Origin of the sequence: Streptomyces sp. NBC_01445, from assembly GCF_035918235.1 — a bacterium.
Classification (GTDB): Bacteria; Actinomycetota; Actinomycetes; order Streptomycetales; family Streptomycetaceae; genus Streptomyces.
The window spans coordinates 230,687-288,357 of sequence record NZ_CP109486.1; the positions used below are offsets into that span (position 1 = coordinate 230,687).

At 67.1% G+C, this 57,671-nt stretch carries 50 protein-coding genes and 4 pseudogenes (2 of these 54 running past the window's edge); 37 read left to right on the forward strand and 17 right to left on the reverse strand.

Annotated elements, in window-relative coordinates; translation table 11 throughout:
• Nucleotides 1–800: the 5' portion of a trans-sulfuration enzyme family protein gene (locus OG574_RS49135; RefSeq protein ID WP_326778901.1), read on the reverse strand. 436 nt of this gene lie to the left of the window's left edge; 800 of the gene's 1,236 nt are visible here — the first part of the coding sequence; it begins with the start codon at nt 798–800; the stop codon falls past the left edge of the window.
• A 110-nt stretch (nt 801–910) separates the two neighbouring features.
• Between OG574_RS49135 and OG574_RS49140 the strand changes: the two genes are divergently transcribed.
• The 8 genes and pseudogenes from OG574_RS49140 to OG574_RS49175 all read left to right on the forward strand — a co-directional run.
• Nucleotides 911–1,573, forward strand: a complete 663-nt coding sequence (locus OG574_RS49140) for an IS3 family transposase (RefSeq protein ID WP_326779447.1) — start codon at nt 911–913, stop codon at nt 1,571–1,573.
• A gap of 171 nt (nt 1,574–1,744) precedes the next feature.
• Entirely contained in the window at nt 1,745–3,454 is a 1,710-nt protein-coding gene (locus tag OG574_RS49145) for an IS1182 family transposase (RefSeq protein WP_326778902.1), read from the forward strand.
• Nucleotides 3,455–3,601: 147 nt separating this feature from the next.
• Nucleotides 3,602–6,457 (forward strand): SpoIIE family protein phosphatase, encoded by a 2,856-nt coding sequence (locus OG574_RS49150; RefSeq protein ID WP_442816962.1) that lies wholly within the window; start codon nt 3,602–3,604, stop codon nt 6,455–6,457.
• 33 nt (nt 6,458–6,490) lie between these two features.
• The gene (locus tag OG574_RS49155) at nt 6,491–6,715 is read left to right on the forward strand and encodes a DMT family transporter (RefSeq protein WP_326779448.1); all 225 of its coding nucleotides are present in this window, start codon (nt 6,491–6,493) and stop codon (nt 6,713–6,715) included.
• A 54-nt stretch (nt 6,716–6,769) separates the two neighbouring features.
• Nucleotides 6,770–7,042 (forward strand): hypothetical protein, encoded by a 273-nt coding sequence (locus OG574_RS49160; protein WP_442816963.1) that lies wholly within the window; start codon nt 6,770–6,772, stop codon nt 7,040–7,042.
• 133 nt (nt 7,043–7,175) lie between these two features.
• A pseudogene (locus OG574_RS49165) lies at nt 7,176–7,628 on the forward strand (class II aldolase/adducin family protein); the annotation flags it as partial.
• A 66-nt stretch (nt 7,629–7,694) separates the two neighbouring features.
• Nucleotides 7,695–8,932, forward strand: a protein-coding gene (locus OG574_RS49170; protein ID WP_326771418.1) for an IS3 family transposase whose coding sequence is annotated in 2 segments (ribosomal slippage) — nt 7,695–8,018 and nt 8,021–8,932 — 1,236 coding nt in all. Because the reading frame shifts where the segments join, the coding sequence is not laid out codon by codon here.
• 37 nt (nt 8,933–8,969) lie between these two features.
• Nucleotides 8,970–9,323 (forward strand): annotated as a pseudogene (locus tag OG574_RS49175) (class II aldolase/adducin family protein); the annotation flags it as partial.
• Nucleotides 9,324–9,386: 63 nt separating this feature from the next.
• On the opposite strand, the gene OG574_RS49180 reads toward OG574_RS49175, so the two are convergent.
• The 4 genes from OG574_RS49180 to OG574_RS49195 form a co-directional block, all read right to left on the reverse strand.
• Nucleotides 9,387–9,845: an Lrp/AsnC family transcriptional regulator gene (locus OG574_RS49180; RefSeq protein ID WP_326778904.1), complete on the reverse strand. Its 459-nt coding sequence runs from the start codon at nt 9,843–9,845 to the stop codon at nt 9,387–9,389.
• A gap of 117 nt (nt 9,846–9,962) precedes the next feature.
• The gene (locus OG574_RS49185; RefSeq protein WP_326778905.1) at nt 9,963–10,619 is read right to left on the reverse strand and encodes an HAD hydrolase-like protein; all 657 of its coding nucleotides are present in this window, start codon (nt 10,617–10,619) and stop codon (nt 9,963–9,965) included.
• A gap of 66 nt (nt 10,620–10,685) precedes the next feature.
• Complete coding sequence (locus tag OG574_RS49190; protein ID WP_326778906.1) at nt 10,686–11,918, reverse strand: trans-sulfuration enzyme family protein; 1,233 nt, start codon at nt 11,916–11,918, stop codon at nt 10,686–10,688.
• An 898-nt stretch (nt 11,919–12,816) separates the two neighbouring features.
• Nucleotides 12,817–13,758 (reverse strand): LysR family transcriptional regulator, encoded by a 942-nt coding sequence (locus tag OG574_RS49195; RefSeq protein WP_326778907.1) that lies wholly within the window; start codon nt 13,756–13,758, stop codon nt 12,817–12,819.
• A gap of 597 nt (nt 13,759–14,355) precedes the next feature.
• On the opposite strand from OG574_RS49195, the gene OG574_RS49200 reads away from it, so the two are divergent.
• From OG574_RS49200 to OG574_RS49215, 4 genes are all read left to right on the forward strand, one after another.
• Complete coding sequence (locus tag OG574_RS49200; RefSeq protein ID WP_442816964.1) at nt 14,356–15,834, forward strand: APC family permease; 1,479 nt, start codon at nt 14,356–14,358, stop codon at nt 15,832–15,834.
• Nucleotides 15,835–15,985: 151 nt separating this feature from the next.
• On the forward strand, nt 15,986–16,633 hold the full coding sequence (locus tag OG574_RS49205; protein ID WP_326778908.1) for an HD domain-containing protein: 648 nt from the start codon (nt 15,986–15,988) through the stop codon (nt 16,631–16,633).
• Nucleotides 16,621–17,655 carry a GlxA family transcriptional regulator gene (locus tag OG574_RS49210; protein ID WP_326778909.1) on the forward strand — a complete coding sequence of 345 codons (1,035 nt, stop codon included), beginning with the start codon at nt 16,621–16,623 and terminating at the stop codon, nt 17,653–17,655. Before OG574_RS49205 ends, OG574_RS49210 begins: the two co-directional genes overlap by 13 nt.
• A complete protein-coding gene (locus OG574_RS49215) occupies nt 17,649–18,068 on the forward strand; it encodes a M67 family metallopeptidase (protein WP_326778910.1) in 420 nt (139 codons plus the stop codon). The genes OG574_RS49210 and OG574_RS49215 overlap by 7 nt, the downstream gene beginning before the upstream one ends.
• A gap of 221 nt (nt 18,069–18,289) precedes the next feature.
• Here the strand turns inward: OG574_RS49215 and OG574_RS49220 are convergent, their stop codons facing one another.
• Nucleotides 18,290–18,874, reverse strand: a complete 585-nt coding sequence (locus tag OG574_RS49220) for a helix-turn-helix domain-containing protein (RefSeq protein WP_326778911.1) — start codon at nt 18,872–18,874, stop codon at nt 18,290–18,292.
• 123 nt (nt 18,875–18,997) lie between these two features.
• On the opposite strand from OG574_RS49220, the gene OG574_RS49225 reads away from it, so the two are divergent.
• From OG574_RS49225 to OG574_RS49260, 8 genes are all read left to right on the forward strand, one after another.
• Entirely contained in the window at nt 18,998–19,834 is an 837-nt protein-coding gene (locus OG574_RS49225) for an EamA family transporter (protein WP_326778912.1), read from the forward strand.
• A 51-nt stretch (nt 19,835–19,885) separates the two neighbouring features.
• Nucleotides 19,886–20,533, forward strand: coding sequence for an FMN-binding negative transcriptional regulator (locus OG574_RS49230; RefSeq protein ID WP_326778913.1), 648 nt, complete (start codon nt 19,886–19,888; stop codon nt 20,531–20,533).
• 38 nt (nt 20,534–20,571) lie between these two features.
• On the forward strand, nt 20,572–21,279 hold the full coding sequence (locus OG574_RS49235; RefSeq protein WP_326778914.1) for a B3/B4 domain-containing protein: 708 nt from the start codon (nt 20,572–20,574) through the stop codon (nt 21,277–21,279).
• A 166-nt stretch (nt 21,280–21,445) separates the two neighbouring features.
• Nucleotides 21,446–22,009, forward strand: coding sequence for a helix-turn-helix domain-containing protein (locus OG574_RS49240; RefSeq protein WP_326779450.1), 564 nt, complete (start codon nt 21,446–21,448; stop codon nt 22,007–22,009).
• A gap of 164 nt (nt 22,010–22,173) precedes the next feature.
• Nucleotides 22,174–22,881 carry a B3/B4 domain-containing protein gene (locus OG574_RS49245; RefSeq protein WP_326779451.1) on the forward strand — a complete coding sequence of 236 codons (708 nt, stop codon included), beginning with the start codon at nt 22,174–22,176 and terminating at the stop codon, nt 22,879–22,881.
• Between the two features lie 35 nt (nt 22,882–22,916).
• A complete protein-coding gene (locus OG574_RS49250) occupies nt 22,917–23,777 on the forward strand; it encodes an EamA family transporter (protein WP_326779452.1) in 861 nt (286 codons plus the stop codon).
• Nucleotides 23,774–24,124 (forward strand): hypothetical protein, encoded by a 351-nt coding sequence (locus OG574_RS49255; protein WP_326778915.1) that lies wholly within the window; start codon nt 23,774–23,776, stop codon nt 24,122–24,124. Before OG574_RS49250 ends, OG574_RS49255 begins: the two co-directional genes overlap by 4 nt.
• Before the next feature lie 134 nt (nt 24,125–24,258).
• On the forward strand, nt 24,259–24,777 hold the full coding sequence (locus OG574_RS49260) for a hypothetical protein (RefSeq protein WP_326778916.1): 519 nt from the start codon (nt 24,259–24,261) through the stop codon (nt 24,775–24,777).
• Here OG574_RS49260 and OG574_RS49265 read toward each other — a convergent pair.
• The 3 genes from OG574_RS49265 to OG574_RS49275 form a co-directional block, all read right to left on the reverse strand.
• Nucleotides 24,734–25,654, reverse strand: coding sequence for an IS5 family transposase (locus OG574_RS49265; RefSeq protein ID WP_326779453.1), 921 nt, complete (start codon nt 25,652–25,654; stop codon nt 24,734–24,736). The genes OG574_RS49260 and OG574_RS49265 overlap by 44 nt on opposite strands.
• Before the next feature lie 261 nt (nt 25,655–25,915).
• Complete coding sequence (locus OG574_RS49270; protein ID WP_326778917.1) at nt 25,916–27,295, reverse strand: S10 family serine carboxypeptidase-like protein; 1,380 nt, start codon at nt 27,293–27,295, stop codon at nt 25,916–25,918.
• Nucleotides 27,296–27,711: 416 nt separating this feature from the next.
• Nucleotides 27,712–28,476 (reverse strand): helix-turn-helix transcriptional regulator, encoded by a 765-nt coding sequence (locus OG574_RS49275; protein WP_326778918.1) that lies wholly within the window; start codon nt 28,474–28,476, stop codon nt 27,712–27,714.
• A 222-nt stretch (nt 28,477–28,698) separates the two neighbouring features.
• Between OG574_RS49275 and OG574_RS49280 the strand changes: the two genes are divergently transcribed.
• The 11 genes from OG574_RS49280 to OG574_RS49330 all read left to right on the forward strand — a co-directional run bounded on the left by OG574_RS49280 (nt 28,699) and on the right by OG574_RS49330 (nt 43,481).
• Nucleotides 28,699–29,661, forward strand: coding sequence for an ABC transporter permease (locus OG574_RS49280; protein ID WP_326778919.1), 963 nt, complete (start codon nt 28,699–28,701; stop codon nt 29,659–29,661).
• On the forward strand, nt 29,661–30,545 hold the full coding sequence (locus tag OG574_RS49285; RefSeq protein WP_326778920.1) for an ABC transporter permease: 885 nt from the start codon (nt 29,661–29,663) through the stop codon (nt 30,543–30,545). Before OG574_RS49280 ends, OG574_RS49285 begins: the two co-directional genes overlap by 1 nt.
• Nucleotides 30,542–32,422 (forward strand): ABC transporter ATP-binding protein, encoded by a 1,881-nt coding sequence (locus OG574_RS49290; protein ID WP_326778921.1) that lies wholly within the window; start codon nt 30,542–30,544, stop codon nt 32,420–32,422. Before OG574_RS49285 ends, OG574_RS49290 begins: the two co-directional genes overlap by 4 nt.
• Nucleotides 32,423–32,510: 88 nt before the next feature.
• A complete protein-coding gene (locus OG574_RS49295; RefSeq protein ID WP_326778922.1) occupies nt 32,511–34,157 on the forward strand; it encodes an ABC transporter substrate-binding protein in 1,647 nt (548 codons plus the stop codon).
• Between the two features lie 80 nt (nt 34,158–34,237).
• Nucleotides 34,238–35,608, forward strand: a complete 1,371-nt coding sequence (locus OG574_RS49300) for an APC family permease (protein WP_326778923.1) — start codon at nt 34,238–34,240, stop codon at nt 35,606–35,608.
• Nucleotides 35,609–35,678: 70 nt separating this feature from the next.
• The gene (locus tag OG574_RS49305) at nt 35,679–36,773 is read left to right on the forward strand and encodes an aminotransferase class V-fold PLP-dependent enzyme (RefSeq protein WP_326778924.1); all 1,095 of its coding nucleotides are present in this window, start codon (nt 35,679–35,681) and stop codon (nt 36,771–36,773) included.
• 10 nt (nt 36,774–36,783) lie between these two features.
• Nucleotides 36,784–37,170 (forward strand): RidA family protein, encoded by a 387-nt coding sequence (locus OG574_RS49310; protein WP_326778925.1) that lies wholly within the window; start codon nt 36,784–36,786, stop codon nt 37,168–37,170.
• A complete protein-coding gene (locus tag OG574_RS49315; RefSeq protein WP_326778926.1) occupies nt 37,167–39,155 on the forward strand; it encodes an amidohydrolase family protein in 1,989 nt (662 codons plus the stop codon). The genes OG574_RS49310 and OG574_RS49315 overlap by 4 nt, the downstream gene beginning before the upstream one ends.
• Nucleotides 39,152–40,606, forward strand: a complete 1,455-nt coding sequence (locus OG574_RS49320; protein ID WP_326778927.1) for a S10 family peptidase — start codon at nt 39,152–39,154, stop codon at nt 40,604–40,606. The genes OG574_RS49315 and OG574_RS49320 overlap by 4 nt, the downstream gene beginning before the upstream one ends.
• Entirely contained in the window at nt 40,603–41,859 is a 1,257-nt protein-coding gene (locus OG574_RS49325) for an amidohydrolase (protein WP_326778928.1), read from the forward strand. The genes OG574_RS49320 and OG574_RS49325 overlap by 4 nt, the downstream gene beginning before the upstream one ends.
• Entirely contained in the window at nt 41,856–43,481 is a 1,626-nt protein-coding gene (locus tag OG574_RS49330) for a M61 family metallopeptidase (RefSeq protein ID WP_326778929.1), read from the forward strand. The genes OG574_RS49325 and OG574_RS49330 overlap by 4 nt, the downstream gene beginning before the upstream one ends.
• A gap of 322 nt (nt 43,482–43,803) precedes the next feature.
• Here the strand turns inward: OG574_RS49330 and OG574_RS49335 are convergent, their stop codons facing one another.
• Both OG574_RS49335 and OG574_RS49340 read right to left on the reverse strand, forming a co-directional pair.
• Nucleotides 43,804–44,628, reverse strand: a complete 825-nt coding sequence (locus tag OG574_RS49335) for an enoyl-CoA hydratase/isomerase family protein (RefSeq protein ID WP_326778930.1) — start codon at nt 44,626–44,628, stop codon at nt 43,804–43,806.
• A 456-nt stretch (nt 44,629–45,084) separates the two neighbouring features.
• Nucleotides 45,085–45,552 (reverse strand): winged helix-turn-helix transcriptional regulator, encoded by a 468-nt coding sequence (locus OG574_RS49340; RefSeq protein WP_442816971.1) that lies wholly within the window; start codon nt 45,550–45,552, stop codon nt 45,085–45,087.
• Nucleotides 45,553–45,996: 444 nt separating this feature from the next.
• On the opposite strand from OG574_RS49340, the gene OG574_RS49345 reads away from it, so the two are divergent.
• A complete protein-coding gene (locus OG574_RS49345; protein ID WP_326778932.1) occupies nt 45,997–46,998 on the forward strand; it encodes a LacI family DNA-binding transcriptional regulator in 1,002 nt (333 codons plus the stop codon).
• A 12-nt stretch (nt 46,999–47,010) separates the two neighbouring features.
• Here the strand turns inward: OG574_RS49345 and OG574_RS49350 are convergent, their stop codons facing one another.
• Nucleotides 47,011–47,778, reverse strand: a complete 768-nt coding sequence (locus tag OG574_RS49350; protein ID WP_326778933.1) for an SDR family NAD(P)-dependent oxidoreductase — start codon at nt 47,776–47,778, stop codon at nt 47,011–47,013.
• Nucleotides 47,778–48,632: a sugar phosphate isomerase/epimerase family protein gene (locus OG574_RS49355; protein ID WP_326778934.1), complete on the reverse strand. Its 855-nt coding sequence runs from the start codon at nt 48,630–48,632 to the stop codon at nt 47,778–47,780. Before OG574_RS49355 ends, OG574_RS49350 begins: the two co-directional genes overlap by 1 nt.
• A 202-nt stretch (nt 48,633–48,834) precedes the next feature.
• On the opposite strand from OG574_RS49355, the gene OG574_RS49360 reads away from it, so the two are divergent.
• Nucleotides 48,835–50,166: an MFS transporter gene (locus OG574_RS49360; RefSeq protein ID WP_326778935.1), complete on the forward strand. Its 1,332-nt coding sequence runs from the start codon at nt 48,835–48,837 to the stop codon at nt 50,164–50,166.
• 95 nt (nt 50,167–50,261) lie between these two features.
• Nucleotides 50,262–52,025, forward strand: a complete 1,764-nt coding sequence (locus OG574_RS49365) for an FAD-dependent oxidoreductase (RefSeq protein ID WP_326778936.1) — start codon at nt 50,262–50,264, stop codon at nt 52,023–52,025.
• 68 nt (nt 52,026–52,093) lie between these two features.
• On the opposite strand, the pseudogene OG574_RS49370 reads toward OG574_RS49365, so the two are convergent.
• Nucleotides 52,094–52,243: pseudogene (locus OG574_RS49370) on the reverse strand (transposase); the annotation flags it as partial.
• Nucleotides 52,244–52,469: 226 nt separating this feature from the next.
• Between OG574_RS49370 and OG574_RS49375 the strand changes: the two are divergent.
• Both OG574_RS49375 and OG574_RS49380 read left to right on the forward strand, forming a co-directional pair.
• Nucleotides 52,470–52,835 (forward strand): annotated as a pseudogene (locus OG574_RS49375) (hypothetical protein); the annotation flags it as partial.
• A gap of 237 nt (nt 52,836–53,072) precedes the next feature.
• Entirely contained in the window at nt 53,073–53,477 is a 405-nt protein-coding gene (locus tag OG574_RS49380) for a hypothetical protein (protein ID WP_326778937.1), read from the forward strand.
• Nucleotides 53,478–53,963: 486 nt separating this feature from the next.
• Here the strand turns inward: OG574_RS49380 and OG574_RS49385 are convergent, their stop codons facing one another.
• From OG574_RS49385 to OG574_RS49395, 3 genes are read right to left on the reverse strand one after another with little or no spacing between them, the layout of a single operon-like run.
• Nucleotides 53,964–54,398 (reverse strand): ATP-binding protein, encoded by a 435-nt coding sequence (locus tag OG574_RS49385; RefSeq protein ID WP_326778938.1) that lies wholly within the window; start codon nt 54,396–54,398, stop codon nt 53,964–53,966.
• A gap of 50 nt (nt 54,399–54,448) precedes the next feature.
• Nucleotides 54,449–55,819: an APC family permease gene (locus OG574_RS49390; RefSeq protein ID WP_326778939.1), complete on the reverse strand. Its 1,371-nt coding sequence runs from the start codon at nt 55,817–55,819 to the stop codon at nt 54,449–54,451.
• Entirely contained in the window at nt 55,816–56,694 is an 879-nt protein-coding gene (locus OG574_RS49395) for a carbon-nitrogen hydrolase family protein (protein ID WP_326778940.1), read from the reverse strand. Before OG574_RS49395 ends, OG574_RS49390 begins: the two co-directional genes overlap by 4 nt.
• A gap of 194 nt (nt 56,695–56,888) precedes the next feature.
• Between OG574_RS49395 and OG574_RS49400 the strand changes: the two genes are divergently transcribed.
• Nucleotides 56,889–57,671, forward strand: partial view of a LysR family transcriptional regulator gene (locus OG574_RS49400; protein ID WP_326778941.1) — the 5' portion only. It continues 114 nt past the right edge of the window; 783 of the gene's 897 nt are visible here — the first part of the coding sequence; its start codon is at nt 56,889–56,891; its stop codon lies beyond the right edge, outside the window.

A 57,671-nucleotide genomic window follows, 5' to 3' on the forward strand; every position in this document is an offset into this window, starting at 1 on the left:
CGCAACGGCAGCGTGATCGAGCCCCGACTGATCAGCCACGCGTTGAACGGTGAGATCACTCCGCCCACGTCGACGAGCGCATCCGACCTGACGGGACGAAGCAGATCGGACGAGCCGATCACGACTCCCCCCATCGCATCCCCATGCCCGTTGATGTACTTCGTCAGTGAGTGGATGACAATATCGGCGCCGTTCTGCAGGGGCCGGTAGAACGGCGGCGGGGTGAACGTCGAGTCGACGGTCAGCGGGATGCCCGCTTGTCGGGCGATGTCCGAAAGCGCCGCGATATCGGCGACCTTGGTGGTCGGGTTCGCGATGGTTTCGGTGTGCAGCAGGCGAGTTCGCGGCGTGATCGCCGAGCGCACTGCTTGAAGATCGCTCGTATCGACGAACGTCGCTGTAATGCCGTACCGGTCCACAAGCAGCTCGCTGAACAGGCGCCAGACGGCCTCATATGTGACGTCCGAGACCACGACATGGTCGCCGCTTCTCAAGTGCGCGAAAAAGATGGCGTGCAGCGCGGCGACTCCCGTCGCGAACACAACTGCTTCCTCGCCCTGCTCCAACGCAGCGAGCTTGTACTCGAGGTCGCGCTGATTCGTACCGCCGTTCCGCGTATAGATGGGATGTTCGGTGTTCGACCAACCCATGCTCGACGGGTCCTCCGGCAGGGCGTAGGAGTTCGCCATAACCAGGGGCGAGCGCACAGCCCCTGAGCCCGCATCGACAGCGTTGCCGAGATGCACCGCTTGGGTGGCGAAACCGATGGTCGCCGGCTCGTGCTTGTGAGGACGGGGCATTACGGCTGTTCCTCTCCAGTTATCACACATGCTTGTTCCGACGCAGCAGCCTGCAGCAAGTGAGCGTCGAGTTCGGCCTCCACATTCGGTGCTGAGCCCTTGAGTGGCTTATCACCGTGCTTCACATCGCCTCGAAGCACACCTACGGAGTGCCGCGCATCCACGCCGAGTTGTGCCGGCTCGAGCGCCGCGTGAACCGCAAGCGGGTGGAGCGGATCATGCGCGAACGGAACATCGCCGACATCACCCGCCGCAAGCGCCGGTCGCCGACCCGTCCAGCAAAGAAAACAGTGCCCGCCACGGATCTGCTCGGGCGCGACTTCACCCCGAGCGCGCCAGGCCAAAGACTGGTCGGCGACATCACATACATCGCCACCGACGAGGGCAGGCTGTATCTGGCGACCTGGCTCGATCTGGCGACCCGCGAGATCGTCGGGTACTCAATGGCTGACCACCATCGCGCCTCCCTGGTCGTCGACGCGCTGAACATGGCCGTCGGCCGCAGCCACCTGCAGCCCGGCTGCATCGTGCACTCGGACGGAGGATCGGAGTACACCTCCGACGAACTGCGGCGTGAGATAGGCCAGTTGGGGCTGCATCAGAGCATGGGCCGCACCGGCTCGTACTACGACAATGCCGCTGCGGAGAGCTTCTTCGCGTTCCTCAAAGAGGAGATCGGCACCCGCCACTGGCCCGACCGCGCCACCGCCCGATCCGAAATCTTCGCCTTCATCGAGAGACCCTGTTGCCCAATTCGGGTGGTGTCGCCTTGATTGCTCAGTAAGGGGTTGGCGACGTAGACAATCCTGTTGGTCAGGGGCGCGCGAGGGGAGTCGTCCCGGGGTGGGGTGACGGCTATGTCCATGGGGTCGGCTTCTGGTGGCGTTGTTCCGGTTGGGACGAGTGAGGTCGCACGTGCTGCATTCCCGAAGGGGTGCCTTGCGATGCGGATCCGCGACCAGCTCGGGTCGGTGTTCTCGGACGAGGAGTTCCGTGAAGCGTTCGGGGAGCGTGGTCGTCCGGGCATCTCGCCCGGTCAGCTCGCTTTGCTGAGCGTTCTGCAGTATGCCGAGAACCTGACGGACCGGCAGACCGCGCACACGGTGCGGGCCCGGATCGATGTGAAGTATCTGCTGGGGATGGAGCTCACCGATCCCGGCTTCGACTTCACTGTGCTGACCGGCTTCCGACAACGACTGCTGGATCACGGCCTGGAGGAACGGGTGCTGGACCTGCTCCTGGAACGCCTCGCCGGTCAGGGGCTGGTCAGTGCCGGAGGACACCAGCGCACCGACTCCACTCACGTCCTGGCGGCCGTCCGACGCCTGAACCGGTTGGACTTCATCGGCGAGACACTTCGAGCGTGCTTGGAAGCACTGGCCGCGGCCAGTCCGCAGTGGCTGGCGAGCTGGATCGATCCGGCGTGGCAGGAGCGGTACGGTGCCCGGACCGACGCCTACCGGCTCCCCTCCGACCGGTCCGAACGCTACCGGCTGGCCCAGCAGATCGCGGCTGACGGCTACCGTCTTCTCGAGGCCGTGCACGCTCTCGCCGCACCAGTGTGGCTACCTGAAATCCCGGCGGTGAGCGTGCTGCGGACGGTCTGGATCCAGCAGTTCACCCGCACAGTCACCGACAGAGTCCAGACGGTGTGCTGGCGCGGCAACGAGGATCTGCCCGCGGGGAGGGCGCTGATCGCCTCACCGTACGACGCTGAGGCTCGGTATTCACAAAAGCGCGGCTCGCCGTGGACCGGCTACAAGGTCCACCTGAGCGAGGATTGCAGCGGCGCCGGGCAGCCGCACCTCATCACCCACGTGGTGACAACTGATGCCACCTCGAACGACGCTACCGTCGTCGATGCGGTGCACGACGCGCTCACCGCCAAAGGGCTCAAGCCCGCTGAACATCTTCTGGACTCGGGGTACTCCTCCGCCGAACTCCTGCTGACCGCTCCTGCCGATCGCGACATCTCCGTGATCGCGCCGGTCCGGCCGAACAGCACCACGCAGCAGGTCCGGGCCGCCGGGTTCGGCAGGTCTGCCTTCACCATCGACTGGCAGGACAAGAAGGCCATCTGCCCGTCCGGCCAGGACGGTCGCTACTGGACTGCCGGCCTCGACAACAACGGCTGCGATGCGATCAGGATCCGCTTCGCGACCACGACCTGCGCTCCCTGTCCTGTTCGCGACCAGTGCACCCGCTCTACCCAGTACGGCCGACAGCTCACCGTCCGGCCCCAGGAACAGGACGCGCTACTTGAACGCGTCCGCATCGAGCAGACCACCGAAGCATGGAAGGAACGCTACGCGGCCAGGGCCGGGATCGAGGGAACCATCCACCAGGTCGTCGCCGTCAGCGGCATGCGCCCGCACCCGCTACCGCGGCCTGGCCAAGACACACCTGGGCCACGTCCTGGCGGCCACCGCCGTCAACCTGATCCGGCTCGACGCCTGGTGGAACGACACACCCCTCGCTCGCGCCAGAACATCCCGACTCGCAGCCCTCGATCTCGCGGCATGAACGAATTGGGCAACAGGGTCATCGAGACCTTCTACAACCGCAAACGGCTGCGCAAGCACCCGCTCTGGGGCTACCTCACCCCGCTGGAGATCCGGCAACGACACGAACAAGGACACGCCCTCGCGGCGTAAGTATCGAGTGGCCGACATCACGGGGGAACACCGATCCAACGGGGCCTCCCGGTGGAAGCGCCCCACGCCTTGGACTCCCCAAGGGAGGCTACCGCTGCTAGACGCCGCGACGTATCAAGCAGGCTCCCGCCACGGCAAACTGGAAGCATGGACAAAGTCGGATGTTTCGGCCGATTCTCGGCCCGCCTTTCCCGCCCGTTCCGCACGCGGAACAGGCCGGAGGACGCGCAGCCGGAATCCGCGCCTGGGACTCGCCCCGAGGGCGGGCGGAACGTCCCGCACCGCTCACGGGGGCAACGCCTGCGGTCACTGCTGACCCCGCGGAGCGTGGCCGGGCAGGTGTTCCTCCTGCAGGTGACGCTGGTCGCGCTACTCGTCGCCGCGACAGCGGTGGCGCTGGTGCTGCAGGCCCGGAGCCAGAGCGCAGAAGCGGCCCGCGACCGGGTGATGGCCGTCGGCGAGGCGTTCGCGAACGCCCCGGGTGTGGCGCAGGCCCTCGATGGCCCCGACCCGACCGCGGCGCTGCAGCCGCGCACCGACGCGGCCCGGAAGCGGTCCGGCGTCGACAACATCGTGGTGTCGACAACGGCCGGAATCCGTATCACCCACCGTGACCCGGACCTCATCGGGAAGCATGTCGTAGGCCCCTACAAAGCGGCGGCGCACGGCAAGGCCTTCACCGTAAGCACCATCGTGGGGCCCCTGGGGCTGTCGGTGTACGCGGCGGTGCCGGTCTTCCGGCCCGACGGCTCGGTTGCCGGCATTGTGTATCCCGAGATCAAGATCAAGAACGTGAACGAAGCGGCGCAGCGGCGCGTGCCGGTGCTCTTCGGCGCCGCGGGCGCCGCGCTCGTTCTGGCCGCAGGCGGGTCGGCACTGGTGAGCGGGCGGCTGCGGCGCCAGACCCGAGGTCTCGCCCCGGCCGAGATGACCCGGATGTATGAGCACCACGATGCGGTGCTGCACGCCGTCCGGGAGGGGGTACTCATCGTCGGGAGCGAGGGGCAGCTGCTGTTGGCCAACGACGAGGCGCGGCGGCTGCTGGACCTGCCCGAGGACGCGGAGCAGCATGAGGTCACCGACCTAGGCCTGGCTCCGGGCCTTGGCGAGCTGCTGGCCAGCGGGCGGACGGCCAGCGACGAGGTGTACCTGGCCGGGGACCGGCTGCTGGCCGTCAACGTGCGGTCCGTCGACCGCCACGATGGCCCGGCGGGCAGTGTGGCCACCGTGCGTGACACTACCGAGCTGCGGGCGCTGACGGGACGGGCCGAGTTGGCTCGCGAGCGGCTGCAGCTCCTCTACGACGCCGGGATGCGGATCGGCACCACCTTGGATGTCGCGCGCACCGCCGAGGAACTGGCACAGGTTGCCGTTCCCCGATTCGCCGACGTTGTCACCGTGGAGCTGCTCGACCCGGTCCTGCGTGGAGACGAACCGGAGAGCGTTAGCACCGAGATGCGCCGCGCGGCCATCACAGGCCTTGAGGAGACGCATCTCTTCTACCCCGTAGGCAAGCTGATTCGATATGTCCCCACCACCCCCGCGGCCGTCGGCATCACGAACGGACATGGCGTACTCGAGCCGGATCTGGCCGCCTCCGACGGCTGGCGCGCGCAGGCCCCTGAGCGCGCCCAGCGAATCCTGGACCACGGTTTCCACTCATGGGTCGCAGTGCCGTTGTGGGCCCGCGGGGTGGTGCTGGGGGTGGCCAACTTCTGGCGAGCAGGTGCTTTTTCGCCGTTCGATGAGGACGACCTGTCCTTCGCCGAAGAGCTGGCAGCCCGAGCGGCGGTGTGCATCGACAATGCCCGCCGCTACACCCGCGAGCACACCATGGCCGTCACCCTGCAGCGCAGCCTGCTGCCCCACGGCAAGCCCGAGCAGTCCGCCCTTGAAGTGGCCCACCGCTACCTGCCTGCACAGGCCGGCGTGGGCGGCGACTGGTTCGACGTCATCCCCCTGCCCGGTGCGCGCGTCGCGCTGGTGGTGGGCGATGTGGTGGGGCACGGCCTGCATGCTGCAGCCACCATGGGACGGCTGCGTACCGCGGTGCACAACTTCTCTGCTCTGGACCTGCCTCCCGACGAACTCCTGGCGCACCTCGATGAGTTGGTCTCCAGCATCGACGCGGAGGAGGCCACGGACATCGAGGGGGCGGGCATCACTGGCGCCACCTGTCTCTACGCGATCTACGACCCGGCAGGCGGGGTTTCCACCGTCGCCCGGTCCGGGCACCTCGGCCCCGCCCTCATCAACCCCGATGGCACCGTCACCTTCCCCGACATCCCCGTCTCGCCGCCGCTGGGCCTGGGCGCCGGCCTGCCGATCGAGACAGCCACTTTGCACCTGCCGGCCGACTCCCGGTTGGTCTTGTTCACCGACGGACTCATCGAAAGCCGTGACCGCGACATCGACACCGGCCTCGCACTCCTGGGCAGCGTCCTGGCCGCCCAGCCCGGCACAGCTCCCGAGGAGACCTGCAACGTCGTCCTGGAGGCGCTGCTGCCCGAGCACCCCGTCGACGACATCGCGCTGCTGGTGGCCCGCACTCGCCTGCTCGGCCCGGACCAAGTCGCCGAATGGGACATCCCGAGCGACCCCGCCGCCGTTTCCCGAATTCGCGCCGAAGCCAGCCGGCAGCTGGGAACTTGGGGCCTCGAGGAAAACGCGTTCACCACGGAGCTGATCGTCAGCGAACTGGTCACCAACGCCATCCGCTACGGCACCCCGCCAGTCCGGCTGCGGATGCTGCGTGACACAACCAAGCTAATCTGCGAAGTCTCGGACGCCAGCAGCACCTCTCCCCATCTGCGTCGTGCTGCCATCACGGATGAAGGGGGACGCGGGCTGTTCCTCGTGGCGCAGTGCTCCCAGCGCTGGGGCACCCGGTACACCCCCCGCGGCAAAATCATCTGGACCGAACAGTTCCTGCACGACAACGCGGCCGAACCCGATGTATCCATGGATATCCTGCTGGATCAATGGACTGACACGGAGTTGTGACCGTGGCGTGCGCACTGATCACAGTCCTCACGCCTGTGGCCCTCAGTGCTGGCCGCCGCTGGAGGCATCTACACCCTGTCCCTGGCCCTGCTCGAGCTCGACGTCTCGGTCGGCTACACCATCTGGACCGGCGTGGGCGGCGTCGGCACCGTCATCATGGGCGCCAACCTCTTCAAGGAGAAGATCACCCTCACCCGTCTACTGTCCTTCGCCGCGATCATCAGCGGCGCCGTCATCCTGCGCCAGACCTCCATCTGATCCGCAAGGACACGAAGACAGTCGGCCCTCAGTCCCGTAGTCGTCGGAGACCCGGTGGCGCCCGCATATGCCGTCACCGGCACCCGCCTAGCCATGGACGTTCGCTGCGCGCATCGCTGCTGCAACGGGCACCGGGCCACGCCCCTGGTCACCGTTCTCGATGGCCATCCCCACGCCCTGGCCTTCTTGAGCGCGATCCAGAACACTCCCGTCACCACGCTCGGTGTGACCCGCTTCGGCCAGTGCGGCACGATTGACGACGTCTACCGCCACCACGGCATCGACGTGGACAGCATCGTCGCTGCAGGCCTTGACCTCATCGACTGAAACCGAGCCGTGCGCCGTCCTGGCCGCGGAGCCCGAACCTTCTTCGCGGCCGGGATGCCTCGACGGCCTTCGCTATCGGCGTGCCACACGTCCGGCTGCGCCGACACCACCAGCCCCGGAACTGGAGCAGACCATGGCAAGCACCCTGCGGGACTCGAAAGACGTACTCGTCGACCGTGCCAAGCGGCAGATGAGCAGCCTCTTCGACGACGTGCAGCTGACCACGCGACAGAAGCTGGCTTTGACATGCCGTATCGCCTTCGACGGCGGGCACGACTCCGGACTCGCTGGCCAGATCAGCGCCCGCAGTCAACAGCCCGGCGCGTACTACACCCAGCGCCTCGGCCTCGGCTTCGACGAGATCACTGAGGACAACCTGCTCCTCGTGGACGAGGACCTGCAGGTCCTGGAAGGGGAGGGGATGCCCAACCCAGCGAACCGGTTCCACTCCTGGATCTACCGCGCTCGTGAGGACGTCAACTGCATCATCCACACACACTCGCTGCACACCGCCGCACTCGCCATGCTGGAAGTCCCCCTGATGGTCTCGCAGATGGATACCACCCCGCTGTACGAAGACGGGGCCTCCCCCTGAGTGGTGGACACGCTGATACTGGATCTGCTTGATCCGGAGGAAGCGAGAAGACCGCCGATGGCGATGAAGGACTACTCGGACGAGTTCAAGGCCGATGCCGTGGCCCTGTACGAGTCCACACCCGGGGCGACCTACAAGAGCATCGCCGCTGACCTGGGCGTCAACCGGGCGACCCTGCGTGAGTGGGTGCTGCGGGACCGCGAACGCCGTGGCGCCGGCGCCGCGGCTGCGAAGCCGGGCACCCGGCCTCGGGAGGCGGTGCCGTCCGCTGATCCGGACGAGCGGGTCCGGCAGCTGGAGGCCCGGGTGGCCGAACTCGAGGCGAGTGAGCGCAAGCTGGCCACCGAGCGGGACATCCTCCGCAAGGCGGCCAAGTATTTCGCCGGAGAGACGAACTGGTGAGGAGCCGCTTCCAGTTCGTTGACGACCACCGGGACACCTACGAGGTGAAGCGGCTCTGCCAGGTCCTGGACGTGAACCGGTCCAGCTACTACAAGTGGCTCGCCGGCGCCGAGGCCCGGGCCACCCGGCAGCACCAGGACCGGCTCCTGGCCGAGGAGATCCGCGAGGTCCACGGCGAGTCCGGCGGCGCCTACGGCTCCCCGCGAGTGACCGCCGAGCTCCGCGAGAAAGGACGGCGGGTCAACGAGAAGCGCATCGCCCGGATCATGCGGACGTTCTCCATCACCGGTATCCGCCTGCGCAGACACGTGCGCACCACCGTCCCGGACCCGGCAGCCTCACCGGTCCCGGACCTGTTCCAGCGGGACTTCACCGCCACCGGACCCGGACTGAAATACATGGGCGACATCACGTATCTCCCCCTGGAAAACGGGCAGTTCCTCTATCTGGCGACCGTGCTGGACTGCTTCAGCCGCAAGGTCGTCGGCTGGTCCATCGCCGACCACATGCGCACCAGCCTGGTCGCCGACGCACTGCGGATGGCAGCGGCGACCCGCGGCAGCCTGGAGGGCGCCGTGTTCCACTCCGACCACGGGGCCCAATACGGCTCCCGGGCCTTCGCCGGCCTCTGCGACCAGCTCGGGGTCACCCGGTCGATGGGCGCGGTCGGCACCAGTGCCGACAATGCGGCCTGCGAAAGCTTCCACGCCTCCCTGAAACGCGAGACCCTCCAGGGCGCCCACGACTACGGCGACTCCGGCACCTGCCGCAGGACCGTCTTCGCCTGGCTGACCCGCTACAACACCCGCCGCCGGCACTCCGCCAACGGCCACCTCAGCCCCAACGAATACGAACACCGACACCACACCGCTAAACTCACGCTCGCCGCGTGATCAATAACCGCGTGCCCACCTTCACGGGGGAAGGCCCGACTGCGCCTTCCTCAAGGACTGGCCGGGCATCCCCGTGGGCAACGAGGAGGGCGAGATCATCTCCGCGGCCCTCGGCGACAAGCGCGCCATCATCCTGGCCCACCACGGACAGATCGTGACCGGCGCCACCGTCGAAGAAGCCTGCAACCTGGCAGTGCTCATCGAACGCGCCGCGCGCCTCCAACTCCTCGCCATGTCCGCGGGCACCATCCAGCCGCTCGACCCCGCGCTCGCCCGCGAAGCCCACGACTGGACCTCAACCGAACAGCGCAGCAAGGCGAACTTCGGGTACTACGCCCGCCGGGCGCTGCGCAACCATCCTGACTGCATCTCGGCTCAGGCAGAGCTCTGATGACACACCGGACGCCGCCGCAGCACCCACTTCCGCACAGCCTTCGACAGTCGGGCGTCCCAACTAGGCCGCAGTGCCCTTTCCCTGTCGCAGACGGCTGACGACCCTGGACAGGGTGAGTGCTGTGACCGTGTCCCGTACGCCGGGCATCTGGGCGATCTCCTCCCAAATGTCCCGCACGCGCTCCAGCGAGGCCGCCTCAAGGCGCACCATGATGTCGAAGTCGCCGCTGAGAATCTCGCAGATCACGACTTCGGGGATGAGTTTGAGCGCAGCCAGGACGTCACCGCCGCGCATCCGGTCCTGCCGGTAGACCAGCACGAGAGCGGAGACGACGTCCTCACCTGCATTGTCGCCCGACCGGACGATGGTGTAACCGGCGATGTGACCCTGACGTTCCAGACGCTCGATGCGCTGACGCACCGCGTTGCGGGACAGCGCCACCCGGCTGGCCAGCTCCGCATGAGAGATGCGGGCATTGCGCGTCAGCTCGGCAATGATCTTCTCGTCGATGGCGTCCACGGCGGACGTTCTCCTTCACCGATGAAGGCCCCTGGCAGCCAGTGCGCTGCCAGGGGCCGGTGCAACATGGGCGAGACCTCGTCCGGCTGGGGTTTGCGGCACGAGGTTCCTCTTCAACTACCGGTCGGAGAGCAGCAGTTGTGCAAGTACCTGCGGGGACTCGGCGGTCGCCTGGGCGCCCTCCGACTCGCCAGCTGTCCCGTATCCCCACAGTACGCGGATCGCCGGGATGCCTTCGGCGGCTGCGCTCAGCACGTCGTAGCCTCGATCGCCCACCATCAGCGGCCGCGAGATATCGACCCCATGCAGCCGCAGACGCTGCAGGCACTCCCGGATCACGTCCCGCTTGCTGCTGCGGCCTGCCACATCGGATGTGCCGCACACGGTCACCATGTGCGCGGCCAGGCCGTAGTGCTCGGTGATCCTCACAGCCTGGTCTTCGACCTTCGAGGTCGCCACCGCCATGGGGAAACCGGCCCGCGCCAGGGCCTCCAGCAAGTCGGGCACACCTTCGTACACGCTGCTGTCCAGGGCACCCGTCCTGGCGTACTCAGCGCGGTAGAGCTGTAGGGCTCGCTTCGCCGTCGGCCCGTCGAGGCAGACGACCTCACGGAACGTCTGGTACATGGGTGGACCGACGAAGCTGCGCAGCCTGTCGGGGTCCGGCACAGGTGCTCCGATGGCCATGAGCGTGGCGGCGACGCTGCTGGTGATGCCCGGGGCGGAATCCACCAGAGTGCCGTCGAGATCGAGGAGGAGGCATGAGGGCGTCACAGCGGTCACCCCTTCGCCACCACTGCGGCAAGGGACGCAGTGGTGGCAGGGTCGTAGGGCAGTTAGTCAGGACGGGAAGGTGGTGTCGAGGGCGGCGCGAATGTCAGCGATGAGATCGTCCGCGTCTTCCAGGCCGATGGACAACCGCAGGTGCCCGTACTTCCTGAAGGGCTGCGGGTAGTTCTCGATGCCGCCACGTCCGCTGCCGCCGACGTGCACGATCAGGGATTCGTCATGGCCGAGCGACACAGCAGAGGTGATCACGCGCAGGTCGTTGACAAACCGGTTCTGGGTGGCGGAGTCCCCGTCCACGGCGAAGGCCATCATGGCGCCGTATCCGGCACCGGCGAACTGGCGGCGCGCTGTCTCGTGCTGCGGGTGCGATTCGAGGCCCGGGAAGTAGGTGTATGCGATCCGGGGGTCGCTCTCAAGGAACGCGGCAACCTTCTCGGCCGAGTCGAACTGCTGCCGAAGCCGCAACGGCAGGGTGACGGACCCGCGCATGATCATCCAGGCGTTGAACGGCGAGATCACCCCGCCGACCTCGACCATGGCCTCGTGGCGGATCGCGTCCACGAGTTCACGGGACCCGACCACGACACCGCCCATCGCGTCGCCGTGGCCATTGATGTACTTCGTCAGCGAGTGCACGACGAGGTCGGCGCCGTCCTGCAGGGCACGGTAGAACGGCGGAGGGGTCCAGGTAGCGTCGACCGACAGCAGGGCTCCGGCGGCATGTGCGATGTCGGCGAGTCCGGCGATGTCCGCGACCGTCGTCGTTGGATTGGCGATGGTCTCCGCGTGGACGAGCTTCGTGTTCGGGCGCACAGCGCCGCGGACCGCGTCGAGATCGCTGATGTCGACGAAGGTGGCCTCGATGCCGTACTTCTTCGGAAGCAGCTCGTTGAAGAGTTGCCAGACTGCGTCGTACGTCACGTTCGAGACCACCACGTGGTCGCCCGACTTCAGATGGGTGAAGAACACACTGTGCAGCGCAGCCACCCCGGTGGCGAGCACGACTGCGTCCTCGCCGCCCTCCAGAGCTGCAACCTTGGTCTGCAGACAGACCTGGTTGGCGCCGGAGTTGCGGGTGTAGACCAGTCCGTCAGGCGAGGACCACTCCATGGTCGACGGGTCTTCCGGCAACAGGTAAGAGTTGGCCATCACCAGCGGGGTCCGTACCGCCCCGGTGCCCTTGTCGATGGTGTTGCCGACGTGCACAGACTGAGTGGCGAACGCGAGGGTGGACGGGTCGTGCTTGTCAGGACGACTGACTGTCACCTGGGGATCTGCGCTCATGGTCGCTAGTTCCTTTCACCACCGACATCGTCAAAATGTCATAGAAGAGGCTGAATGGATGCGGGCCGGCCAAGATGTCGCTCACACCTGGCGCCCCGGCGTGCAGTAGCTGGGAAATGCCGCACGGTCATTTCAATGTACCACTCGGTCGATGCATTGAGGGGCTGGTCGCACTCAATCCCCCGCCGGCCCTCGCCAGCTCCGTGACCTGCGATCGCGGCGACTTCCTCAGCGGACTCAGCGCCCGCCGAGCGCACACGGTCACCACCGCAGCACCCACCGACCTCGGCGCCCGGTAACTAACGCCGAAACAGGTCTGGGACGCCGTCCTGTGCGATCAGCCCACACCAACCCCATCTGCCTGACATGCCAGTGCGCACTCTTTTTCGGCAGAGCCCCATCCGTTCCCGGACGAGGCACGCCGTACCCGGATTCTGACGACGGCACCCAGGAAGTGCGTCGCCGTGGCATGGATCGTTCTGATCCTTTCCAGAGGGTGCTTGAGGCCGCCTGAGCTACCGCCAGGGGTTCGCCTGTCTCCTGCCCACCGTGATCTTCGCTGTCGAACTCGTCGCCAGCATGCTCGGGCGTACGCCCTTTGCCGGTCGGCACCGGCTACACGATGTGGGTCGGCATCGATGGCGTCCTGACGGTGACGCACGCGATGGCCCTCAACGGTGAGGCCGTCTCCCCTCAAATTGTTCATGCTCGCCGGCCTCGTCGGCTGGGTGGTGGGCCTGACGGTCCTGCACTGCGGGGCCACTTCGGCTACCCCTGCCCCAGCTGCCGCTATGCCCTCGCAAGCGCACAGGTCAAGCCGAAGGCGAGCCGAGCAGTGGCCAGTTGACCAGGCCGCGCCCCTGAAGGGACGTCTGGGGCCGGCCCGCCGACGAGGCGATCACGGCCGCCCCTTGGAGAACTCGGGGGCGTGGGCCGACTGAACGAGGGTGCGGGCGATCTGTTGGAGGGACTGCAATACGACGGAAACCCCCTGACGGATCGCATGTTCAGGGCGCATGAGTGCGTCGATGTTGCGTAGTGCCCGGACTTCGCCAAGGGGCCGAAGAGTCACCCCGGAGTCCTTCGGCGGAGCGGCCGTGTACCGCGGCAGCAGCGCGACGAGATTCCCCTGAGCGACCATCGCCGCCGCTGTCGTGAAGTCGTTGATCCGGTGCACGACGCGCATCGGCCGGCCCGCGGACGCCGCGATCGATTCGAGGAGGTCGGCAGGCGAGAAGCCGGTGTGTGTGGAGACGAAAGGCAGGTCGACGAGATCTTCCGGACAGAGCTGCGCGCGCCGCGCCAGCGGGTGGTCGGTGCGCATCGCGACGTCCACCGGCTCCTGCAGGAGCGGCACCACGGACAACTGCTGCGTCGGCCACGGAGGCGTGTGGCTCATCCGGTGAGCGATGACCAGGTCGTACGACGCGGTGAGGACAGGAAAGGCGTCCCGGGCAACGTCCTCGTCCACGCACTCCACCGGCGGGTGGTCGGTCTCACTCGACAGTGCCGCCAGCGCGGGGAAGAACGTCACAGCAGCGCTGTGGAATCCCGAAACCCTCACGGACGCCGACAGGTCCCCGAGGTACGCGTCGACACTGGCTTCCGCCTGCGCCACCGCGGATGCCACTGCCACTGCGGCCGCGGCGAGCGCCTGACCCGCACTTGTCAGTTCGATGGAACGTCCGCGCTTGTGTGTCAGCGGCGTCGCGAACTGGCGCTGCAGGGATGCCACGACCTGGGAAACAGCGGACGGAGTGACGGACAGCGCCCGGGCGGTTGCCGCGATGCTGCCGTGATCAGCAAGCTCCCTCAGCACCCGCAGCTGATGCAAATCCATTAGGTGAAGCTAAACCATCAGTATCCGTATTGATAGTTGGTCTGGGGAATAGTCGCCTCTACCATCGTCGCAACCGACTGCCCAGGCTGCCGCCCGTGGTCGCTCCACACCAGGCAGACCGCAGGCATGAGCGTCGGCCATGCCGAACCGGACCGCGCCCCACAAGCCCGCGTCGTGTCCACAGCAAATGCCGCATCCCTCAGCAGCCCTCCCGACCTGACAGCAGGGCAGGGTGGCAGCTCCAACACCTCTCGCTCCACAAGCGTGATTGCGACGCAGCCGCCACCCGCCCCAAAGGGGGGCGGGCCGAGCCGACTGGTCGGCCGCCTCGAGATGTCCGACAGCATGCGCAGCGCCGGAATTCTGTTCCAGGACTCACGCAGCACAACCCGGCCCCCTGTCGGTCGTCGGCATCAGCGTTGCGCATCCAGCAACCTCCGGTCTGCTGGACGCCGGCCGACTGCGCCCGCGGCAGGCACACCGGCAATCGCCCAGTGTGACGAACCGGCCTGACGCCGCGTGACCTGCTGCCAGCCGGCACCCGCGTCCGGGACCTGGTCCTCCCTCTCTCCCCCTGCTACCGAAAGGCGCCCCGCCGTGACTCCGAACAATGTGGGACTCCGTCAGCAGTTGCTGCGTCGCAAACCGGTCTCGGCCTTCCTGGCCGACGCTGAGGCCAGTGACCCGCAGGACCCGGCCCAAGGCCGCGGACTGCGGCGGACCGTGGGCAGCTTCCAGCTCACGATGATTGGCGTCGGGGCGACCATCGGCACCGGCATCTTCTTCACTCTCAGCACCGCTGTGCCACAGGCCGGCCCGGCAGTGATCATCGCCTTCGTGATAGGCGCCATCACCGCCGCGCTCACCGCCCTCTGCTACGCCGAACTGACCTCGGCGGTGCCGGTGTCAGGATCTTCCTACTCCTACGCCTACGCCACCCTGGGGGAGCTCGCAGCCTGGATCGTCGGATCCTGTCTGCTCCTGGAGTACGCCGTCTCCGGCGCGGCCATCGCGGTCAGCTGGGGGCAGTACCTCAACGACCTCACGCAGCGCCTGTTTGGCTTCGTCATGCCCGCCGCGATCACCGCGCCCCCCGGGGAGGGCGGCTACATCAACGTGCCAGGCGTCGTGCTGATCGCGCTCTGTTGTTTGCTGCTGATCCGCGGCACCAAGGAGTCAGCACTGATCAACACGGTCATGGTTCTCCTCAAGTTGGGCGTGCTCGTCCTCTTCATCGTCGTCGGTATCACCGGTTTCCACTCCTCCAACCTCCATCCCTTCGCTCCGCTCGGCATCGCCGGCATCAGCGCGGCCGCCTCATCGGTCTTCTTCTCCTTCATCGGGCTGGACGCCGTCTCCACCGCTGGTGAGGAGGTCAAGAACCCGCAAAGGACGCTGCCTCGGGCGATCATCGGCGCGCTGCTCGTGGTCACCGTCTTCTACTGCTTCGTGGCCCTGGTAGGCGTCGGCTCTCAGAAATGGACGCAGTTCAAGGGCCAGGACGCCGGTCTCTCCGCGATCCTCCAGCTCGTCACCGGCCAGAACTGGCCCGGCACGGTGCTCTCCGCAGGCGCGGTGATCTCCATCGTCAGCGTCACCCTCGTCGTGCTCTACGGTCAGACACGCATTCTGTACTCGATGGGCCGCGACGGCATGCTCCCTCCCGTCTTCCGCAAGGTGAGCGCCAGCAGTGGTGCACCCGCCGGCAACACCGTCATCGTCGGCGTCTTCGTCGGACTGCTCGCCGCCTTCGTGCCACTGGGCTGGCTGGTCAACCTCACGAGCATGGGCACCCTGGTCGCCTTCGCCGTGGTCTCGGTCGGAGTGATCGTGCTGCGGGTACGCGAACCTGAACTGCCCCGCGGCTTCAAGGTCCCCGGCTACCCGGTGGTACCCGCCCTGTCCGTCCTCTGCTGCGGCTACCTGATCTGGAACCTGTCCGGCGACACCTTCGCCCTGTTCGCCGGCTGGCTGGCACTGGCCCTGCTCGTCTACTTCGGCTACAGCCGCCGCCACTCACACCTGGCCGGGCCCGAGGCGGCCATCGTGCTCCAGGAGACCTCCCGGACAGGCTGAGCACCGGAGTGGCCCGGTGGCCACCCAAAGCGAATGTCTGAATCTGTGGGATTCATGACCTCGTGGACATGGCTGCCTGCCCGGGGGGCACGAAGACTGGGACCTGCCCACTTGACGGGCAGGTCCGCTATGGAAAGGCAGGTGGAGGACCATGACGACAGCCGCGAACACCAGGGCCGAGGTGCGCGTACCGGACACCCGGCTGGCGCGTGAAGCAACCGAGTTGGTCCGCGAGGCCGCCAGCGAACTGATCTACCACCACTCACGGCGGGTGTACTTCTTCGGCAGCCTCCAGGGCCGCAATCGCGACCTCAGCTTCGACCCTGAGTTGCTCTACATCGGCGCGATGTTCCACGACCTGGGACTGAGTGAGCGGTTTCACGCGAGCGGACACCGTTTCGAGGTCGACGGCGCTGACGAGGCACGCCGCTTCCTGCAGGCACATGGGGTGCCCGAGGACGGCGTGCGCCGGGTATGGACGGCCATCGCCTTGCACACCACACCGGGGATCCCCGAGTTCATGGAGCCGGAGGTCGCCTTGGTGACCGCCGGCGTGGAGTACGACGTCCTGGGCATCGGATACGGGGACATCGCCACCGCTGAGCGCGAGGAGATCGTGGCCCTGCACCCCCGCCCCGACTTCAAGCAGCGCATCCTAGGTGCGTTCACCGACGGTATCCGGCACAAGCCGGAGACGACCTTCGGCAACGTCAAGGCCGATGTGCTCCAGCACTACGTGCCGCAATTCGAGCGAGCGGACTTCGTCCGCACGATCCTGGACTCTCCATGGGCGGAGTAGAACCTGCTGCCTCCAGTGGAGACCGGGTCATCGTAGTCGTGGCCTTCGACCAGGTCCAGCTCCTGGACGTGAGCGGACCGCTGGAGGTCTTCACCACGGCCAACCGCTACGGCGCCCGCTACGACGTACGCGTCATCTCCCCCACCGGCGGTCTTGATGTCCTCACCTCAAGTGGGTTGCGGATCGGGGCGGACACCGACCTCGAGCAGCTGCCCCGGCACGTGAACACGCTCCTGGTCCCCGGCCGCAGCGACTGGCGGCAGGCAATCGCCGATGATGTGCTGGTCTCACTCGTGGGCGGTCTGGCTGCACGGGCACTGCGGGTGGCCTCGGTCTGCGCGGGCGCGTTCGTCCTGGCCCAGACCGGAGTCCTCGACGGACGGCGGGCAACGACCCACTGGGAGCTGGCCTCGCAACTCGCCGCCGCCTTCCCGCAGGTGCGGGTGGAACCGGACCCGGTGTTCGTGCGCGACGGCCACATCGTCACCTCTGCCGGAGTCACCGCGGGAATCGACCTGGCCCTCGCCCTCGTCGAGGAGGACTACGGAGCAGATCTCGCCAGGGAGACAGCTCGCCAGCTCGTCGTCTTCATGGCACGCCCCGGTGGACAGTCCCAGTTCAGCATCCGCATGACCCCGCAGCCGCCCCAGCACCGGCTCGTCCACCGGGCGATGGACGAGATCACCGCGGATCCGTCCCTGCCGCACGGCATCGGCGCGCTCACCGCAAGGCTTGGCATCAGTACCAGGCACCTGGCGCGCCTGTTCCGCCAGGAGATCGGCATGACTCCCGGGAAGTATGCCGACGCCGTCCGCGTGGAGGCAGCCCAGACGCTGTTGTCCTCCGGCCTGGCCTCGGTCGAGGAGGTCGCGCAGCAGGCCGGATTCGGGTCATCGGAGACCATGCGGCGCGTGTTCCAGCAGGCCCTCGGCTTGTCCCCCACCGTGTACAGGGCTCGTTTCCGCACCACTACCGCTCCGGCACCCGCACCAGTCGCTCTATCCCTGCTGAGCTCATGCTGATTCTCACCAAGAACGTCTATGACGAGATCGTGGCCCACGCCCTGCGGGATCACCCCATCGAGGCGTGTGGTGTGGTGCTGCGGCACGCTCACCAAGACCACAGCGCACGCGTCGTGCGGTTCCGCAACACCGCGCAGTCGCAGGTGCTTCACGAGGCCGACTCCCGCGACCTCTACGAGGCGTACCGGGACATGGCCGAGCGGCAGGAAGAACTGCATGTCATCTACCACTCCCACACGGCGAGCCAGGCATACCCGTCGGCGCTCGACGTGGAACTGGCGCAGGAGCCGTCAGCGCACAATTTGATCCTCTCCACCGCCCCGCGCACATTCCTCGAACTACGTTCCTTCCTCATCGTGGATGGGGTGGTGACGGAGGAGGACGTGCGCATCGTGGAGAGTCGAAACGAGTAGCGCCCTCGCAGACGCCAAGGGCGGTCCGTGGCCGGCTGCCGGTGCCGTGTCCGGCCGACGCGGGTACGGGCGAAGAGCGCTGTGAGCGTCAGCCTCACAGCCCGGCGCATTCGGCGCCGCTGACGACCCGGCGGCGCCACAGTTGGAAGGCTCTGCGGCGTGAGCGATTGAGAGGCCGGATGTGCTGGCCCAGGTGTCTCAGGCCGACGGAGCTGCCCAGGTCAGGCTACGGAAGCAGGGCCGGGCGGCAGGTGGACGGTCATGATCAGCTGACAGGTTTCGGTGCCGCAACCGCGGTAGGTGTGAGCGGTGTCGCCGTCGAAGGTGGCGGTCTGGCCGGCGTCGACGGGGTACTCAGTGCCGTCGACGACGAGCGTCATGCAGCCGGCGGTGACGCTGACGGTTTCCACGACTCCGGCCTGGTGCGGGTGGCTGGGGTATTCCTCGCCCGGTTCGAGCTTCCAGCGCCACACCTCGACCGGGGCCGAACCGGACGTGGTCACCATGAGGCGGGCCTCGCTGCCTTGATCTCCCGTCCACAGCGGCACCACAGTGTCGGCGGCCACCACCCGGACGCGGCCTTCGGGTGGTCCCTGCATCAGGGCGGAAACCGAGATGCCGAGGGTGTCGGCCAGCCGGACCAGGGTGGCCAGGTTCGGGTTGCCCTGGGCCTTCTCCAGTCCCACCAGGGCGCCCTTGCTGACCTGGGCACGCCTGCTGAGCTCGTCCAGGGACAGGCCGGCGCGCGTGCGGGCCGCCTTGACGTTGTGTGCGACCGTTCGCAGGGCTGTGGCCGTCTCGGCCATCTGGTCTCCCATCCCTCACCAGTGGACTACTGGAATGCACTACACGGTCGATCGGTTGACATAGTCGGTCGATCCGTTGCATGATTTAGTCGTTCTACTGCAATAGTAAGGGATGTACCTACCGTGATCGCTCTGCTGCTGGCCCTGGGCAGCTCACTCTCCTACGGATGCGCCGATTTTCTCGGCGGGCTCGGAGCCCGCAAGGCGCACGTGCTACGCACGGTGATGATCGCGGCCCCGGCCTCACTTGCGGTCGAACTGCTGCTCTGGCCGTTCCTCGGCGCCTCGTTCAGCACCGGCGCTCTTGCCTGGGGTGCGGCGTCCGGGGTCGCCTCGGCCGCCGCGTTCGCTCTGCTCTACAAGACCCTGGCGATCGGCCCGATGAACGTGCTCTCGCCGATCACCGCACTGGTGTCCGCCATGCTTCCCGTCGCGGTGGGCCTGCTTCAAGGAGAGCACCTGGGCACGGCCGGCCTGATCGGCCTGCCGCTCGCTCTCACCGCGGTCATCCTGGTCAGCACGGGCAGCGGCACAGGCTCGGCACGCCCCTCGCATACCGCATTGCTGCTGGCCTTCGGCGCGGGCGCTGCCATCGCCCTCCAGCTGATCTTCCTGCACCAGGCACCGTCCGACAGCGGCGTGGCCCCGCTGATCATCGGCAGGGCGGTCTCCACAACCGTCACCCTGGCCGCTGCCGGAATCATGTATCGCAAGCTCGGCCCCGAAAAGCCCGCCTATGCGATGTCGGCCGCCGCAGGCGTGCTGGACTCCGTGGCGAACCTGCTGTTCCTGTTCGCCGCCCGCAACGGCGACCTCGCCGTCGTCGCCGTGATCACCGCCCTCTACCCGGCCGGCACCGTCCTGCTCGCCCGCCGCGTCCTGGCCGAACGCATTCACCGCGGCCAGATGGTCGGCCTGGGCGCCGCCGCTGCCGCCGTCAGCCTCCTCGCCCTGACCTGAGCAGCCGCGCCGCAGTCCATCCCGCAGCCACGACCACGCAAGGAGAACCACATGTTCATCCAGCCCTGGGACGCCAGCCTCGACGAAGCCGAATGGCAGACCTGGATCGCCGACGGCCATGACTTCGGCCTCCTCAGCGTCAATGGCCTGCTCGGCAACTCGCCCGCTGTCGTCCCCACCCATTTCATCAGCGACGGGAACGACCTCCTGGTCCACCTCGCCCGGCCCAATCCGGTCTGGCAGACGATCGAGGACGACCCGAACGTCACGTTCACCGTCATCGGCGACTACGCATTCATCCCCGGCCCCTGGCGTGCAGGGGCCGACATCCCGCTCACCCACGGCGTCCCCACCAGTTACTACGCGGCCGTCCAGTTCACCTGCCAGGCCCACATCGTTGATGACCCCGAGGCCAAGGCCGACCTGCTGCGCCGCCAGATGGCCCATTTCCAGCCCGACGGCGACCACGCCCCCGTCGCCGTAGACCAGGCGCCGTATGCGCGAATGCTCCCCGGAATCCGCGGGCTGCGCCTGGAAGTTACCGACGTACGGGCCAAGTTCAAATTCGACGACCACAAGCCCGTCGAACACCGCACCGCCGTCGCCGAGCACCTCACCGAACGCGGCCAGAGCTTCGACGCCCCTGCGGCACGACAGCAGCTGCGCCGTCTGGACCGCATCGGCCCCTGGAAGCCCTGACCTCACCCCAGTCACCCGCAGAGAACGGAAACCAGCACATGACCGTCTTCCGAATCGCCTCCGCCGTCGCGGACGCCTTCCCCGACACCCTCATTGCCGTCGTCACCGCCGCAAACCTGCGAGGCCATGAGCCCTGGCCCGACACCGCCTCCGCGCTAGAGGACCTGGAGCAGCAGGTCGCCGACGGAAGCTGGCAGCCCGCCGACGAGAGTGACCCCCGGATCGAGTCGTGGCACGCCGCCTACCGTTCCTTCGGCACCAACCCGCGTCGCATCCGCCCCAGCGTCGATGCGCTCGGCCGTCGCTTCGCGAAGAAGGGCAAGCTGCCGCGCATCAACCCGGCGGTCGACTCCTACAACGCCGTCTCCGTTCACCACGGCCTGCCCGCCGGCGCCTTCAACCTGGCACAGGTCACCGGTGACGTCGAGATCCGGTACGCGGACGGCAGCGAGGAGTTCACCCCGCTCGGCGAACCTGACACTGTGGAGAACCCCAAGCCCGGCGAGATCATCTACACGGATACCACCGACGTCCTGACCCGGCACTGGAACCACCGCGACGCCCACCGCACCCGCGTCACCGAAGACTCCGCCCACGTCGCCTTCGTCATCGAGACCCTCCATGCCGAACGCGACGGCCACCTCGTCAAGGCGGCCGCGCACGAGCTGCAGGGTCTGCTCCTCCTGCACGCCGACCAGACCGCCGTGTACTACCTCAACCCCGCCCAGCCCCAGGTCTCCTTCTGAGAGCAGGCCCCACCTCTCGCCGACCGGCCCGCCGGCAGCCCACGTGCAGTGGTGCTGCCAGACCATCCGCGTCGCACGCGCAGAAGTCAGCAAAGAGCAATACATCGACTCGGGGTGTGATGTGGCAGATCTGGCAGCCGAGGTGACACGTGCGGTCGCGCGGAGCGTGCGCACCGAGCGGACAGCCCGCAGATGGTCTCTGGATACCCTGGCCGCTCGTTCCGGGGTGAGCAAGGGCATGCTGGTGCACATTGAGCAGGACCGCACAAACCCCAGCATCGGCACCCTGTGCAGACTCGCGGACGCTCTGGGGACGACTCTGTCGAGGCTGGTCGAAACCTCGGAATCCCTCTCGGTCCGCGTGGTCCGTGCCGGGGACGGGGTGCTTCTTTGGCGCAGCGAGCACAGCCCAGGACGGGGTGTGCTGCTGGTGGGATCCGAGCCTCCCGCGTCACTGGAGATGTGGGACTGGAGGATGTACGAGGGCGACAGCTACGAAGGCGAGTCGCACATCGTCGGCACTAGGGAGACGGTGAGTGTGTTGCACGGCTCCCTGGAGATACAGGTGGCCGAGGAGTCCATCGTGCTGCACACAGGGGACTCAGCGGTCTTCGCCGCTGACTGTACGCACATCTATCGGCATTCGGGCGAGGGCGAACTGCATTTCGTCCTGGCCGTGGCCCAGCCACAGTCCGCCCTCCTGACCCCCACCCTGGACGCCTCCGGGTGAGCCCGCGACCGGGGATGCGTTGACGCTCTTCGGTGACACCGATCATTCCTACGTGAACTCTCATGATGAGCCTGCCCGGTTCTCGCTCACGGTCTACGAGCCCGGAGTCGGAACCGGACACAGAGTGGAGAATCCCGATGCCTGAAAGCCTGCCTGCTGAGGTCCTGACGGCTGATGCGTTCCTCGCCGCGTGCCGTGTAGAGCCAGACGTGTTCAAACTCCGCCCGGACTACCGGACCATGCTGCTCGTGGTCGACGGCCTCGCCCCGGCAGCGACGTCTGCGACCAGCAACGATCTGGTCGAGGCTGCCGAGGCTCATGCGCGGCGTCTGCTGGCCGAGCGCCCGGTGGAGGAACTACCGCATATCGCTGCGTGGCGTGAAGCGTACCGGGCATTCGGCGCGAAGCCGCAGCGCACCCGCAACAGCCTCGAAGCGCTCACCCGCCGCGCCGAGCAGGGACTGCCACGGGTGAACGCGCTCACCGACATCTATAACGCCATCTCCGTACTCCACCAAGTGCCCCTCGGCGGCGAGGACTTCTACCGCTACGACGGTCCGGCACGCCTGGTACGGTCGACCGGCGAGGAGGAATTTGATACTGCCAGCGGCGGAGAGACGGTCATCGAACACCCCACGCCCGGCGAGGTCATCTGGCGCGACAAGACCGGGGTGACCTGCCGCAGGTGGAACTGGCGGCAGGGCCGTCGCACCGCCCTCACCGACAAGACCAGTGCGGCGTTCTTCATCCTCGACGCTCTCGCACCCATGACCGACGAGGCCCTGACGGCGACGGCGGATGCGCTGGCCGATGTCCTCTCCGGCCTCGGTAGTGCGGTGACCGTGTCGCGGCGTCTGGTCGGTGCACCTTGAGAACGCGTTCCGTGACGCGGGTGCCGGCATGGTCGATGGCGGTCACGGCGATGCTTGCCGTCCAGCTCTCGAACGCCCTCTCAGTCAGTGTGATCGAGCACGTCGGGGCGGCTGGGGCAGCCTGGTTGAGAATGTGTTTCGGGGTGGTCTTCCTTTGGATGATCGCCCGTCCCTCGGTCCGCTCGCTCCGCCTGATGGATCTCCCCGCTTTGCTCGCCCTCGGGGCGGTCACCGGGTTCATGACGACGTTCCTCCTCGCCGCGGTCGGCCGCATCCCGCTGGGTACCGCGGTCGCGATCGAGTTCCTAGGCCCGTTGACGGTGGCGGGGCTGATGAGCAAGCACAGAAGGGCACTCGTCTGGCCACTGCTCGCCCTCATCGGTGTGGTGCTGCTAACGGAGCCCTGGCACGGGAACATCGACCTGTCCGGGGTCGGATTCGCCCTCCTGGCGGGAACCTGCTGGGGCCTGTACAACGTGCTCACGCAGCACGTCGGCAACCGGTTCTCGGGGATCAGCGGCCTCTCGCTAACAATCCCGATCGCTGCACTGGTCACGATTCCTGTCGGGCTGCCGCAGGTGTTCGGCGGCGACTTCACCTGGTGGGTGCTGCTGGCCGCCGCGGGGATCGCGCTGATCACCCCCGTGATCGCATTCGGGCTCGAGATGCTCGCCCTGCGCCGCATGACACACACCGCCTTCGGCACCCTGCTCTCCATCGAGCCCGCGTTCGGCATCCTCATCGGCCTGCTCGTGCTCGCCCAGACGCCCACGCTCGTGCAGCTGGTCGGTATCGCCCTCGTCATCCTCGCTGGCGCTGCCGCGCAGCGCGGCGGCACACGCACTGCCGATCCTGACTCAGCGGAGACACCCTCGACGGCGAAGGAGCCGGCATGACCGCCACCCCGAAGTACAGTTCGACGTTCATCTTCGAAACCCGGAACCTGACTGATGAGTTCCACCACATCGACAGTGAGATCGCAAAACGAGCTCGCCAGATTTCCGGGTTCCTGGGCGAAGAGGCCTGGCACAACGAGGACACTGGCCTGCACGCCGAGGTCTACTACTGGACCAGCCTGGACGCACTGCGACAGCTCGTCGGCATGGACACCCACCAGCTCGCCAAGTCGCGCTACGGGGAATGGCTGGGCGAATACCGGGTCGTGATCGCCGAGGTGCAGTCCGTCTATGGCAACCCCTCCCTCGGCCTCGAACACGCCCCCGAACCCCAGGAGCAGCGATGAGCATGTTCAGAAGCCGTCTCTTTTCCGAATCTGATGTGCGAGTTTCCGCAGGTCAGGCGTGATCCCTGGGTGTTTCAGGCAGGCTGAGGCCGTCATGTTCGTCCTGGGTGATGTGGAGGTGGCCGATGCCATCGATGCGGGCCGTGCTCGAGAGCCGTGAGAAGTCCGCGCTCGTGCGGGTGGAGGAGCTGCGGGCCGAGTTCGAGCGGGTGCGGACCGCTCTCGCGGAGGCCGAAGAGGTGCTGAACCACCGGGTGATCGGCCTGGAACAGTATCTGGAACAGTATCTGGAAGCCCTGGACGAGCAGGACGCGTGCGTCGATATGGAGTCCGGCGGGGCGGCCGGGGCCGGGGTTGAGGAGCCGGTGGTGGCGGTGCCGCGCAGGACGGTGGCCCGCAAGGAGGACGGGGTGCCGGTGGATGTTCTCGGTGCGGACTATCGGCGGATCGTGACCGTTCTCGGTGAGGCCGACGGCAGTTTGACCGCTCGGCAGACGGCGGTGGCCCTGGGCTGGGACACCTCCGTTGCTTCCCGCGTCGAGGGCGCTCGGGGGAAGCTGAAGCGGCTGGTGGAGCGGGGCTGGCTGGTGGAGGAGAGGCCGGGTCGTTTCACGCTGCCCGCGTCAGGATCCGCGGACGCTGTTGCTGCGTAGGGGTGCGGCGGGCGAGGCGGCGGCTCATCATCATGGTCATCGACCAGAGAATCATGGCTTCGCTGCTGTCCGTCCGTGCTTCGTAATCGCGGGCCAGACGGCGGCTGCGCATCAGCCAGGCGAAGCTGCGTTCGATGACCCACCGGCGTGGGAGGACCGTGAAGCCGCTGGTGTCGTCACTGCGTTTGACCACCTGAAGGGCGAGGTCGAGTGTCTGGGCGGCCCAGTCGACGAGGTAGCCGGTGTAACTGCCGTCGGCCCAGACCAGCTTCAGTTTCCGGCAGGTCTCCCGCAAAGGGGGCAGCATCGTGCGGGCGGCGTCGCGGTCCGTGGTGGAGGCGGGCGTCACCAGCACCGTCAGGACCAGGCCAAGGCAGTCGGTGACCACGTGCCGTTTACGGCCGTTGATTTTCTTCCCGCCGTCGAAGCCGCGTGAGTCGTTCTTGACGGTGGCGTCGGCCTTCACCGACTGCGAATCGATGATGGCCGCCGTCGGCTCGGCATCCCGGCCCTCCGTTTTCCTCACGCGCTCGCGGAGACGGTCGTGGAACTCACGGACCAGGCCGTGGTCACGCCAGCGGCGGAAGAAAGCGTAGACCCGCTTCCAGGGCGGGAAGTCCGCCGGCATGTTCCGCCACTTGACGCCGTTGTCGACCAGGTAGCGGATCGCATCAATCAGCTGGCGGTGGCAGTAGCCCTCCGGGCGGCCGCCCCGGCCGTCCAACCACGCCGGCACCGGCAGCGCGGTCCGCACCACGACCCACTCCGCATCACTCATGTCCGAGTCGTAGCGGGATGAGCGGTCCGGGTGGTCGGCCGCGTTCCCGAACCTGTGGGCGAGACAGTCACACTCCCGAGTGGGCGAGCTGGACTCCATAGACACGACCGCGTACAACTGCGACAACAGGGCCTCCTGTGGCGCTTACGGACTCGACACCCGCGTGCTACCAGGAGGCCCTTCTTTCATGCACGCACCGCAGCCAACTCACCCGATCCAGAACCCTGTTCGACCAAGAACGATCGTGCGAGCGGAAAAGAGAACACTTCTCAGAGCGGCTGAACTCGCGACGCCAACCAACCTGGTTTCCAAGCCCCGAAGATGAGGTGGGCTGGCTCGCCACTGCCGAGCGGCCGACGGTCAGACTCTCGATGACGCTGCGACGAAAGCCCGCAGGTCGTTGTTGAGCTGCACGCTGGCTTCAGGATCCGTATACATCATGTGCCCGCTGCCGTACGTGCGACGGTGCAGGCGGTCGGCGGGCAGGTCGTTCTGGCTGATGAGGTGCTCGACCATGCCCACAGTGGTCAGCGAGTCGTAGAGACCGGTACCTATGAGCAGGTGTGCCGTGGGGTTGGCCTTCAGGTAGCCGCTCAGGCTCGCGGCGTAGTCGAAGGTGCCGAAGGGGGACGGGTGGGTGCCCAGGCGCGGGTTGGGGTAGGCGGGATCCTGCCACACCCAGCCACGGGCAGCCTGGGGGTCCATCGGCTGGTAGGAGTGCTCCTCGACCTGGAGTTCCTCCCGGTAGTAGCGGGCTGCGGCAGCCGTGAGTCCTGGTGCGATGGCGGCCGTTGCGGGGTCCGCGACCGACTCGGCGCGACGGCTGTCCGAGGCCGTCAGCGTGTAGCGTGCGTCGTTGCTACCCAGGACGGTCTGCTGGTCCTGCAGCAGGAGTTGGCGGAAGTCATCGGTGTGAATGCGCAGCCGGGACCGGAGTAGGTAGTCCGTAGGGATGCCGATGAGTTCACTGAGCCGCTGGGCCACCGCATGGCGCTCTGCCTGTTCGAGGGAACTGCCCTGGACCAGGGCTGACAGATAGGTGGTTGTGGCGTACTCATGCGCGACCTGCGTGACGTCATCGGCCGTCTCGGCGGTGAGCTTTGACCGTCCGTGATACCAGGCGGTGGCGGCCATGAACGGGAGCGCGGCGATTGTTCCCATCACGTTCGTGGGTCGCTGCGTGGTCTCTTGGAGGTTGAGTGCCTGGCCCAGCAGCACGATCCCGTTGACGGCGATGCTCGTGGTCTGGTTGAACAACGTCCGGGCGACCAGTGGCGCGCGAATGGTTCCGTAGCTTTCCCCGAGCAGGTACTTGGGTGAGTGCAGACGCCCTGCGTCGAGCAGCCAGTTGGTGATGACACCGGCGAAGCAGGCGGCGTCCCCGTCCACGCTGTACACGCTCGCGGGCCCGTCGGTGGTGTCACTTCCGCCGTACCCGGTGTTGATGGCGTCGATGAAGACGAGATCGGCGGCGTCGAGGAGGGAATGCGGGTTCGGCTCCACGGTGAAGGGGGCCAGCGGGCCTGCGGACAGATCGGTGGGGAACGTGGCACGCCGGGGCCCCAGCCCGCCGAGATGTAGCGGCGTGGAGGAGCTGCCGGGGCCGCCGTTGAAGGCGAACACGACGGGACGGGCGCTTTGCGCATTGCCGTCCTGGACGTCGCGCAGGTACGTCGTAGCGGAGCACGAACCGACGTGTTTCCCGGACGCGTCGACAGCAGGGAAGGTGCGTACAGTCACGCTGAACTCGGTGGTTTCATCGTCGACGACGAATGAGTGACGGCTTGTTACCGCTTCCAAGGGAACCGACTCCTGTTCTCGTGGGTGGCCCTGACCACGCGGGCGCAGTGGAGGCATGCAAGCTGGAGGCATGCAGGGCGGTCGAGGGAGCGATCGGCACGTACTCCACGCCGACTCAGGGCTGCGGCGCGGCAGGATCGCCCCGCTACTGCGCGACGCCGAACCCTGCCTCGTCCAGGGCGACTTGGCGGGGCACGTGCGGCCTCTCGGCCGGCCAGGAATTCCCGGACCGCCGTCGCAGCCTGATCCCTGGAGGGCCAGAAAACTCGGTCACCGTCGCACAGCCACCCGCCAGAAGTCAACGGATAGTCGAATGCGTCGACGCCTTGTTGAAAGAGGGAAGCGTGAGGCCGGGGTCAACCGGCGCTGGCCGACTTGCCCGACCCTTGGTCACCGGAGATCTCGTTGAGGTAGTTGTAGATCGTGTAGCGGCTGACGCCCAGCCGCTCCGCGATCACGTCCACCGCCTCCCTGATGGCGAAGAAGCCGCGCTGTTCCAGGTCACGCACGACCTCCAGTTTGTGACTCTTCTTCATCAGGTGTGCTGGTACGCCCACCGCGTCGATGGCCTGACGGATGATTCCGTCGGCCAGGTCGTCGACAGTTGAGGGGAACGTCTCCCTGGGGGCGCCCGCGGAGCGCGCCGACTGCGGGTCGTGGAAAGCCGTCAAAGAGTCCAGGACCTCCTTCGCCCGCTCGAGCTCGTGGATGTCGGAGTTGATGCACAGGCAGGCGACCGGCTTGCCCGCCGGCGTACGGAAGAACATGCTCGCCGAGCGCAGCACCAGACCATCAGCGGTCTCGGTGCGGTAGTTGACCATGTCCTCGGGGTTGTCCGACCGGAAGGTGAGCAGGCCCAGGTCGGTTGGCGGCCCTCCGATCTCCCGGCCGGTGACATCACCCGAAATGGCGACGATCGTGTTCGGCATGCGCGTGAGGTCGTGCAGGACCACCTCGGTGCGCGGCTGGAGCGCCCGCGCCAGTACGGGAACGACGGGCGCCACGATCTCGACCACCCGCGCGGCATGGGCGCGCTGGCTCAGCGTGAACGTCATACCCCCGCCGACCGGCGCGTCCTGCTGTGCTTGCCTCTGACGGGTTCGACGTGAATTGGCAGTCATTCCACAGAGTGTGGCAGCGGTGACGGGGAGACGACAATGCGGCCACGTCGAGAATCTTCGTGGAAAAACCTGGTTACGCAGGGGTTCCGCTGACGCAATTTCAATGCAACATGGTGTTGATGACATCAACCCCGCGTTGAAACTTCCACTGTGCTTCACGCTTCTGACCTGAAACGAGGTACCCCAGATGTTCCTCGCCTGTGCTCCGAGAGGGGGAGGGCCTTGATCGGGGTCTACATCCTCAGACGGCTGGCGGCCGGCGTCGTGCTCCTGGTGACGCTGAGCTTCCTCGTGTTCTGCCTGCTGAATCTGAGCCCCGGAACGCCGCTGCAGGCACTCCTAGGAACACGGGAGGCCTCGCCGGAACTGATCACCTCGCTCAACGCGCAATACCACCTGAACGATCCCTTCCTGGTGCAGTACGGGCGGTGGATGGCCGACGTGTGCACGCTCGACCTCGGACAGTCGATCACGGTCCAGAGCGAAGCCCCGGTGGGGCACGTGCTGGCAGAGCGGGTGGGCCTGACACTGCAGCTGGGCGGCTATGCGATGGTGCTGATCCTCCTCGTCGGCCTGCCCCTGGGAATGCTGGCCGGCATCCGCCGGGGCCGTCGCGCCGACCGAGCCATCTCGATGGGGGCGACGCTGGCCATCAGCGCTCCCGCCTTCGTCCTCGCAATCGTTCTGCTCTACGTCTTCGGAGTCGCCCTCAAGTGGTTCCCGGTCTACGGAACCGGGACCGGGTTCGCCGAGCGGGTCGCCCACCTCACGCTGCCCGCTGCCACACTGGCCACGGTCCTCACGGGCATCCTCGTGCGGCAGACCCGCGCCGCGATGCTGACGGCCATGTCCCAGGACTATGTCACCTTCGCCCGGCTTCGAGGCCTCAGCCCCCTACGCGTCCTCGTGCGCTATGCCCTGCGCAATGCGGCGCTGCCCGTCGTCACCAGCCTGGGACTCATCCTTATCGCCGCGCTGTCCTCCACCGTCTTCATCGAGCGGGTCTTCTCGCTGCCCGGACTCGGCACGCTGCTGCTCTCCGCGGTGACCGACAACGATGTTCCTCTCGTCCAGGGCTCGGTGCTCGTCCTCGGGGCCGCGGTCATCCTGATCAACCTGGCCGTCGACCTGTTCACTCTGGCCCTTGATCCCCGAACGCGCTTCGCCGTGAAGGACGGTGCGTGATGACTGAACTGGCAACTGCTCCGAACACAAAGGAACTCGGACAGCCCGGCCCCGCTGAGAAGCGGCGCCGTACACGCCTCCCGGCCTTGATCTGGCTGGCCGGGGCCGTAGCCGCCGTGATCGTCGCGCTCATGCTGATCGGGACCTGGATCACCCCCTTCGACCCGACGCGCCAGGATCTGATGAACACCGCAGCCGGACCGGGGGGCGGCCACGTACTGGGCACGGACAGCCTTGGCCGAGACGTCCTGTCACTCCTGCTGGCCGGCGCCCGCACCGCAGTCATCGGACCGCTCCTCGTCGCGACCGGGACCGCGTTCCTCGGCGCGTCACTCGGCATGGTTGCCGGCTGGAGAGGCGGTTTCGTGGACTCGTTCATGAGCCGGGTCGCCGACCTCATGTACGCGTTGCCGGGCCTGCTGGTCATCATCATCGTTGTCGGCGTCCTCGACGGGGGCTACTGGCTCGCCGTCGTCGTACTCACCGTGTTGTCCATTCCCACCGCATTTCGCATGACACGCAGCGTGGCAGCAGCCCAGGCACGCATGCCCTACATCGAGGCCGCCCGGACGCTGGGACTGCCCGTCCCGCGCATCTTGCTCCGCCACATCCTTCCGAACATCTTTCCCACGGTTCTGGCGACCTTCTTGCTGGACTTCGTCGCCGTCCTCATCGCCTTGTCGGGACTGTCATTCCTCGGCCTGGGCGCGCCTCCCGGCACTCCGGACTGGGGAACTCTGCTCCAGGACGGACAGAGCATGCTCACCGTCAACCCCTGGGTGTCCCTCGCGCCTGCCCTGCTCATCCTCTCGACCGCCATCAGCGTCACCCTCCTAGGAGACTGGATGTACGACCGCTACTCCACACGAGGATCCCAGCGGTGATCGGCACGCAGCATGCCCCTGCCGCGCTGCTGTCCGTCCGCGATCTGCGCGTGCGCACCGGCCTGGGCCGAATCCTGGTCAGCGGCACTACCTTTGACCTGCGAGCCGGCGAAGTGCTGGGCATCGTCGGGGAGTCGGGCAGCGGCAAGACGCTCACCGCCCGCGCTGTAGTCCGCGGGCTGGCCGACGGCGTGGTGGCCGACGGCGACGTCACCTTCGACGGCATCCCACTGCTGGAGACCAAAGAGCGCGAACTGCGCGCCCACCGCGGCTCACGCATCGCCATGGTGCTGCAGGACCCGTTCACAGCACTCAACCCTTTGCAGAGCGTGCGCGAGCACCTGCGAGAATCGCTCCGCCCAGAGATTCGCAAGAACAGGGCCGAGGCTCGCTCCGAGGTGGCCCGCCGACTTGCCGAAGTGGGCCTCGGACCAGAGGTCGCCGACCGCTACCCGTTCCAGCTTTCCGGTGGGATGCGCCAACGCGTGGCCATCGCTGCGGCGCTGGCGCAGGATCCTGAGCTGCTCGTTGCGGATGAGCCGACCACTGCGCTGGACGCCACGACCCAGGCCCAAGTCCTGGAGCTTCTGCGCACACTCCAGCGCGACCGGGGCATGGCCCTGATCCTGATCACTCATGATCTGCGCGTCGCGTTCTCCGTCTGCGACCGGATCATGGTCATGTACGCAGGCAGCGTCCTGGAGCACGCGCCGACCGGGCGCATGGTGCAGCGCCCCCTGCATCCCTATTCGCTCGGTCTGATGCTGGCGGAACCCTCCGTCACCCACTTTCAGAAGCAACTCAACTCGGTTCCCGGGAACGTGCCGTCGGCGGATTCAGTCGCCCACACCTGCGTCTTCGCCGACCGATGTCAGTGGCGGCAGGAGGAGTGCACCACCGCAGCCCCTCCGTTGGTGGGAGTGGAGTCGTCCCACGGGGCTGCCGTGCATCTGTCCGCATGCATCCGGGTGGACGATCTCCGCGACGAGATGCGTGCCGCCCTCAGCAGCCGAGCAGGCCTGGACGACGAGCCGCCCAGGCCTGAACTCGGCACGTCGTTGCTCAAGGTCACCGGAGTGAGCAAGACCTTCAAAACGGCCTCCCTGGCGGGCCGGCGCAAGGAGAACGTTGCGCTGCAGGAGGTCTCGTTCGAGGTCGCTCGAGGCGAGTCGCTGGGGCTCCTGGGCGAGACGGGTTCCGGCAAGACCACCACGGCTCGGTGCGTTCTCGGGCTCTCCACACCGACGTCGGGCCGTATCGAGCTCGACGAGTTCGACATAAGCGACTACCGGCGGCTGTCGCGCGACCAACGTGCCCAGGTACGCCGTCGCGTGCAGGTCGTCTTCCAGGACCCCTACGCCTCGCTGAATCCTTCGATGACTGTCGGACGCGCCCTCGGCGAAGCGATCGCGGCCGGGGGCCCGGCAGCCGCCGGAGCTTCGGGCTCGGTCGCCGAACTCCTGGACCTCGTCGGTCTCCCCCAGCCATACGCGGCGCGGCGTCCGGGTGCACTGTCGGGCGGTGAGCGACAACGTGTCGCGATCGCCCGAGCACTGGCCGTACACCCGAAACTGCTGATCTGCGACGAGCCGGTGGCCGCCCTCGACGTCTCCGTCCAGGCGCAGATCCTCGAGTTGCTGCGAGATGTCCGCGAACGCTACGGCACGAGCATGCTCTTCATCACGCACGATCTGTCGGTGGTGCGTCAGATGACCGACAGGACCATCGTGCTGAAAGACGGAGTGATCGTCGAGGCCGGGACCACCGCGGACCTCCTGGACTCACCGCAACACCCCTACACGCAAAGCCTGGTCGCATCGGTCCCGGGCGCCGGAGCTCTCCGCGCCCGTACCGCGCCCGGAGGGCTCACGGCCTGACAGGCACTCCTCCCCCGCAATCCGACCGACCTCCGTCCGCGGAGCTTCCTGCACCGGAACGCGGCGCTGCCTCTTGGAAGGACACCTCGTGAAGACGTTCCCAGCACGATCACGCCGTACAGCCCATGCTCTCGTCGGCGGCACCCTCCTGCTCAGCCTGACCGCAACCGCTTGCGCCGGCGGCGGGACCGACAGCAACAGCCCGACTGCCAAGCTCAGCGACAAAGACATTCCCGCCTTCACCTTCGCCCTCTACTCACAGCCACCCGGCTACGACAAGGCCACCAGCACCCAGCCGGTGACGACAGGCAGCTTCATGTCCCTGGTCACCGAGCCGCTCGAACGCACCTCGCCGTCAGGAGCCTTCACCCCTGCTCTTGCTGAGAAGGTCACCCAGCCCGACCCAACAACCATCGTCTACCAGCTGCGTTCGGGGGTGAAGTTCTCCAATGGCGCGCCGCTCACCGCCGAGGACGTCGCCTGGAGCATCACACACACCGCGACCCCGCCGGCCCAGACGACGACCAGCGTGCAGAGCTTCAAGAGCGCGAGGGTCACCGGCGATCACCAAGTGACCGTGAAGTTGAAAGAAGCGGCACCCAACGCCCGGGCAGGCCTTGCGGGTGCGGTCCTGATCCAGGAGAAGAAGTTCGCCACAGCCCACAAGTCCAAGCTCGGCACCAGTGAGGAGATCCCGGTGGGAACCGGACCGTACACGGTCACCTCTGCCAGCGCGTCCGGCATCACGCTCGCCCGGAGGAACACGTACTGGGGGTCCATGCCGAAGGCCAAGAAGATCAACATCCAGGTGATCCCCGAGGACAACAGCGCTCAACTCGCGATGCGGTCGGGCGAGGTCAACCTGCGCCAGCTGACCAACGTGAAGACCACCCCCCAATGGCGCGCCGTGCCCGGCACCACGGTGTACTCCGCACCATCCAGTGCGCTCAACTTTTTGACGATGGACGTGACCAAGGCTCCCTTCAACGACGTCCACGTCCGCAGGGCCATCGCCCACGCGGTCGACATATCCGGCTTGGTGAAGGGCGCCTGGGGCGGCGAGGCAACCCCGCACAAGGGCTTCCTTCCCGCGCAGAACCTGGCCGGCGTGGCAGGCGGCAAGAACAATGCCCAGAAGTTTCTCGACGCGCTGCCCGCCTACGATTTCGACTTGAAGAAGGCCAAGGCGGAATTGTCCAGGTCGAAGCACAAGGACGGGTTCAGCACCACCGTCAACTACTTGGACTCCGTACCGGCCACCAAGGTGCTGGCCCTGTCACTCCAGCAGAATCTCAAGACGGTCGGCATCGATGTCCAGGTCAAATCCACCACTCTGAACGCCTGGTCCGCCAAATTCTTCCAGCACAAGCTCTCCGGGCTGAATCTCGCGTTCGGATTCTCGACTTCGGCCCCCGACCCCTCCTCCATGCTCAGCCAGGTGGTGGGCAAGGACAACATCGGCCCGCAGAAGCTCAATATCGCGAACTTCACGACGCCCGAGGTCGAGAAGGCACTGCCGGTGGTCGCGTCTGCAGGCGCCGATACCCCGCGGTGGAAGGCCAGCCAGACGCTGCTGACCCAGATCGCCGAGCAGACACCGTATGTGCCCCTGCCGTCCGAGAACTTCGTCATGGCGATGGGTAAAGGATTCGCCTCATCGACTGGAAAGATCACGACTGAGGACTTCTTCGACGGCAGTTGGGCGCTGCATCTCCGCGCCACCCAGGCCCAGTGAGCCCCGCACCGCCATGTCATCCACGGCCGACTGCCCGGCCTGCCAGCCCGCTGAACGAGACGCTACAAGGAGGCAGCGCGATGCCCCCCATCGACAACCAGAACACGCAGCATGATGCGCTCAAACGGTCTGTCCGCCTCATCGACCTCATCATGCTGGGCGCGGGCACGGCGATCGGCGCCTCGGTCTTCACCGTGCTCGGCCCGGCCACCTCCGTCAGCGGATCAGGCATCCTCATCGCCACCGTCCTGGCAGCCGTCCCGATGGCCGTGTTCGGCATCGTCTACGCCTTCATGTCCTCCACGGCGCCGAAGACGGGGGCCTCCTACGCATGGCAACACGCCTTCGTACACCCGCTGATGGGCTTCGTCGTCGCATGGCTCCGCATCCTGGGCAGCGGCGCGATCATGGTGCTTCTGGCCCGGGTCTTGGTCGAGTACCTGGGCATGGTGTGGCCCGGCCTGCCGGCCGCGCCCGTCATGCTCGGACTGTTCATCGCCGTCTTCACGCTGAACTACTTCGGAGTCTCCATCGCAGCGCGGGCCCAGACCGTACTGATGCTGCTACTTCTGGCCGTCTTCGCGGTATTCGTCGGCGTCAGCACACCACAGATCAGCATCGACACGATCGGGCCGGTCTTCGAAGGCTGGGGCCCCATCCTTGCGGCGCTTCCGTTGCTCATCAATCTGTTCCTCGGGATCGAGACCGCAACAGAAGTCGGCGAAGAAGTCGAGAACGCTGAGCGGAACGTGCCCGTGGGCCTGGTCCTCGCCCTGCTCCTGACTTTGGTCGTCTACCTGTCCATCGTCGTGACATCGCTAGGGGTGGCCGGGCCGAAGGAACTCGCCACCAGCGACGTGCCCCTGCTGACCGCAGCCGAACACACCCTGGGCAACTGGGCAACACCACTGATCGTCAGTGCTGCCGCACTGGCCCTCGTCAAGTCGCTCAACGCCGCCTTCCTGGTGTTCACACGCTTCCTGTTCGCCATGGGCCGCAACAGGGACCTTCCCCACTTCATGGCACGCGTGCATCCCCGCTGGGGGACACCGCACGTAGCGACCGTAGTGGCCTTCTGCTTCGCGTCGCTGGGACTGCTGCTGTCGAAGGAGATCCTCCCGCTCCTGCTCGCCGTCAATATCCCGACGATGATGAAGTACTTCGGTACCTGCCTGGCCGGACTCAACGTGGTGCGCTTGCACCCCGACGTGTACGCGCGGGCCAGACTCCGCTTCCGCAAAGCGTGGATCACCACGGCGGCCGTCGCCGGCATGGCCGCCGCGGTCATCATCACTGCACTGGGCTGGGCCACGGACTGGCGGCCCTACGCCCTGTGTGGGGCATGGACAGTAGTTGGCCTGCTCTATTGGTGGCTGCGCCGACGGCGCTCGGGCAACTGGACGGGCCCCGCGAACGCTGTTGGTACGCCGGCGTCTGAGGGGGCTTCCTGATGGCTACCGGTAAGCGCCCGTCTCGACGACGGGCCAGAACACCGCTGGCGCACACATCGAGGGCCGACACATGACGTCATCCACGGACTCCTACCAGCGGTTTGTGCGAACGGCCTTTCCGGAGAAGCCGCCCGGGTCCTATTTGGACACCGCCTCCATCGGCCTGGTGCCCATGGCTGTGCGGACCGCAGTGGCCGAGTGTTACGAGGCCTTGGGCGCGGGAGTGCGCGGGATGCAGCACACGCGGGCAGGTGTGGAACAGACCCGAGCGCTTCTGGCGCAGGAGTTCGGCTGCCGAGCGGACGACCTCACATTCGCATCGTCCACTGGCGAAGCCATCAACACCGTCGCCCGCGCCATCACCTGGCGCGAGGGCGACGAAGTCCTGGTCCTCGCGGATGAGTTCCCCACCACACAGCTCCCCTGGAGCCGACTGCCGGGCGTTCGCCTGGTTACGACGAAACCCGCTGCCCACGACGACCGTCTCGGTGCGCTCCTTGGTGCGATCGGCCCCCGAACTCGGCTCGTCGCGGTCGCCCACGTCAACTCGGTCACCGGTACTCTGATCGACCTCTCTGAACTCGGACAGGCATGCGCCCGGGTCGGAGCGCTGCTGCTGTGTGACGGAGCCCAGTCCGCCGGTGTCCTCCCCGTCGACACGACGGACGTCGACTTCTTCGTGACCACTGGATACAAGTGGCTGCTCGCCGGGTTCGGCATCGCCTTCACCATCACCAAGCCGACCGTGCGCGATCAGCTTTCCCCCACTCTCCTGGGACACGCGAACATGCCGCCCTCGCAGGAGCTGGCTGTCGGAACTCCGAATCTGGGCGGCATCCACGCGCTGGGGGCCGCCGCGCGGCTCCGTCACACCGTCGGTCTGAAGGCCATCACCCATAGGACGCGCACTCTGGCCAACCGCATTCGCGACGAAGCCGCCGCCATCGGCTACCGCATCGCCTCACACGACACGCAAGGGCCGATCGTCAGCCTCTGCCCGCCTGCCGGTTCCACCCCGGAACTCGTCGAGCATCTGGGCCGCCTAGACATCGTCGCCGCGGCACGCGGCGGACACCTGCGCATCTCGCCGTACTTCTACACCGCGGACAGCGAGGTCGGCGAGCTCCTCGACGCGCTGGCCCAGGCATCTCGCATCACGACCTGAAGGGACGACAGTGTCCAAGAAGATCATCCAGAACGGTTCCTCGATCGGCCCTTACTCGCAAGCGGTCGTTGTGGGCAACCACTGCTATGTCGCCGGCACCGGAGGTTTCGTGCCTGGTACCAGCGAGCTCGTCCAGGGCGGAAAGGAGGCCGAAATCCGGCAGACCATGAAGAACCTCGAAGCCGTGATCAACGAAGCTGGCTATCGCATGTCAGACATCGTCACCGTGACCACCTATCTCCGCGACATCGCTGACTGGCCGGCCTTCAACGACATCTACAGCAGCTACTTCGAGCCGGAATCGGCACCGGCGCGCGCCGTCGTCGGTGTGGCCGATCTGCCTGCCGGAGCCAACGTCGAGGTCACCTGTGTTGCCGTCCATCAGGACGCCGCATGATGCCCACCATCGTGCGTACCGAACGGTTCTCCTACTTCGGGGCCGGCGAGCGGTGCGGTGAGCTTGTCGTGACACACCGTCACGACGGCAGCCTCGTCACCGACTTCACGGTGTCCAACAACGGTCGCGGCGCCAAATTGCACGAAGAGCTGGCGCTGGACGAGGAGCAGCTGCCCTGGCGGTGGCTGGTCGAGGGCACTTCACTGATGGGCGGCCCGGTCCACGAGCACTTCACCGGTGACGACGTGTCCCGCCAATGGACGAGCCAGGCGGAGACCGGGCAGGATGCCGGCCCGGCCAAGCTGTACTTGCCTGCGGACACAAGCCCCTACTGCGCCTGGATCGCCGCCCGCGCGGCTCTGGCCAACGGCGGATGTGTCGACGCGCTGCCCCATGGCCGCATCCACGCCGAACTGGTCCACCGCACAGAGCTCCACACCGGCGGGGCCGCGGTGCCGGTCGAGGTCTATTTCGTGCGGGGCCGGGGGCTCACCCCGGAGTACGTCATTGCCGACGCCACCGGCGCCCTGATCGCCTGGCTGGGCATGGGCGCCGACATGTTGGTCCGCGACGACTTCGCCGACCAACTGCCCGCCCTGACGGAGCTGGAGAGCGTCCTCACGCACTCTCACCTGGAGCGGGTGCAAGCCCGCATCCGACACCGCTTCGACGGCCCGGTCCGTATCCGGCGAGTCCGGATCTTCGACCCCGACACCCTGAAGCTCACCGAGCCCATGTCGGTGACGATGTTCCGTGACCGGATCACCGGCGTGGAACTGGACGAGAAGGCCGTGTCCGTCGCCGGTGAAACCGTCATCGACGGAGACGGCGGCACGCTCATCGCGGGACTGCACGACATGCATGCGCATGTGAAGCCGATCGACGGCCTATTCTACCTCGCCGCCGGTGTCACCACGGTCCGGGACATGGGAAACGCCAACGATGTCCTGCTCGCGCTGACCACGAACTGGGACACGGGCCTCACACCCGGCCCCCGCGTGGTGCGCTCCGGCTTCATCGAAGGGCGCAGCCCGCACTCCGCGCTGTTCGGCTTCATCCCCAACACCCTTGAGGAAGCCCTGGACGCAGTGCGCTGGTACGCGGCCCGCGGTTACCACCAGATCAAGCTCTACAACTCCATGAACCCGGACTGGGTACCGGCACTGACCGCCGAGGCTCATCGCCTCGGTCTGCGCGCCGTCGGACACATCCCGGCGTTCACTACACCGGACCGCATGATCGAGTCGGGCTACGACGAAGTCACACACGTCAATCAGCTGATGCTCGGCTGGCTCCTGGAAGAGGGCGCGGACACCCGCACCCCGCTCCGCCTCACCGCCATGGCCCGCGCCAAGGACCTGGACCTCGACTCCGAACCGGTGTGGCACACACTGGAGTTGATGCGGGAGCGGGGCATCGGCCTCGATCCCACGGCAGTCATCGTCGAACGGCTCATGCTCAGCCGGGCCCGCACGGTCCTGCCTGCCGACGCCCCATTCCTGAGCCACATGCCGATCGGCTACCAACGTCAACGCAAGCGTACTTACGTCCCGTTCGACAGCGAGGACGACCTTCGCGCGTACGACGAGTCGTTCCCCATGGTCTTGAAAGTCCTCAAGCTGCTGCACGATCAGGGCATCCCCTTGTGGCCCGGGACCGACGACTCGACCGGCTTCACCGTCCACCGTGAACTCGAGCTCTATGCCAAGGCCGGCATCCCGACGGCGGACGTGCTGCGCATCGCCACCCGTGACTGCGCCGCCCATCTCGGCCTGGGCCACAGCCACGGCAGCATCGACACCGGCAAGAACGCCTCTTTTCTGCTGCTGGACGGCGACCCGCTGCAGGACATCAGCGTCGTCCGCAATATCCGCATGGTCGTCAAGGACGGCGACGTCTACTACCCGCACGACATCTATACCGAGCTCGGGATCGTGCCCTTCAACAGCCCGCCCGCGACGACTTCCCAGGAGCGCACCGCATGACACAGTCCGCACGCCGCACGATCAAGGCGGGATCCGGCGAGCTCACCTATCAGGCCCAGGTGGAAGAGTTCACCGTCGACGACAGCAACGGGCAGCCTGCAGCCCGAATCGTATGCACCACCTACCTGCGTACGGAAGACGCCATCGAGCGCGATGAGCGGCCCGTGCTCTTCGCCTTCAACGGAGGCCCCGGTTCCTCGTCGGTCTGGCTCCACTTGGGCATAGGCCCGAGACGCGTCGCCGACGCCGATTCCCTCACCCCTCGCAGCACGCCTCCGTACACGCTCGTCGACAACAACGAGACGGTCCTGGACGCGGCCGACCTCGTCTTCATCGACCCACCCGGAACCGGTTACAGCCGGGTACTGAGCCCGGATCAGGAGACGGACTTCTACTGCACCGACGGCGACGCACGGGCCATGATCCGCCTCATATCTGCCTGGTGTCGCAAGCACCGCCGCGAGAACTCGCCCCGTTTCCTTCTGGGCGAGAGCTACGGAACCACCCGCGCGGCGGCCATGGCCCGAATGCTTCCCGGCGGCCCCTTCAGCACCGGCAGTCTCGGCACGACGGCACTGAGCGGCGTCATCCTCCTCGCGGCCGCCTTCCGCAACCCGGTCGGCGACGAGGCTCACGCCGCGACGCTGCCCACCTACGCTGCCACCGCCTGGTACCACGACCGCCTCCCTGAACGCCCTGGGAGCCTCGAAACCCACATGGCGTGGGCTCGCCGATTCGCCCAACAGGACTACCTCCCGGCCCTCTTCGCTGGCACCGGGCTGCCGCAACAGCGCCGGTCCGAGATCGCCCAGACACTTCACCAGCTGACCGGCATCCCTACCGAGACACTGATCCGCCACCAACTGCGGCTCGAACCGCCGCAGTTCGCGCGACTGCTGTTGGCCGACGACGACCGGCAGATTGGCGGGTACGACACCCGGTTTACGCTTCCGATCACGGGGGCTGGGCAGGACCCTGTTGCCGACGACCCCGCGATGGGACAGTACGTCGGGATGTTCAGCGGCGCCCTGGTGCCGTACCTGCGTGACGAACTGGGCGCCGGATACGACACGGACTACCGGCCGATCGAGTGGGCCCGCGTCAACCTCCGCTGGGACCACGGGTCCGGCCCCGGTGTCCCTCCGGCCTCGGACACTCTCGTGCCGGACATCGCCGCGGCCCTGCGCCGGGACCCCCAATTCAGGGTGCTGTTCTGCCAGGGCTACTACGACCTGGTCACCACCTTCGGCGCGCTCGAACACGCTGTTACCCGTATGCCCCTGGATGAGAAGCGCGTTCAGGTGCAGTACTACGAATCCGGCCACATGCCCTACCTCGGCCAGCTGTCGCGCGAACAGATGGCGACCGACATCCGGCGTTTCCTCGCCCGGGACGCAGACGCTTGTGACCTTGAACAGCCGCCCGGTCGGCCGAAGGAGAACCTCTCGTGACCGACACCCTATGGACGGGCCTCGACCAGCTCACCGAGAACCTGGAAATCCTGTACCGGGACCTGCACCGGCATCCCGAGCTGCCCCTCCAGGAACACCGGACCGCCGAACGCGTGGCCCAGACACTGGACATGCTCGGTTACGACGTCACCGAACACGTGGGCGGCACCGGCGTCGTGGGCATCCTCCGCAACGGCGAGGGCCCGGTCGTGATGCTGAGGTCCGAACTCGATGCCCTGCCCGTGCAGGAGAAGACAGGACTGCCCTACGCCTCCACGGCGCGCGCCGTTGGCCCTGACGGGCGGGACACCCCAGTGATGCACGCCTGTGGACACGACATGCACATCACCTGTCTGATCGGCGCTGCGACTCTCCTCGCCCAGGCAACGGACGCCTGGTCCGGAACACTGATGCTGGTCTTCCAGCCCGCCGAGGAACTCGCCTGTGGAGCCCGGGACATGGTCGACGACGGTCTCTTCGATCGGTTCCCGACCCCGGACATCGTCCTCGGCCAGCACATCGTCCCTTACCCCGCCGGGACCATCGCCTATGGATCGGGCACCGTCATGGCGGCCATGGACGCGGCCAACGTCGTACTGCACGGCCGCGGCGGCCACGGCTCCAGCCCGGAGAGCACCATTGACCCGGTCCTGATGGCGGCCCACGTCATCACCCGGCTTCAGGGAATCGTCGCGCGCGAGGTCGCCGCCTCCGAGCGGGCGGTCGTCACCGTAGGACGGCTCCAGGCCGGCACCAAGGACAACATCATCCCGGACACGGCCGAACTCGGCGTGAACGTGCGCAGCTTCTCTGCCGCCACCCGGTCGACGGTCCGCCAGGCCATCGAGCGCATCATCCAGAGTGAAGCCGACGCCAGCGGCGCGCCCAAGCCCCCGGAGGTCGAGTGGACCATCGAGGCACCGGCGACCGAGAACGACCCTGAAGCCACTGCCACCACCATTGCGGCACTGACCGCCCACTTCGGCGACGAGTGCGTCACCGAAGTCCCACCGGTCTCAGCCAGTGAGGACGTTGGGGTCTTCGGCACCGCATGCGGCGCACCCACGGTCTTCTGGTTCCTCGGCTGCCTGGATCCCGCCGACTGCGCGGCAGCCGCACAAGGGGCGGGCCTCAAAAGCCAGTTGACGAACCACTCACCGCACTTCGCCCCGCTCATCCGACCCACCCTGCCCGCCGGTATCCAAGCACTGGTCACGGCAGCCATGACATGGCTCGGGAGGCAATCATCATGAAACGCCCCACGATTCACCTGACCCTGGCCCCCTATCTGACCGCCGGTGAAGCGTCGGGAGTGCGCGTCACCTACACACTGAGCGGATTGCGGTTCGAGACCGGACAAACTCTCTGCAAGCTTCCGGAGCTCCTGTTCGGGATCGACGGAGCCAAAGTCGCTGCCGACGGGATCCACGCTGCAGACGAACTCGGCCCCCTCGCACTCACCCACACCCGAGACGAACCCACTCCGTCCTTTACGATGCGCCGGTGGACCACCCAGCGTTCCACCAAAGGCGACGTCACCGTGGAGTATGCCGCTCCTGTACGCATCGTCGACTTCTCGACTGCCAACGGTCCACTGTTCGATCTGCGAGCCGAGGGCTGCGGTATCAGCGCGGGCGGCCTCGGCTTCCTCGCGCTCCCGGAACAGGACGGGATCTTTGAAACCCAAACGCAGTGGGATCTGCAGGAGTTGCCCGTCGGCGCTCGCGGCGTCAGCAGCCATGGTGAGGGCACCGTGCGGCGCACCACCACGCTGGAGTCGCTGACCTTCACCTTCTACATGGCCGGTGTGCTGCACTCCTACCCTGCGGAACCCGACCCGACCTACGGCGTGTTCTGGCTATCCGAGCCGACATTCGACGCGTCCCTGATAGGGCAGCAAGGCAGGATCCTCTATGAGGAGATGTGTCGGTTCTTCCGTGAACCGGCCCCGGGCTTCCGAATCTTCGTCCGCAAGCATCCCTACCCCGGCCTGGGTGGCAGCCTGCTTCCGGGATCGCGGGGCTACATGTTCGGCTGGGGCGACACCGAGACTCACACCACGGAGGAGCTCACCCGGCTCCTCGCCCACGAGACAGTTCACAACTGGCCGCTGCTGGACGGATTCAGCCACGACCCCAGCCAGGTCAGCTGGTACAACGAGGGCATAGCCGAGTACTACTCGATGTTCATTCCGCACCGCGCCGGGCTGCTCAGCGACGACGACTTCCTGCGCCTGCTCAACAAGCGGGCCAGGGGGTACTACGCAAACCCCCTGCAGTCCCTGTCCTCCGCGGCGGCCGCGGGACTCTACTGGAAGGACTGGCGCGCCCAGCGAGTCCCCTACGGCCGTGGGCTGCTCTATCTCATCGACACCGACCACCGGCTCCGCCAGGCGAGCCAAGGAGCCCGGAGCCTCGACGACGTGGTTCGCACCATCCTGGAGCGCGACCGTGCGGGACAGAGGGTCACTCTGGATGACTGGCTGGAACTCGTAACAGGCGAGATGGGCGAATCGGCGAAGACAGCGTTCGAGGCGATGATGTCGGGCGAGCCGGTTCTCCCGGACCTTGACTGCCTGATGCCGCGCTTTACGGCCATCGAGTCTCCGATCGATGAGTTCGACATCGGCTTCGCCTACTACAGCTTCAAGACCCGCACCGTTTCAGGACTGGTCGAGACGAGCGAGGCCGCGAAGGCGGGAGTGCGCGACGGGGACCTCATCGTGCGCAGCCCAGCGGCGCACACCATCAACGGCGGAGATCTGACCGAAATCGCGTTGACACTTCGACGGGGCGGCAAAGTCCTGGACCTCGCGTACCAGCCGCGGGGCAAGAAGGTGAATGGCCTGCAGTGGACAAAGAGTCCCAACAGCTGAGGATCAACAGGCGGCCACGTTCCGCCCTCCAACTCCAACAGTAGGGACTCGGAGGCCAGTAGATGAGTTGATGCCCGTGATGCTGTCGCCTGGATGTGTGGCTCTGGGGGTATCTCGGCTGGTCCTGGGGCGGGGATCGTTCTGGGCTTCTGGAGTGAGTGAGCGGCAGCCGGTCGAAAGCGACTCATACGACGAGAGTTGGGATCTGATCGAGCCCGTGATCTCGCCATGGAATACCCAACACCCTTCGGCGGGTGGGCATTCGGGGCGATGACTCCAGCCAGCCGCGTCACCAACGTGCCCGACCAGCACACCTAGCGGCTCAGAACCTCTCGGCGACGTGCTTGCCGAGATCGAGTTCGATTCCCTGAGGCTGCTGCAAGCCGCGCTCGAAGAGGCTACGCAGGTGATCCGCGTTCTCCGGACGCATCGACGTGCGCCTGAAGGCGGCCAGAGCGGCTGCGTAGTCCCCCGCTGGGATTGCGGTGGCCGCGTCGACGAACTCCTTCGCACCGGAGACCCCGGCCTTGCTGAAGCCGGCGATGCGGCGGGCGAAGGTGTCGACGAAGTCGTCCAGCTCGCCCTCGGGAAGAACACGGTTGACGTAGCCGTATTCGGCAGCGAGCTGAGCCGGGAAGTCGTCTCCTCCCAGCACGATCTCCATCGCGCGGCCCCGGCCCACCAACTCGGCCAGTCGCCCCATCGGGTTGCCACCGGGTACGGCACCGAAGCCCACCTCGGGCTGCCCCAGGATCGCATTGGTGCCGGCGAAGCGGATGTCCGTGTTCAGGACGAACTCACTTCCTGCTCCTCGGACACGACCCTTGATGGCCGAGATCGTGACAGCCGGGACCCGGCTGAGGCGAAGGAGGCTATCCGGGTAGGGGAGGAGCCCGGTGGGACCCGGCGCCGTGGTGTATACGCGCTCGATCTCGGACAGGAGGTCGAAATGTGCCATGAAGAAGTCAGGGTTGGCACTCTGGAACACCACAACGGTCAGATCGGGGTCCTCCTCCATGCGGGTCACCAAATCGGCCAGCTGCTCGACGGTGTCCGGATCGATGAGGTTGATCGGGCCGTTCTCGAAGGTCACCTTCCAGTAGGACGGCGACACCGCATGTACCTGGAACTGCGAGTGATTGCTCATGGGGACGACCCTAGAGCCTCTGACTTTAAATTTGCAACTTAGCTTGACTTGACTCTGCCCTCTGGCCCCGCTTTCAAGGGAAACCGCGAGTTCGAGGGCGCCGGACTGCCACCGCATCGGTGCCGAGCAGGCGCGTCCGTCGTCCGGCTTGAGCGGATGGTGCCGCGAGTCACGGAGGAGGTGATGCAGGTGGGGTTATTACTGCTGTTCATGGCACAGCCCGAAGGCGCTCGCGCATTCTGCCGCTGCAGCAAGGAGGGGCAGGAGGGGGCCCTCGAGGGCTGTCCGGCTGTCAAGAGAACCATGGACCCAGCGGTGCTCACTGGAGCGCGGCCAGGTTCTCTGTGTACCACCCCACCACGAACCCTGTGGGCCGCTGGCCCCGCAGTTCCGCCTCATCCCGGACACCGCTCCGTTCGGCTGGGCGGGCTCGGGAACTCGTTGGTGGGGATGCCTTCAGTCGGACTGGCTGAGGGATGAACTCTGAGGGTCAGGTGCCGCCATCAGCGACACATCCTCCATGGGAACCTCGCGACCATCGTCATCAAGGAACCCCACATGGACGGCCCGACCCGTGGAGCGGGTCCGCCGGGCAGCGGAGGGACCTGCGGGCCGCGGTCGGTGACGATCACCCCACTGCTGCAGCGCACCCAGGACGGGCTGCAGTTCGAGCCCGGCTGGCGTCAGGTGATAGCTCTGCCGGTGCCTACTGCCGGCCTCTTGGTACGCCAGTGTCCGCAGCACTCCGGCATCGACGAGAACCTTGAGTCGGTCACTGAGCAGGTTCGACGCGATGCCGAGAGCTGACCGAATTTCGGCGAACCGGTGCCTGCCGTAAAGCACCTCCCGCAGCACCAGCAGAGTCCACCGCTCGCCGAGGATCTGCAGGCTCCGCTCCATGGAACAGGCCGGCTCGTCATCCATGGGGCCGGACACGTGCCTTCCTGGCGGCACAGAACTCACCTCCACATCGACGCCGGTTACTCGCTCCGGTGGCCGCATACACCGCGCGGCCTCCACCTTATAGCTGAGTTTACTATTGCCCGCCAGCTGGCACGGACGTCTTCCGGGCGGGAGCAGGCGACTCGGGCAGGTCCCGCCAGCGATGGTCCCGGAAGGGGTTGCCGCTGTCGCGGCTTTCAACATGGTCTCCCGGCCCTCCCGGGGGCGCCGACCCTCTGAACGTGAGCGCACCGCCGGTGTCCCCATGGTGGTGACAGCTTGTCGTGAATGGAGGGGCTGTCGGTGACACCTGTCGTACATCGCATGGTTCGCCTCGGCTTCACGCACCGACCACGACAAACATAGTGAGACCGATTCCGGAGAACGGGCTGCAGATGCGTGCAGGTGGAGCCGTATCCTCATGCCATGGTGACGAGTGTCGATCTGGCCCGGCAGCTGGGTCTTTCGCAGACGACGGTGTCGCGGGCGCTGCGTGGTCATCCCTCAGTGACGGAGAAGACCCGTCGACGCGTGATCGACGCGGCGCAGGCGCTGGGGTACCGGCCCGATGCCGCGGCCCGGATGCTAGTGACGCGTCGGGCGAAGGCGCTCGGCGTGGTCGTGGCCGACCTCAGGAGTCCCCTGTACCCGCCGGCGATCGCGACGATCCAGGAGCGGTCTGCGGCGCGCGGCTATCGGATGGCCCTCATCCGCGACCCCGAGGAAGCGCACGACGCGGACGCCGTGGAGGTCTTGAACGAGGCGATCGTCGACGGGCTGATCTTCATGTCTGCCACGGACGACTCCCCGGGAGTGGCCCGGGTGGCGGCGCGTCACATGCCGATGGTGCTGCTCAGCCGCGACTTCTCGGACCTGCGGGCGGACACCGTCATGAGCGAGGACCGGGCGGGCGGTGCCCTGGTCGCACATCACCTGGGCGAGCTGGGGCACCGCAGGATCGCGATGCTGTCGGTGCCGCGCACGGTGAGCAATGGCCGTGAGCGTGAGGACGGGATGCGGGACGCGCTCCGCGAGCGTGGCCTGGATCTGCCCGAACAGTACGTGCGGCGGGGGCCCATCGATCACGAGAGCGGGCTGGAGATGGCCCGCTCGTTGTTGGCGGTGGAGCCGCGGCCGACCGCGATCTTCTGCTCGACGGACTCCTTCGCGTTCGCGGCGCTCGATGCGGCGTCACAGCTCGGGATCCGGGTGCCTGAGGAGTTGTCCGTGGTCGGGTTCGACGACTCGGAACCGGCCCGGTGGTCGATGATCAACCTCACCACGGTGCACCAGCCGTTCACGGAGATGGCGGCGAAGGCGGTGGACGTGCTCATCGACCGGCTCGAGGGCCGGGCGGACGGCGAGTTCTCCCAGACGGTCTTTCCGGTGCGGCTGATCGAGCGGGGCACGACCGCCGCTCCGGCGTGAACGTACGGAGGATCAGGCGGTGTTGCGTCCGCCGCTCAGGTCGAGGGTCTGTCCCGTGGTGTAGCTGGCCTCCGGTGAGAGCAGCCAGGCCGCGAGCGCGGCGAATTCCTCCGGAGTTCCGACGCGGCCCATCGGTACCCGGGCGAGCAGCGCGGCATTGCGTTCCTCGCTGAGGTCTTCGAGCATGCGGGTCCGCATCATCGAGGGGGCGACGGCGTTGACGGTGATGCCGTCGCGGGCGTACTCCTTGGCCGCGGTCTTCACCAGGGAGATGACAGCGGCCTTCGACGCGGAGTAGGCGGCCTGGTGCGGGTTGCCTTCGCGGCCGGCTATGGAGGACAGGATGGTGACACGTCCGTAGCCGCGTGCACGCATCGCCGGCAGGGCGGCGCCGAGGCCGTGCAGGCAGCCGTCGAGGTTGATGGCGAGGGTGCGCTGCCAGCCGTCCCTGGGTGTCTCGTCGATCGGTGTCTCGGGGCCCTGCACGCCGTGGGCCAGGAGCGCGCCGTCGAGCCGCCCGTGTGTGCGCATGATGTCGGCGACGACCCGGGACCAGGCCTCCGGGTCGGTGACATCAAGGGACAGGCATGCCTCGGGAGAGGAGCCGTCCCCGTCGCCCGCCACGTCCGTGCAGATCACGGTGGCACCTTCACGGGCGAGGCGCCGGCAGGTGGGTGCGGCGAGTCCGCCCGCCGCGCCGGTGACGAGGATGACCTGGTCACGGTAGCGGCCGGGCCAGTAGTCGGCGGTGGGGGCCATGGTGTCGACGAGCTCGGTCATCAGCGGACTCCTGCGGTGTCGGGGGAGGTGAGCAGTGTGGTGGTGGCCCGGTGGAGGGCCTTCAGATACGCGGCGGTGCCTTCGCGCGCGGTCCGGTCGACGCTGGGCACCTCGACGCTGACCGGGACGTCAGGCAGGGCGCGCAGGATCTCGGCCAGCGGGAAAGCGCCCGATCCGGGTGCCAGGCGCTGCGCCCGGGACTCGATCTGCCGCGAGGAACCGTCGACGCTCTGCCCGAGCGGGAGTTCCGTCGGTGTGGGCAGGTCCGGGACCGTGGCCGGGCCGTCGCAGAGCTGGATCACCTCGACGACCCCGGTGGGCAGCGCTTCGAGGTCGGCGACCGTGCCGCCCGCGCGCACGAAGTGCAGGACATCGAGCATGATCCCGGCCCCCGTCCCCTCGGCCAACCGCGCGGCCTTCGCGACCGTGTCGACGCACTGGTAGGAGATCGGTTCGAGGCAGGGACGGATACCGAAGCCGGACGCGTCGGCCGTCAACTCGGCCAGCGAGTCCCGCAGTTGGGACGGGTCGGGGTCTCCCCCGATGACGTTCAGGACGCGCGCGCCGAGTTCCGCCCCGGCCTCCAGCGCGGGCATCCAGTCGGCGCGCCCGCGCACACCGTCGAGGGTGAAGGCCTCGACGTCCAGGACCGAGACACCGGTGCTGCGACAACGCCGGACCGTCTCGGCCGTCATCGGCATCCCGGCCGCGATCGGATAGCGGGCCTCCGTCGGGGTGGCGGGGAAGACCCGCACACCGACCGAGGCGAAGTCCGCCTCGGCGGCCGCGGTGACCAGGGAGGGCGGGTCGAGATGCAGGGCCGACAAGTGAGCGAGCCCGAACGTGACGTCCACGTATTTGAACCACCAATCGAGTGCGGGTATTGACGCCGCGCAGATGACGTTCCTACGCTGCCCAAACCAGAATGACTACGTAGTCATCCCGGTGTCAATGACTTCCTGCCCAGCAGGACGCGACTCTCACGGCCCGTGCAGTGATCGATGGCCGCCCAGGTTTGGAGCAACGATGCCCCACAACAACTCTCACGCAGGGCCTATGGAGACCACAGTGGTCTCCATGGACAGCCCGCACCCCCCTGGTGGTGCCTCACCGCGACGCCGGGCGGCGGCCAGCATGGCCGGTGCCGTGATCGACTGGTACGACTTCTTCCTCTACGGCATCGCCGCCGCGACGATCTTCGGGCCGCAGTACTTCCCTTCGCACGACGAGTTCGTCGGGCTTCTCGCCTCCATGGGCTCGTTCGCCGTCGGATTCGTCTTCAGGCCGCTGGGCGGCGCCATCTTCGGCCACTTCGGTGACCGCATCGGGCGCAGGCAGATGCTGTTCCTCACCGTGCTCATCATGGGTCTGGCCAGCGCCGCGATCGGCGCACTTCCCACCTACGCGGCGATGGGCATCGCAGCCCCCATCTGCCTGGTGCTGCTGCGTGCGATCCAGGGCGTGGCGGTCGGCGGAGAGTGGGGCGGCGCCGCCCTGATGGCCGTGGAAAGCGCCCCGCCAGGGAAGAAGAACTTCCTCGCCAGCGGCGTCCAGGTCGGCTCCTTCATCGGCCTGCTGCTCGGCACCGCCGTCTTCTCCCTGATGCAGGCGCTCACCACACAGGCCCAGTTCGAGTCCTGGGGCTGGCGCATCCCCTTCCTGATCAGCCTCGTCTTCGCCGTCGCCGGCCTCCTCATCCGCACGGGCGTGGCGGAGTCCACCGAGTTCGCCGAGGCCAAGGAGAAGCGGGAGCGGGCCAAGGCGCCGCTCTGGGTGGCGCTGAAGACCTCGCCCCTGCGGATCCTCGCGGTGATCGGCATGCGCCTCGTCGACCAGGGCTGCTTCTACATCGCCTTCACCTTCTCCCTCGTCTACGTGGAGAACTACACCGACCACCCGACGAGCACGGTGCTGACCGCGTCCATGATCGCTCTGGTTCTCGCCTCACTCCTCACCCCCGTCTACGGCAAGCTCGCCGACCGGGTGGGAGTCCGCTGGTTCTACGTCGCTGGCCCCCTCTGCGCCGCCGCGGCCGCGGTCCCGTTCTTCCTGTCCCTGCGCTCGGGCTCCCTGGTGCTGATGACACTGGCCTTCTTCGCCCTGATCAACCTCGGGCACAACATCTCCACCGCGGTGCAACAGACCTGGTTCACCGGCATGTTCGACATCTCCGTGCGCTACAGCGGCGCCGGATTCGGCTACGCCCTGGCCGGCGCGGTCGGCGGCTTCATCCCGCTGGTCGCCACCGCTCTCGCCGGACACGACGGCGACTGGCTCGGCGTGGCCCTGCTCTTGGCAGGACTCGCCCTCGCCGCCCTGGTCACCGGCCTGTTCGCCTACCGATGGACGTCCGCGGCCGCCACGGACCAACGGCACGAGCCCGTATGACCCACCCGAGAAGGTGACGTCGACCCGACCGGCGGCAGATCAGCACGCGAGCAAGCAATACGCCGGGACAACACACCGGCGGAAAGAGAGACCCCATGAGTGCCCAAGCCACCACCACGTCCAGTCACGGGCAGGCGGCAGCAAGGGAGTTGGACTGCGACCTGTTGGTGATCGGGTCGGGCGCCGGCGGCCTGTCGGCCGCGGTCACCGCCGCCTGGCACGGCCTGAAGGTGGTCGTGGTCGAGAAGGACCCGGTCTGTGGCGGCGCCACCGCCTGGTCCGGCGGCTGGATGTGGACACCGCGCCACCCATTGGCCCAGGCCGAGGGCTTCGTCGAGGACATCGACCAGCCGCGTACCTACCTCAAGAACGTCCTGGGCAAGGAATTCGACGAGACACGGGTGAACGCCTTCCTCGAGGCCGCTCCCCACATGGTCGGCTTCTTCCACGACCACACCAGCCTGCGCTTCGTCAACGGCGCCAAGATCGCCGACATCCAGGCGTGGCAGCCCGGTGCGAGCGCCGGCGGCCGTCAGGTGGGACCCGAGCCGATCAACGCCCGCCGCCTGAGCAAGTCCTTGCGCCGCAAACTGCGCCCGCAGATGTACGAGACCTCGTTCCTCGGCATGGGCATCATGGCCGGCCCGGACCTGCAGCACTTCCTGCACGCCACCACCTCGGTCAAGGGCTTCCTCCACGCCGCCCGGCGCGTCGCCCTCCACACACTGGACCTCGTCACGCATCGGCGCGGTATGCACCTGGTCAACGGGCCGGCGCTCGTGGCCCGACTGGCGAAGTCCGCCGAGGACCTGGGCGTGAAGCTCTATGTCAACGCCCCCGCCACACGCCTGCTCACCGAACGCGGCAAGGTCAACGGAGCCGTGGTCTCCACCCCGCGGGGCGACGTCACCATCCGCGCCCGCCGTGGCACGGTCCTGGCCACCGGCGGCTTCCCGCACGACGACGAGCGGCGCCGCGCCCTCTTCCCCAAGGGCACCGGCGTGGACCACCAGGCCTTGGCCCCCGCCGCCACCACCGGCGACGGCATTCGCCTCGCCGAGGCGGTCGGCGGAGTCCTCGACACCACCGGCGCCTCCCCCGCCGCCTGGTGCCCGGTCTCCCCCGTCAAGCTTCCGAACGGCCGTACCGGCAGGTTCCCCCACATCGTCGACCGCGGAAAGCCCGGACTTCTCGCGGTGATGCGCGACGGCCGACGCTTCGTCAACGAAGCGAACGGCTACTACGACTACGTCACCGCCATGATCGACGCCACTCCGCAGGGAGAAGAAGTGGTCTCCTGGCTCATCTGCGACCACCAGTTCCAGCGCCGCTACCCCTTCGGCATGGCCAAGCCGTTCCCGGTCCCGCAGTGGCCCTACCTGCGCAGCGGATACATGACGCGCGGACGCACCCTGGAGGAACTCGCGCAGACCTGCGGCATCGACCCGGTCCAACTCCGGTGCACCGTCGACGAGTTCAACCAGCACGCACGCCAGGGAGAGGACCCCGAGTTCCAGCGGGGCACCACCCCCTTCAACCGCGGCTCCGGTGACTACGCGCACGGCCCCAACCCGTCCCTGGCTCCACTGGAGAAGGGCCCCTTCTACGCGATCAAGGTGCTGCCCGGCAGCTTCGGAACCTTCGCCGGCCTGAACACCGACGACCGGGCGCGGGTGCTGAACGCGACCGGCGAGGCGATCCCCGGCCTGTACGCGGCGGGTTGCGACCAGGCCAACGTGATGGGTGGTCACTACCCGTCCGGTGGCATCAACATCGGCCCCGCCATGACCTTCGGCTACGTCGCCGCCCGTCACGCCGCCAACGCCACCGCGTACGAGACCGGGTCGCGCCCCCGCTGAGCGCTGCCGGTCAGGCGCTCCTCGCCGCCTGACCGGCACACCTGCCTTACACAGCATGGCTTTCTGCTCCGACCGATATGCGAGTCGTCCTGACGCAACCACTTCGACAACGTGACCGGATGGATGCCGAGGTCAACGGCCGTCTGCTTCTGTTCTTTTCCTGCCCGCACCAGCGCGATGGCACGGGCGCGGAACTCAGCGGGGTAGGCGCGGGGCATGTCCGGCAGCCTTTCGTGAGGGCCGTCAGTTAGCCACCAAAACTGGAACCTGAGAGGTGGGGCAGGTCAAGATGTCACCCGATCGTGCAGCAGACCAGGTCAAGAGAGCAGACAACGGGATCTGACACTGGCTCAGTAATGACACGTAGCTACTGGCCCACAAACGGCACTTCACAATCAGCTACGGGCACTCGAACTCTGGCTCCGACTAGGGCAGTTGAAGAACTCTCTGCACGCCGCACTGCACGTCTTCAGTATCGGCATCGGCAACCTCACTGACCGCCGCCCCACGATCTACTCCGTCGCCTACCTGCAGCTGTACAACCACATCGCGGAGAAAGCCACGATCCACGAGTGCGCCAACGAGACCTGCCGCCGGAGCTCCGTACGCCAGCGCGGCCGCGCCGAGTACGGGCAGAACCGCACCAGCGGCATCAAGTACTGCACCCGCGAATGCGCCCGCGCCCAGGCACAGCGCGAACTCCGCCGACGCCGCAAAGAGCAGACCCCGCCGCTCCAGCAACCGCCGGCCAAGATGCCGACAACGCAGGGCAGCCCAGAGTCCATCGGCCAGACGGGAGATGGGCGCTGATCAACCTGCGCGAACACCAAGCAGAGGCCGTCTCGCGGATCCGGAAGTAGGCGGGATACCCCGCATGGTCGTCCGCGCCCGCCCGAGGCCGACGCCGAGGGGTGGCCAGCCTCGCTGATTGGACAGCGCTGCCCCCGCCCTGGACTTAGGTACTGCCGCGCGTGCCCGTCCACAACCTCCCGGTCAAGGGTTCGTTGAGCTCTCCGAACGTCCAGCCCATGAGCGGAAGGTGTCGTCGTGACCAGTGCCATCTCAGTGGAAGACCGCTGCATCGACGCCTTTAACGAACTCAAAACCAGCCGGCACATCACCACCGTGCTCTATCGGCTCAACGACAACCTGGACACCCTCATCGTGGACTTCGAGGGGAACCTGACCCACGACGAACTCCTCAAAGCCCTGCCCTCCGATCCACGCCTCGTGGTCTATGAACTGCACTTCGCCGACCGGGACGGCAGCCGCAGAGCGGTTATCGTCCTGATCTCCTGGTCGCCCCAAGGCACCAGTCCCGAGCAGATGGCAGCGCACGCAGCGGTGTACGTCGCTCTCAGAAATCAGCTTGACGGCATCGACCTTTCCATCGAGGCCATGAGCCGCTCCGACCTGGAGTACGACCGGCTCGTACGCGCCGCCCGGACATAGCCCGACTCCAGCAGGCTCAACCTGTGCCCGGTGAGCCGATCTTCGCGGCGCTGGGCTCCCGCTGGAGCGAGGAGGTGCGTGTCGTGGGCGGGACAGGTGAACCGGGATCGGCCAAGCTGGCAGGCAGCTGCTCGAGGTCCTTTCACCTAGGCCAGCGTGGTGCGGCGGCCCCCCGTCCCCGCACCCGCTGAACCGGCCGGCAGCCTCGACGACCTGCCCCGGCTAACGAGGCTGCTGGTCCGGCCGGCCAGGGTTTGGCCCAGGGCGGGCGTCAACCGCGGCGCTTCGGCAGAACCTGGCGGCTGTTACTCAGGTCCATCCCCAGATCGCTGTGAAAGCACGAGGCTATGCGCCCATTCAATGGCATTCACCGACTGGCGGATTCTCCCCTCTCGGGATAAAGGGACGGTCGGGCTGCGCAGTTGACGCCGAGCGGATGGGCGAAGAGTCCTCGGCCGAGATGGCATCGCGTGAGGTCGAGAGCGGTCATCGACGAGGGCCTGCCGGAAAGGTGAGTACGGCGATGACGATCTTTCCGTTCTCGGTCTCCTCGACCGACCAGGCACTGGCGAGGCTGTCCACGATGAACAGGCCGCGCCCGCTTGCAGCCACCGTCCCTTCGTCAACAGATGAGTTCGAAGGTCGGACAGGTACGGCAGTGACGTCGGCCCCGTGGTCGACGACGCCCAACGCCGCACCGAACTCGTAGACCTCAACTCTTATGAGGACCGCACCGCTGCTGTGCTGGATGGCGTTGGCGATGAGCTCGCTGGCCACCAGCATGGCGTCGAAGAGCTGGTGCTCCGCCTTGCCGTCCAGGACGTCGGCCAGGGCGGTACGGGCGGCGCGCTGCGGAGCATCGAGTCCGTCGAGCACCACATCACGGTGGATCAACAGGTCTCCGAGGCTCCGGTCGTGCACCAGTTCAGCAGTTGTCGGGGCACCCTCGTCTCCTCGCACCGGGAGGGGAGCTACGCGGCGACTGCGTCCGTGGCCGCGGTGTCGTCGTCGAAGGTCATCTCCGGTGCGGGCCGGCGGAAGCCCTTGGTCAGGACGGCCAGGTAGACGACGCCGATCGCCAGCCAGACGCCGCCGATCTGGAGTGCGACGTGACCGAGCTTCGTGAGCAGGTAGAGGGAGACGGCGGCGCCGACGGCCGGCATTACCAGGTACGAGAAGAGGTTGGGGGTGCGGCCGTGTCTGCGCTCTCGGACCAGGTGGGCGATCACGCAGACGTTCACCAGGGTGAAGCCGAGGAAGGCGCCGAAGTTGATGAACGAGGTGGCTGTGGTCAGGTCGAGTTTCATGGCGATGACACCGGCGGCCGCGGTCAGCAGCAGGTTCGGCACGGGCGTGCCGGTCTTCTTCGACAGGTTGCCGAAGACGGCCTTGGGCAGTGCGCCGTCGCGTCCCATGACGTACATGAGGCGGGCGGCGGAGGCTTGCAGGGCGATACAGGAGGCGATGGATCCGGCGATGGTGACGAAGTTGATGATCTCGGCGTACGTTGTGCCGCCGACCTGGACCTTCAGGTGGTAGGCGGCCGCGTCGACGTCGGCGAACTTCGCGCCGGGGTGGACCAGTTGCATCACGAAGGACAGCACGATGAAGATCGCTCCGGCGGCGATGACGCAGCCGATGATGCCGCGGCCGATCGTCCTCGCCCCGCCCCTGGCCTCCTCGCCGAGCGTGGAGACGGCGTCGAAGCCGAGGAAGGAGTATGCGGCGATGGCGGCGGCCGCGGTGACCGCGCCGATCGACGTGCCGGAGTTCCACAGGGCGTGCGTGGCGGGGGCGGAGGTGCCGTGCTTGCCGAGGAAGACGACACACAGGGTGGCGAAGAGGACCAGGGACCCCAGAGCGATGAACATCAGGATCTTGTTGACGCGGTCCGCGAGCTTCATGCCGAAGATGTTGATGGCGGTGGTGATGCCCACCGAGACGATCAGCCAGACCCACTTGGGTATGTCAGGGAACTGGGCGTTGAAGTAGATCGCCGTGATCAGCCAGCCGACCATCGGGATGAAGAAGTAGTCGAGCAGCATCGCCCAGCCGGACAGGAATCCGATGCGGCTGTCGAGCATCTTGCGGGCGTAGGTGTAGACGGATCCCGCGCCGGGCACGGCGCGCGCCATCTTCGCGTAGCTCAGCCCGGTGAGCAGCATCGCGAGGGTGGCGATGGCGAACGCGGTCGGGGCCGCGCCGTCGCTGGTGGCGGCGACCACGCCGAAGATCGTGACGACGATGCCGGGGGAGATGTAGGCCAGGCCGAACAGGACGACGGAGAGGAGGCTCAGGTCGCCCTTCAGCCTCATGGTGTTCCCTGTGGTCTCGCTGTTCATCGTGGTGGCTCCTCGGTGGTGTGGGCGGGGTTCCAGGTGGCGGGGTCGATGCGGCCCCCGTACAGCGGGAGCTCGAGGGCTGGGTCGCCGGGGCGGAATTGGTCCCAGATCCGGTTGAGACCGGCGGTGCCGTAGCGGCGGACGTTGCTGACCTCGTCGAGGTCGATCACGTCGGTGAGGGTGGAGTCGCCGGCGTCGACGGTTTCGGCGCGCACTGTGCCCTGTGGATCGATGACGAGGCTGCGGCCGGTCCCGGAGGGGGCAGCGGCATTGACGCTGGCGACGAAGACCTGATTGGTGATGGCGTTGGCGCGGTTGAGGACGACTTCCTGCGCGCGGTCGCTCGTCGGGGTGCGGACCACGTTGACGATCAGCTCTGCGCCCATCCAGGCCAGATGGCGGGAGATCTCCGGGAACCAGGTGTCGTAGCAGATGGACAGTCCGATGCGGCCGACCCCGGGGAGGTCCACGACCTCGAACTGGTTGCCGGGTGTGGTCGTCTCGTACGGGCGCCACGGGCAGATCTTGCGGTACGCGGCGAGGCGCTCACCCTGTGGTGAATAGACCGGTGTCGTGTTGTGGACGCGGTCGCCGGTGCCTCGTTCGTAGACGCTGCCGGGTACCAGCCAGATGCCCAGGTCCCCCGCGAGCTCGGCGAAGGCGGCATCGCGTTTGCCGTCGAGCGGCTCGGCCCCCTCCTGTGGAGCGGCCGGGACGCCGGGGGCGCTCTCGCCGAGGTGCAGTTCGGGGTAGACGACGAGGGCGCCGGGTGCGTGCAGTTTCACGCGCCGCTCCACGTCGGTGGCAAAGCCTGTGAGGTCGTCGGCCGGGCGGCCGGGCGCCTGGGCGAGGATCAGGGGCAGGGGGCGGGCCATGCGGGAACCAGCCAATCGAAAGGATTGTTGTACGAGGAAAAGTCGACGGAGATTCGGGTGCCGATAACCAGGAATTCCGGTGGGACAAGAATGCAGCCAGTCAGCCATAGCCACAAATACTTGGCAGGGTTGGCTATCATGCCTTTGAGGCATGCAGGTGTCATGCCTCCTCCGTCTCCCGAAGGACCACCGCCATGGAACTCCGAGTGCTGCGCTACTTCGTGACCATCGCGGAGACCGGTTCCGTCACCAAGGCTGCCGAGGTGGTCCGCGTCGCCCAGCCCTCGCTGTCGCGCCAACTGCGCGGCCTGGAAGGGACCTTGGGGATGACGCTCTTCGACCGCGGCGGCAAGCAGATGGTCCTGACGGCGGCCGGCCGGCGCTTCCTTCCCCTGGCCCGCGACCTGGTCGCCCGCGCGGACACCGCCGAGGCCGCGGTCGGTGCGCTGGCTGCCGGTCGTGCCATGCGGATCACCGTGGCGGCGCCGCCCACCACCATCACCGACGTGATCGCGCCGTTCCTGGCCACCTGGGGGCCGGAGGATCCGCTCGTCACCGTGCAGGCGGAGAGTCCGGCACATGCGTACCAGGCCCTTGCGAGGGGAGCCGATGTAGCCATCTCCTCAGCACCTCCGAGGCGCCGTTTCGCCGGGCTCCCGGTGGCCCGCCTGCCGCTGTGGGCCTACGTCCGTGCCGACCATGCCTGGGCGGACCGGGGCCGCGTCACCATCAGGGACCTTGCCGCGGAGCCCCTCATCGTCCTCACCCCGGCGCACGGCACCCGCCGCATCCTGGACCATGCCGTGCAGGATGCGGACGCCTCGTACGACATCGTGCTCGAATGCGACACCCCGCACGTCGCACAGGCCATGGCGGCTTCGGGTCATGGTGTCGCGGTGGTCTCCGACGATCCCCGCTTCGACCTGCACCCGCTGCTGATCCTCGACAGCACGGGCGAACCGCTGCAGATCCACCTG

Bases quoted from the DNA above. Each gene is read 5' to 3' on its own strand.
- OG574_RS49230 (WP_326778913.1), top strand. From the start codon at position 19,886: ATGTTCATCCAGCCCTGGGACGCCAGCCTCGACGAAGCCGAATGGCAG.
- OG574_RS49150 (WP_442816962.1), top strand. From the start codon at position 3,602: ATGGACAAAGTCGGATGTTTCGGCCGATTCTCGGCCCGCCTTTCCCGC.
- OG574_RS49250 (WP_326779452.1), top strand. From the start codon at position 22,917: ATGGCGGTCACGGCGATGCTTGCCGTCCAGCTCTCGAACGCCCTCTCA.
- OG574_RS49220 (WP_326778911.1), bottom strand. From the start codon at position 18,874: ATGGCCGAGACGGCCACAGCCCTGCGAACGGTCGCACACAACGTCAAG.
- OG574_RS49260 (WP_326778916.1), top strand. From the start codon at position 24,259: ATGCGGGCCGTGCTCGAGAGCCGTGAGAAGTCCGCGCTCGTGCGGGTG.
- OG574_RS49345 (WP_326778932.1), top strand. From the start codon at position 45,997: ATGGTGACGAGTGTCGATCTGGCCCGGCAGCTGGGTCTTTCGCAGACG.
- OG574_RS49190 (WP_326778906.1), bottom strand. From the start codon at position 11,918: ATGAGCGCAGATCCCCAGGTGACAGTCAGTCGTCCTGACAAGCACGAC.
- OG574_RS49320 (WP_326778927.1), top strand. From the start codon at position 39,152: ATGACACAGTCCGCACGCCGCACGATCAAGGCGGGATCCGGCGAGCTC.
- OG574_RS49305 (WP_326778924.1), top strand. From the start codon at position 35,679: ATGACGTCATCCACGGACTCCTACCAGCGGTTTGTGCGAACGGCCTTT.
- OG574_RS49315 (WP_326778926.1), top strand. From the start codon at position 37,167: ATGATGCCCACCATCGTGCGTACCGAACGGTTCTCCTACTTCGGGGCC.
- OG574_RS49395 (WP_326778940.1), bottom strand. From the start codon at position 56,694: ATGGCCCGCCCCCTGCCCCTGATCCTCGCCCAGGCGCCCGGCCGCCCG.
- OG574_RS49255 (WP_326778915.1), top strand. From the start codon at position 23,774: ATGACCGCCACCCCGAAGTACAGTTCGACGTTCATCTTCGAAACCCGG.
- OG574_RS49330 (WP_326778929.1), top strand. From the start codon at position 41,856: ATGAAACGCCCCACGATTCACCTGACCCTGGCCCCCTATCTGACCGCC.
- OG574_RS49205 (WP_326778908.1), top strand. From the start codon at position 15,986: ATGACGACAGCCGCGAACACCAGGGCCGAGGTGCGCGTACCGGACACC.
- OG574_RS49285 (WP_326778920.1), top strand. From the start codon at position 29,661: ATGACTGAACTGGCAACTGCTCCGAACACAAAGGAACTCGGACAGCCC.
- OG574_RS49275 (WP_326778918.1), bottom strand. From the start codon at position 28,476: ATGACTGCCAATTCACGTCGAACCCGTCAGAGGCAAGCACAGCAGGAC.
- OG574_RS49350 (WP_326778933.1), bottom strand. From the start codon at position 47,778: ATGACCGAGCTCGTCGACACCATGGCCCCCACCGCCGACTACTGGCCC.
- OG574_RS49145 (WP_326778902.1), top strand. From the start codon at position 1,745: ATGCGGATCCGCGACCAGCTCGGGTCGGTGTTCTCGGACGAGGAGTTC.
- OG574_RS49215 (WP_326778910.1), top strand. From the start codon at position 17,649: ATGCTGATTCTCACCAAGAACGTCTATGACGAGATCGTGGCCCACGCC.
- OG574_RS49365 (WP_326778936.1), top strand. From the start codon at position 50,262: ATGAGTGCCCAAGCCACCACCACGTCCAGTCACGGGCAGGCGGCAGCA.
- OG574_RS49265 (WP_326779453.1), bottom strand. From the start codon at position 25,654: ATGGAGTCCAGCTCGCCCACTCGGGAGTGTGACTGTCTCGCCCACAGG.
- OG574_RS49210 (WP_326778909.1), top strand. From the start codon at position 16,621: ATGGGCGGAGTAGAACCTGCTGCCTCCAGTGGAGACCGGGTCATCGTA.
- OG574_RS49300 (WP_326778923.1), top strand. From the start codon at position 34,238: ATGCCCCCCATCGACAACCAGAACACGCAGCATGATGCGCTCAAACGG.
- OG574_RS49335 (WP_326778930.1), bottom strand. From the start codon at position 44,628: ATGAGCAATCACTCGCAGTTCCAGGTACATGCGGTGTCGCCGTCCTAC.
- OG574_RS49195 (WP_326778907.1), bottom strand. From the start codon at position 13,758: ATGGATTTGCATCAGCTGCGGGTGCTGAGGGAGCTTGCTGATCACGGC.
- OG574_RS49235 (WP_326778914.1), top strand. From the start codon at position 20,572: ATGACCGTCTTCCGAATCGCCTCCGCCGTCGCGGACGCCTTCCCCGAC.
- OG574_RS49390 (WP_326778939.1), bottom strand. From the start codon at position 55,819: ATGAACAGCGAGACCACAGGGAACACCATGAGGCTGAAGGGCGACCTG.
- OG574_RS49340 (WP_442816971.1), bottom strand. From the start codon at position 45,552: ATGGATGACGAGCCGGCCTGTTCCATGGAGCGGAGCCTGCAGATCCTC.
- OG574_RS49360 (WP_326778935.1), top strand. From the start codon at position 48,835: ATGGAGACCACAGTGGTCTCCATGGACAGCCCGCACCCCCCTGGTGGT.